The sequence below is a fragment of the Sphingomonas liriopis genome, from assembly GCF_024211255.1.
GTDB classification, from domain to species: domain Bacteria; phylum Pseudomonadota; class Alphaproteobacteria; order Sphingomonadales; family Sphingomonadaceae; genus Sphingomonas; species Sphingomonas liriopis.
This window is the reverse complement of record NZ_JAMLDY010000010.1, coordinates 111831-160985: the sequence shown is the minus strand read 5'-3', so window position 1 is coordinate 160985 and position 49155 is coordinate 111831. Positions and strand designations below refer to the sequence as shown.

At 68.3% G+C, this 49155-nt stretch carries 52 protein-coding genes (1 of these 52 cut by a window edge); 27 read left to right on the top strand and 25 right to left on the bottom strand.

Annotated elements, in window-relative coordinates:
• Positions 1-276: 276 nt before the first annotated feature.
• From M9979_RS10285 to M9979_RS10265, 5 genes are all read right to left on the bottom strand, one after another.
• Positions 277-717, bottom strand: coding sequence for a hypothetical protein (locus tag M9979_RS10285; protein ID WP_254289267.1), 441 nt, complete (start codon positions 715-717; stop codon positions 277-279).
• Positions 714-1064: a hypothetical protein gene (locus M9979_RS10280; RefSeq protein WP_254289266.1), complete on the bottom strand. Its 351-nt coding sequence runs from the start codon at positions 1062-1064 to the stop codon at positions 714-716. The genes M9979_RS10285 and M9979_RS10280 overlap by 4 nt, the downstream gene beginning before the upstream one ends.
• Complete coding sequence (locus M9979_RS10275) at positions 1061-1351, bottom strand: hypothetical protein (RefSeq protein ID WP_254289265.1); 291 nt, start codon at positions 1349-1351, stop codon at positions 1061-1063. The genes M9979_RS10280 and M9979_RS10275 overlap by 4 nt, the downstream gene beginning before the upstream one ends.
• A gap of 76 nt (positions 1352-1427) precedes the next feature.
• Complete coding sequence (locus M9979_RS10270; protein WP_254289264.1) at positions 1428-1859, bottom strand: CoA-binding protein; 432 nt, start codon at positions 1857-1859, stop codon at positions 1428-1430.
• Positions 1860-1870: 11 nt separating this feature from the next.
• On the bottom strand, positions 1871-2824 hold the full coding sequence (locus M9979_RS10265) for an Mrp/NBP35 family ATP-binding protein (RefSeq protein ID WP_254289263.1): 954 nt from the start codon (positions 2822-2824) through the stop codon (positions 1871-1873).
• 70 nt (positions 2825-2894) lie between these two features.
• Here M9979_RS10265 and hflK point away from each other — a divergent pair, with 70 nt between their 5' ends.
• From hflK to M9979_RS10240, 5 genes are all read left to right on the top strand, one after another.
• The gene (hflK, locus tag M9979_RS10260) at positions 2895-4013 is read left to right on the top strand and encodes an FtsH protease activity modulator HflK (RefSeq protein ID WP_254289262.1); all 1119 of its coding nucleotides are present in this window, start codon (positions 2895-2897) and stop codon (positions 4011-4013) included.
• A 32-nt stretch (positions 4014-4045) separates the two neighbouring features.
• Positions 4046-4885: a protease modulator HflC gene (gene hflC / locus M9979_RS10255; protein WP_254289274.1), complete on the top strand. Its 840-nt coding sequence runs from the start codon at positions 4046-4048 to the stop codon at positions 4883-4885.
• A gap of 116 nt (positions 4886-5001) precedes the next feature.
• Positions 5002-6564 carry a Do family serine endopeptidase gene (locus tag M9979_RS10250; protein ID WP_254289261.1) on the top strand — a complete coding sequence of 521 codons (1563 nt, stop codon included), beginning with the start codon at positions 5002-5004 and terminating at the stop codon, positions 6562-6564.
• Between the two features lie 108 nt (positions 6565-6672).
• Positions 6673-8313 carry a helicase HerA-like domain-containing protein gene (locus M9979_RS10245; RefSeq protein WP_254289260.1) on the top strand — a complete coding sequence of 547 codons (1641 nt, stop codon included), beginning with the start codon at positions 6673-6675 and terminating at the stop codon, positions 8311-8313.
• A 314-nt stretch (positions 8314-8627) separates the two neighbouring features.
• Positions 8628-9842, top strand: a complete 1215-nt coding sequence (locus M9979_RS10240; protein WP_254289259.1) for a M20 metallopeptidase family protein — start codon at positions 8628-8630, stop codon at positions 9840-9842.
• 81 nt (positions 9843-9923) lie between these two features.
• Here the strand turns inward: M9979_RS10240 and M9979_RS10235 are convergent, their stop codons facing one another.
• Entirely contained in the window at positions 9924-10892 is a 969-nt protein-coding gene (locus M9979_RS10235) for an isopenicillin N synthase family dioxygenase (protein WP_254289258.1), read from the bottom strand.
• A gap of 302 nt (positions 10893-11194) precedes the next feature.
• Here M9979_RS10235 and M9979_RS10230 point away from each other — a divergent pair, with 302 nt between their 5' ends.
• From M9979_RS10230 to mtnP, 6 genes are all read left to right on the top strand, one after another.
• Positions 11195-11896: a M23 family metallopeptidase gene (locus tag M9979_RS10230; protein ID WP_254289257.1), complete on the top strand. Its 702-nt coding sequence runs from the start codon at positions 11195-11197 to the stop codon at positions 11894-11896.
• 59 nt (positions 11897-11955) lie between these two features.
• Positions 11956-12294, top strand: a complete 339-nt coding sequence (gene erpA, locus M9979_RS10225; RefSeq protein ID WP_254289256.1) for an iron-sulfur cluster insertion protein ErpA — start codon at positions 11956-11958, stop codon at positions 12292-12294.
• Between the two features lie 6 nt (positions 12295-12300).
• The gene (xth, locus tag M9979_RS10220; RefSeq protein ID WP_254289255.1) at positions 12301-13071 is read left to right on the top strand and encodes an exodeoxyribonuclease III; all 771 of its coding nucleotides are present in this window, start codon (positions 12301-12303) and stop codon (positions 13069-13071) included.
• Positions 13053-13859: a transporter gene (locus M9979_RS10215; protein ID WP_254289254.1), complete on the top strand. Its 807-nt coding sequence runs from the start codon at positions 13053-13055 to the stop codon at positions 13857-13859. The genes xth and M9979_RS10215 overlap by 19 nt, the downstream gene beginning before the upstream one ends.
• Positions 13860-14077: 218 nt before the next feature.
• Entirely contained in the window at positions 14078-15475 is a 1398-nt protein-coding gene (locus M9979_RS10210) for an amino acid permease (protein ID WP_254289253.1), read from the top strand.
• A complete protein-coding gene (gene mtnP / locus M9979_RS10205; RefSeq protein WP_254289252.1) occupies positions 15472-16335 on the top strand; it encodes an S-methyl-5'-thioadenosine phosphorylase in 864 nt (287 codons plus the stop codon). Before M9979_RS10210 ends, mtnP begins: the two co-directional genes overlap by 4 nt.
• Positions 16336-16367: 32 nt before the next feature.
• On the opposite strand, the gene M9979_RS10200 is transcribed toward mtnP, so the two are convergent.
• The 4 genes from M9979_RS10200 to M9979_RS10185 form a co-directional block, all read right to left on the bottom strand.
• A complete protein-coding gene (locus M9979_RS10200) occupies positions 16368-16841 on the bottom strand; it encodes a DUF2141 domain-containing protein (protein ID WP_254289251.1) in 474 nt (157 codons plus the stop codon).
• Positions 16842-17076: 235 nt separating this feature from the next.
• Positions 17077-19761: an aconitate hydratase AcnA gene (gene acnA, locus M9979_RS10195; RefSeq protein ID WP_254289250.1), complete on the bottom strand. Its 2685-nt coding sequence runs from the start codon at positions 19759-19761 to the stop codon at positions 17077-17079.
• 155 nt (positions 19762-19916) lie between these two features.
• The gene (locus M9979_RS10190) at positions 19917-20570 is read right to left on the bottom strand and encodes a GAF domain-containing protein (protein WP_254289249.1); all 654 of its coding nucleotides are present in this window, start codon (positions 20568-20570) and stop codon (positions 19917-19919) included.
• 109 nt (positions 20571-20679) lie between these two features.
• On the bottom strand, positions 20680-21345 hold the full coding sequence (locus tag M9979_RS10185) for a L,D-transpeptidase family protein (RefSeq protein ID WP_254289248.1): 666 nt from the start codon (positions 21343-21345) through the stop codon (positions 20680-20682).
• Between the two features lie 187 nt (positions 21346-21532).
• On the opposite strand from M9979_RS10185, the gene M9979_RS10180 reads away from it, so the two are divergent.
• From M9979_RS10180 to M9979_RS10160, 5 genes are all read left to right on the top strand, one after another.
• Entirely contained in the window at positions 21533-21796 is a 264-nt protein-coding gene (locus tag M9979_RS10180; RefSeq protein ID WP_254289247.1) for a hypothetical protein, read from the top strand.
• A 206-nt stretch (positions 21797-22002) separates the two neighbouring features.
• On the top strand, positions 22003-22548 hold the full coding sequence (locus M9979_RS10175) for a helix-turn-helix domain-containing protein (RefSeq protein WP_254289246.1): 546 nt from the start codon (positions 22003-22005) through the stop codon (positions 22546-22548).
• A gap of 39 nt (positions 22549-22587) precedes the next feature.
• Entirely contained in the window at positions 22588-22953 is a 366-nt protein-coding gene (locus tag M9979_RS10170; RefSeq protein WP_254289245.1) for a hypothetical protein, read from the top strand.
• A gap of 48 nt (positions 22954-23001) precedes the next feature.
• The gene (locus tag M9979_RS10165) at positions 23002-23466 is read left to right on the top strand and encodes a hypothetical protein (RefSeq protein WP_254289244.1); all 465 of its coding nucleotides are present in this window, start codon (positions 23002-23004) and stop codon (positions 23464-23466) included.
• Positions 23463-23942: a hypothetical protein gene (locus M9979_RS10160; RefSeq protein ID WP_254289243.1), complete on the top strand. Its 480-nt coding sequence runs from the start codon at positions 23463-23465 to the stop codon at positions 23940-23942. The genes M9979_RS10165 and M9979_RS10160 overlap by 4 nt, the downstream gene beginning before the upstream one ends.
• A 6-nt stretch (positions 23943-23948) precedes the next feature.
• Here M9979_RS10160 and M9979_RS10155 read toward each other — a convergent pair whose 3' ends face one another.
• The gene (locus tag M9979_RS10155) at positions 23949-24137 is read right to left on the bottom strand and encodes a hypothetical protein (RefSeq protein WP_254289242.1); all 189 of its coding nucleotides are present in this window, start codon (positions 24135-24137) and stop codon (positions 23949-23951) included.
• 142 nt (positions 24138-24279) lie between these two features.
• On the opposite strand from M9979_RS10155, the gene M9979_RS10150 reads away from it, so the two are divergent.
• The gene (locus M9979_RS10150) at positions 24280-24705 is read left to right on the top strand and encodes a phasin family protein (protein ID WP_254289241.1); all 426 of its coding nucleotides are present in this window, start codon (positions 24280-24282) and stop codon (positions 24703-24705) included.
• 42 nt (positions 24706-24747) lie between these two features.
• Here the strand turns inward: M9979_RS10150 and M9979_RS10145 are convergent, their stop codons facing one another.
• The 4 genes from M9979_RS10145 to M9979_RS10130 form a co-directional block, all read right to left on the bottom strand.
• A complete protein-coding gene (locus M9979_RS10145; RefSeq protein WP_254289240.1) occupies positions 24748-25257 on the bottom strand; it encodes a GNAT family N-acetyltransferase in 510 nt (169 codons plus the stop codon).
• Between the two features lie 45 nt (positions 25258-25302).
• Positions 25303-26859, bottom strand: a complete 1557-nt coding sequence (locus M9979_RS10140; protein ID WP_422921909.1) for an efflux transporter outer membrane subunit — start codon at positions 26857-26859, stop codon at positions 25303-25305.
• Positions 26859-30104 (bottom strand): efflux RND transporter permease subunit, encoded by a 3246-nt coding sequence (locus M9979_RS10135; protein ID WP_254289238.1) that lies wholly within the window; start codon positions 30102-30104, stop codon positions 26859-26861. Before M9979_RS10135 ends, M9979_RS10140 begins: the two co-directional genes overlap by 1 nt.
• 142 nt (positions 30105-30246) lie before the next feature.
• On the bottom strand, positions 30247-31497 hold the full coding sequence (locus tag M9979_RS10130; RefSeq protein WP_422921899.1) for an efflux RND transporter periplasmic adaptor subunit: 1251 nt from the start codon (positions 31495-31497) through the stop codon (positions 30247-30249).
• A gap of 162 nt (positions 31498-31659) precedes the next feature.
• Between M9979_RS10130 and rpiA the strand changes: the two genes are divergently transcribed.
• The 6 genes from rpiA to M9979_RS10100 all read left to right on the top strand — a co-directional run bounded on the left by rpiA (position 31660) and on the right by M9979_RS10100 (position 38411).
• Positions 31660-32340: a ribose-5-phosphate isomerase RpiA gene (gene rpiA / locus M9979_RS10125; RefSeq protein WP_254289237.1), complete on the top strand. Its 681-nt coding sequence runs from the start codon at positions 31660-31662 to the stop codon at positions 32338-32340.
• Between the two features lie 71 nt (positions 32341-32411).
• On the top strand, positions 32412-34481 hold the full coding sequence (gene tkt, locus M9979_RS10120) for a transketolase (protein ID WP_254289236.1): 2070 nt from the start codon (positions 32412-32414) through the stop codon (positions 34479-34481).
• Positions 34481-35605, top strand: a complete 1125-nt coding sequence (tal, locus tag M9979_RS10115) for a transaldolase (RefSeq protein WP_254289235.1) — start codon at positions 34481-34483, stop codon at positions 35603-35605. The genes tkt and tal overlap by 1 nt, the downstream gene beginning before the upstream one ends.
• Positions 35606-35869: 264 nt before the next feature.
• Positions 35870-36853, top strand: a complete 984-nt coding sequence (gene gnd, locus M9979_RS10110) for a phosphogluconate dehydrogenase (NAD(+)-dependent, decarboxylating) (protein WP_254289234.1) — start codon at positions 35870-35872, stop codon at positions 36851-36853.
• The gene (locus tag M9979_RS10105; protein WP_254289233.1) at positions 36850-37668 is read left to right on the top strand and encodes a Cof-type HAD-IIB family hydrolase; all 819 of its coding nucleotides are present in this window, start codon (positions 36850-36852) and stop codon (positions 37666-37668) included. The genes gnd and M9979_RS10105 overlap by 4 nt, the downstream gene beginning before the upstream one ends.
• A complete protein-coding gene (locus tag M9979_RS10100) occupies positions 37665-38411 on the top strand; it encodes an HAD-IIB family hydrolase (protein WP_254289232.1) in 747 nt (248 codons plus the stop codon). The genes M9979_RS10105 and M9979_RS10100 overlap by 4 nt, the downstream gene beginning before the upstream one ends.
• A gap of 161 nt (positions 38412-38572) precedes the next feature.
• Here M9979_RS10100 and glnA read toward each other — a convergent pair whose 3' ends face one another.
• The 7 genes from glnA to aroQ form a co-directional block, all read right to left on the bottom strand.
• Positions 38573-39985, bottom strand: a complete 1413-nt coding sequence (gene glnA / locus M9979_RS10095) for a type I glutamate--ammonia ligase (RefSeq protein ID WP_254289231.1) — start codon at positions 39983-39985, stop codon at positions 38573-38575.
• Positions 39986-40021: 36 nt separating this feature from the next.
• The gene (locus M9979_RS10090; protein ID WP_254289230.1) at positions 40022-40360 is read right to left on the bottom strand and encodes a DUF6968 family protein; all 339 of its coding nucleotides are present in this window, start codon (positions 40358-40360) and stop codon (positions 40022-40024) included.
• Positions 40344-40682 (bottom strand): P-II family nitrogen regulator, encoded by a 339-nt coding sequence (locus tag M9979_RS10085; RefSeq protein WP_254289229.1) that lies wholly within the window; start codon positions 40680-40682, stop codon positions 40344-40346. Before M9979_RS10085 ends, M9979_RS10090 begins: the two co-directional genes overlap by 17 nt.
• A gap of 395 nt (positions 40683-41077) precedes the next feature.
• Positions 41078-41413, bottom strand: a complete 336-nt coding sequence (locus M9979_RS10080) for an arsenate reductase family protein (RefSeq protein ID WP_254289228.1) — start codon at positions 41411-41413, stop codon at positions 41078-41080.
• Positions 41414-41620: 207 nt separating this feature from the next.
• The gene (gene accC / locus M9979_RS10075; protein WP_254289227.1) at positions 41621-42985 is read right to left on the bottom strand and encodes an acetyl-CoA carboxylase biotin carboxylase subunit; all 1365 of its coding nucleotides are present in this window, start codon (positions 42983-42985) and stop codon (positions 41621-41623) included.
• Positions 42986-42991: 6 nt separating this feature from the next.
• A complete protein-coding gene (gene accB / locus M9979_RS10070) occupies positions 42992-43486 on the bottom strand; it encodes an acetyl-CoA carboxylase biotin carboxyl carrier protein (protein ID WP_254289226.1) in 495 nt (164 codons plus the stop codon).
• A gap of 14 nt (positions 43487-43500) precedes the next feature.
• The gene (aroQ, locus tag M9979_RS10065) at positions 43501-43935 is read right to left on the bottom strand and encodes a type II 3-dehydroquinate dehydratase (RefSeq protein WP_254289225.1); all 435 of its coding nucleotides are present in this window, start codon (positions 43933-43935) and stop codon (positions 43501-43503) included.
• Between the two features lie 345 nt (positions 43936-44280).
• Here aroQ and thiS point away from each other — a divergent pair, with 345 nt between their 5' ends.
• The 4 genes from thiS to M9979_RS10040 all read left to right on the top strand — a co-directional run bounded on the left by thiS (position 44281) and on the right by M9979_RS10040 (position 46340).
• Entirely contained in the window at positions 44281-45288 is a 1008-nt protein-coding gene (thiS, locus tag M9979_RS10055) for a sulfur carrier protein ThiS (protein ID WP_277998494.1), read from the top strand.
• A gap of 97 nt (positions 45289-45385) precedes the next feature.
• Entirely contained in the window at positions 45386-45568 is a 183-nt protein-coding gene (locus M9979_RS10050) for a CsbD family protein (RefSeq protein ID WP_254289224.1), read from the top strand.
• Between the two features lie 82 nt (positions 45569-45650).
• Complete coding sequence (locus M9979_RS10045; RefSeq protein WP_254289223.1) at positions 45651-45935, top strand: hypothetical protein; 285 nt, start codon at positions 45651-45653, stop codon at positions 45933-45935.
• 138 nt (positions 45936-46073) lie between these two features.
• Positions 46074-46340 (top strand): hypothetical protein, encoded by a 267-nt coding sequence (locus tag M9979_RS10040; protein ID WP_254289222.1) that lies wholly within the window; start codon positions 46074-46076, stop codon positions 46338-46340.
• A gap of 246 nt (positions 46341-46586) precedes the next feature.
• Here M9979_RS10040 and M9979_RS10035 read toward each other — a convergent pair whose 3' ends face one another.
• The 3 genes from M9979_RS10035 to M9979_RS10025 form a co-directional block, all read right to left on the bottom strand.
• Positions 46587-48242 carry a thiamine pyrophosphate-binding protein gene (locus tag M9979_RS10035; protein ID WP_254289221.1) on the bottom strand — a complete coding sequence of 552 codons (1656 nt, stop codon included), beginning with the start codon at positions 48240-48242 and terminating at the stop codon, positions 46587-46589.
• A gap of 41 nt (positions 48243-48283) precedes the next feature.
• Positions 48284-48646 carry a hypothetical protein gene (locus tag M9979_RS10030; RefSeq protein ID WP_254289220.1) on the bottom strand — a complete coding sequence of 121 codons (363 nt, stop codon included), beginning with the start codon at positions 48644-48646 and terminating at the stop codon, positions 48284-48286.
• A 312-nt stretch (positions 48647-48958) separates the two neighbouring features.
• Positions 48959-49155, bottom strand: the end of a protein-coding gene (locus M9979_RS10025) for a type II secretion system F family protein (protein WP_254289219.1). Its footprint extends 784 nt past the window's final position; the window shows 197 of its 981 coding nt (coding positions 785-981); its start codon lies off the right edge, out of view; the stop codon is at positions 48959-48961.

The window sequence follows — 49155 nt, the reverse complement described above, 5'->3', positions numbered from 1 at the left end:
CGTCCTCATCGCCGTCGCACGCAAACTCCTCACCATCCTCAATGCCATCATTCGAAACCAGACACCCTTCGTCCAATAACCACAATTACACAGTTGCCGGAACAAGTCCGGGGTGACGAAGGAATGGGGGAGGCGTTCGGGCTAGAGCCCGATGACTCCAACTGGCCCGTTCGTGCTGGGCCTGTCGAAGCACAGGTGAGAATCAGGCCGTTCGACAGGCTCAGGGAGACGGTCGAACCGAAGTCATTGTGTTCTGGTAGCGCGACGTCGTGCCGGTCAGGGTTTCGCCACCGGCGCGACCGCTGCCGTCTGCGGCACGTCGTCGAGCGAAATCGCCACCCGGCCGCGCTTGTCGGGCTTCTTCGCGAAGGCGGACTTGGCCGCCCCCACCAGCGCGCCGACCAGCGGCATGATCGGCGGGCCGAACCCCACCGTACAGCCCCTTTGCGTCGCCGCGCAGGGCGTGCCCTCGAGCGCCAGCACCTTGGCCGCCGACAGCTCGCGATTGGCGCCGCGGCCGGCGGGCGGGCCCGCCTCGTCGGGCAGCGGCAGCGCCTGCGACGACTTGCCGTCGGCGCAGACGACGATGTCCGCCTTGTCCGTCGCCGGGGCGCAGGACTGGGGCGCGAGGATCGAGAAGCGTTGCGGCATGTCGGCCGGCTTCGGTGCGGCCGGCTCCGCCGCCGCGGCCTGCAGGGCGAGCGCCAGCAGGATCATGGCGCGAGGCTCCGGTCGGTCGTCGTGCCGGTCAGCCCGGTGCGGCTGCTCATCGTGACGCCGGCCATGCCGCCGCCGACGAGGAACGGGCTCAAATCCTGCACCGGATTGGTGCGGTGGAGCAACCGGTCGCGCTCGACCGCCACCGCCTCGTAGCGCGGATCGCCCGCGTCGTGGACGACGAAGGGGACGCGGAACCGGTCGGCGCGGCGACGGCCGCAGACGGTGATGTCGGTGGTGTTCGGGTCGGGCCGGCACCGCTCCCCCGCGATCAGCGCGCGTGATGTCGCGAGCAGCGTTGCGGCCTCGTCGCCCGCCGGCGCCATCGCCAGCAGCAACCAGATCATTCGCTGAAATCCGTACTGAAGATCTTGCGCCCGCGGCTGGTGCAATATTTGTCGCCGACCAGCCCGCATTGCTGGCCATCGGCGGCGAAGGCGCGCTCCTTCGACGTTCGCGCCAGCGAATCGCGCTCGAGGGGGATGCGATAATCCTCCTTGCGGGTCGCCGCGGCGCAATCGTCGCCGACGCAGGGCACGACGATGCGCGAGACGGTCACCGGTGCGGGGGGCAGGCGGAAACCCGCGATGTCGTCGCTGGCGGCGGACGGGATCAGCAACAGCAACGCGAACATGGGACCGTACTCCGACAACAGGGCCACCCAAAAAACGCGCCGGCCGCGATAAGTCTCCGTCAGACCGACGTGGAGATCAAGCGCCAACGGGCGCCACGCCCAGCCGCGGGATGTCGATCGCTGGACAGCGGTCCATCACCACCTGCAATCCCGCCGCTTCGGCGCGCGCGGCGGCGTCGTGGTCGATCACGCCCAATTGCATCCACACCGCCTTGGCACCGATCGCGATCGCCTCGTCCACCACCGCGCCGACGGCATCGGACCGGCGGAAGATGTCGACGATGTCGATGGGGTCGCCCAGCTGATGCAGGTCGCGGAAGACGAATTCGCCATGGACATGCTCGCCGGTGATCTGCGGATTGACCGGGATGACGCGATAGCCGTGGCGCTGCAGCGCCGCCATCACGCCATAGGAGGGGCGGCTGGGGCGATCGGACGCACCGACCAGCGCGATCGTCCGCGCGCCTTCCAGCAGCGCCTTGATGGCGGCATCGTCGGTCAGCGGCATCGGCTCTCTCCTCAGTGCGCGGTCAGCCAGTCGTCTACCAGCCCCGCTATCGCGTGGAACGCCGCGCCATCGGCGCCGTTCCCCGCCGCCGGTGGCTGGCCCGCGTCGGACGCGGTGCGGATGCCGATCGCCAGCGGCACGCGGCCGAGGAAGGGCAGGCCCAGTCGCTCCGCCGTCGCCTGCGCGCCGCCGGTGCCGAACGGATCGGAGACCTCGCCGCAATGCGGACAGATGTAGCCCGCCATGTTCTCGACGATGCCGATGATCGGGATGCCCGCCTTGTCGAACAGGTCGATCGCGCGGGTCGCATCGATCAGCGCGAGATCCTGCGGCGTCGAGACGATGACCGCGCCCGCCGGCTTGTGCTTCTGCACCATCGTCAGCTGCACGTCGCCGGTACCAGGGGGGAGGTCGAGCACCAAAGTATCGGTCGCGCCCCAGTCCGCCTCGACCAGCTGGGTCAGCGCGCCCGCGACCATCGGCCCGCGCCAGGCGAGCGCACGGCCGGGCGCGACCAGCTGGCCCATCGACAGCATCGGCACGCCAAAAGGGGTGGGGACGGGGTCGAGCACCTTGTCCTTCGCGGTCGGCCGCTGGTCCTCCGCCGCCATCAGCCGCGGTTGCGAGGGGCCGTAGATGTCGGCATCGACCAGCCCGACGCGCCGCCCGCGCGCCTTCAGCCCGATGGCGAGATTGGCGGCGAGCGTCGATTTGCCGACGCCGCCCTTGCCGCTCGCCACCGCGATCAGCCGGCGCTGCGTCCGTTCGGCGGTGACGACGACGCGCAGCTCGCCGGGCCAGCTGGCGCTCGCGGCGGCGCGCACCGCCGCCTCCAGCGCGTCGCGCTCGCGCGCCGACAGGCCGGTGGCGTCGAGGACGATGCCCGCGCGGTCCCCTTCGAAGCGCAGCGTCGCGCGGTCTCCCGCGACGGCGCGGACGTGCTCGATCGTGACGTCTTGTTTCATGGTGCGCGAGATAGGGCCGCGGCGGCGGCTTGCCACTGTTTTTCCGCGAACGCCCTCCTATAAGAGGGTCATGACGATCATGCCGGGCCACGAGGGGCGCCCACCCATTCTCGCCACCGAAACGCCGAAGGGCCCCTGGGGGCAGGGCGACGACACGCCCGGCGCCGGCGGCCCGCGCAATCCCTGGTCGCTGCCGCCGGGCGGGCGCAAGCCCGGCGCCAAGCCGACCGCGCTCGACGATTTCCTCAACAAGGCGCGCGGCGGCGGCGGTGGCGGGGGCGGCGGCTTCAACGGCCTGCCGGGCGCGCCCAATGCGCGTGCGCTGTGGCTGATCGGGGCGGGGATCATCCTGCTCGTCTGGGTGCTCTACACCTCGATCCACCCGATCGCGCCGCAGGAACGCGGCGTCGTCACCTATCTGGGCCGCTATTCGGGGACGCTCGATCCCGGCATCGCGATGACGCTGCCCGCGCCGATCGCGCGCGTCGTCAAGGTCGACGTCCAGAACATCCGCATCGAGAACTTTCCCGAGTCCGGCACCGAAAACCTGATGCTGACCCGCGACCAGAACATCATCGACCTCGCCTATGCGGTGCGCTGGAAGATCTCGAGCCCACAGAATTACGTGTTCCAGATCGATCGCCCGCGCGAGACGGTGCGCGCCACCGCGGAGAGCGCGATGCGCGAGGTGGTGGCGAACGTGACGCTCGATTCGGCCCTGGGGCCGGGCCGCGCGGGGATCGAGAACCAGGTGCAGGAGCGGATGCAGAAGGTGCTCGACGACTATAAGTCGGGCATCGTCGTCGTCGGCGTCGGCATCAAGCAGGCCGATCCGCCCGCACGCGTCAACGACGCGTTCAAGGACGTGACCGCCGCGCAGCAGGATGCGCAGGGCGCGCGCAACCAGGCGCAATCCTATGCCAAGCAGGTCGTCGCCCGCGCCGAGGGCGAGGCGTCGCAGTTCGACAAGGTGTACGAACAGTATCGCCTCGCCCCCGAAGTGACGCGGCGCCGCATGTATTACGAGACCATGGAGGCCGTGCTGGCCAAGTCTGACAAGACGATCGTCGAGCCGACGGGCGTCGTCCCCTATCTGCCGATGGGCAATGCGCGGCGGCTGCCCGATGCGACGCCCGCGCAACCGGCGCAACCCGCCCAGCCCGTGGTGACGACGGGAGGCGGCCAGTGAGCGGCCTGTGGCGTCACCCGATCGCGCTCGGCATGGCCGCGCTGGTCTTCGTCATCCTGCTCGCCGCGACGGTCACCATTGTGCCCGAGACGCAGCAGGCGGTGATCCTGCGCTTCGAACAGCCGGTGCGTACGGTCAACGCGTGGAAGCCGGGCGAACAGTTCGGGCGGACGGGCGCAGGGCCGATCCTGCGCATCCCGTTCGTCGACCGGCTGGTCTGGCTCAACAAGCGCGTGCTCGACGTCGATTACGACAACCAGCAGGTGCTCTCGTCCGACCAGCTGCGGCTGGAGGTCGACGCCTATGCGCGTTTCCGCATCATCGATCCGCTGAAGGCGGTGAACGCGACCGGCAGCACCTCGCAGACCGAAACCGCGATCACCGAGGCGCTGCGGCCGCTGCTCGGCAGCTCGATCCGCAACGAGCTCGGCAACCAGCCGTTCGCCACCCTGCTCAGTCCGGAGCGCGATCAGGTGATGGACAATATCCAGACCCGCATGCAGCGGCTCGCCAGCCAGTACGGCGTGCAGATCGTCGACGTGCGGATCAAGCACGCCGATCTGCCGGACGGCAGCCCGCTCGACCGTGCGCTCGCCCGCATGGCGACCGCGCGCCAGCAGCAGGCGACGACGATCCGTGCCGAGGGGCAGAAGGAAGCGCAGATCATCCGCGGCGAGGCCGACGCGCGTTCCGCGCAGATCTATGCGCAAAGCTTCACCAAGGACTCGGATTTCTACGATTTCTACCGCGCGATGCAGTCCTATCGTCACACCTTCGGTGCGGACGGCGGGGCGGCGCCTTCTGGGTCGACGTCGATCATCCTATCGCCCAACAACAGCTACCTGCGCGAGTTCGAAGGGCGGGGGCGTTGATCGGCACTTGCTGACACCCCAACTGTCGGGGCGATGAACATTCAAGCGGCGTTCAGGCGTTCGGGGCCAATCAGGCCCCAATTCCGGATGCCCTTCAATAAGAGGAATCTCCCCTAGTGCGCTACGCCTACGCCATTACCAGTGCGCTTCTCCTCGGCGGCGCGACCGCCACGCTCGCGCTCCAGCCGAGCACCGCCCAGGTGGCCCAGAACGAACCGGGCGCGATCCAGGCGTCGGTGCCGCGCGCCGGCGCGCCGATGAGCTTCGCCGACATGGTCGCCAAGCTGCAGCCCGCGGTCGTCAACATCTCGACCAAGCAGACGATCGTCCAGCAACAGCCCGCCAACCCCTTCTCGGGCACCCCGTTCGGCGAGCTGTTCGGCGGCATGGGTGGCGGTCAGGGCGGCGCACCGGTGAAGCGCGAGGGCGCCTCGCTGGGGTCGGGCTTCCTGATCTCGCCCGACGGCTATGTCGTCACCAACGCGCACGTCATCAGCCCCGGCGCACGTGGCGCGACGGTCAATTCGATCACCGTGACGCTGTCGAACAACAAGGAATATACCGCCAAGGTCATCGGGCAGGACACCGCCTCCGACCTGGCGCTGCTCAAGATCGACGCGGCGGGCCTGCCGTTCGTGAAATGGGGCGATTCCGCGCAGTCGCGGGTCGGCGACTGGGTGGTGGCGATCGGCGAGCCGTTCGGCCTCGGCGGCACGGTCACCGCGGGCATCATCTCGGCGATCAACCGCGTCACCGGGCAGGGCGGCGCCTATGATCGCTTCATCCAGACCGACGCCTCGATCAACCAGGGCAATTCGGGCGGGCCGATGTTCGACCTCAACGGCAACGTGATCGGCGTCAACAGCCAGATTTTCAGCCAGTCGGGCGGCAACATTGGCATCGGCTTCGCGATTCCGGCGGCGGTGGCCAAGCCGATCATCGAGACGTTCCGGACGGGCGGCAAGATCAGCCGCGGCTATATCGGCGTGACGATCGGCGGCACCGTCGACGACGATGCGGCCGCCGCGCTCGGCATCGCCAAGAATGCCGGCGAGCTGATCGCCAAGGTCGAGCCGACCGGCCCGGCGGCGAAGGGCGGCCTGCGTGCCGGTGATGTCGTCACCCGGATCAACGGGCAGGCGGTGACGCGCGAGCAGTCGCTGACCTATCTCGTCTCCAACCTCAAGCCCGGCACCACCGCGCGCTTCGACGTGTTGCGCGCCGGCCAGCCGGCCAGCGTCAGCATCGCGGTCGCGACGCGTCCGCCCGAGGATCAGCTCGGCAAGATCCTGCAGGGGCAGGACGACAGCGGTGGCTTCGGCCCCAATGGCGGCGGCGATGACGACCAAGGCGATGACGATACGTCGTCGGTGCCCGCATCGAGCACCGCGCCGCTGGGCATCACCGTACAGGCGCTGACGCCGGGTATTAGTCGCGCGATCGGCGTCGACAGCAGCGTACAGGGCGTCGTCATCGCGACGGTCGATGCGTCGAGCGATGCGGCCGGCAAGCTGAAGCGCACCGACGTCATCACCGCGGTCAACGGCGTGCCGGTGCGAACCGCGGCCGATTACGCCCGCCTCGTCGCGCAGGCGAAGGCGGCGGGGCGTCCGCAGGTGCTGCTGCTCGTCCAGCGCGGCCGCGGCAACCCGGCGTTCCTGCCGGTGAAGATCAAGTAAGCCGCTTCGCCTGAGAAGCGGGACGGGGCCGTCGCTCTTCGGAGCGGCGGCCCTTTTCTTTTGTTCGCGCGCCGGGGTAGGTCTGCGCGGGCAACCATGGGAGCGGACATGAGCGACGGCATCTTCATCGGTCTGGGCGGCGGCAAGCCGCAATGCCTCGACCTCAAGCGCGCCAACCGCCACGGCCTGATCGCGGGTGCGACCGGCACCGGCAAGACGGTGACGCTGCAGGGGATCATCGAGGGCTTCTCGCGCATCGGCGTGCCGAGCTTCGTCGCCGACGTGAAGGGCGACCTGTCGGGCCTCGCCATGGCCGGATCGCCGACCGCCAAGACGCACGGTGCCTTCGCCGCGCGCGCCGCGGAGATCGGCGACACCGACTGGGCCTATGCCGACAATCCGGTGCAATTCTGGGACCTGTACGGCGAACAGGGCCATCCGATCCGCACCACGGTCAGCGAGATGGGGCCGCTGCTCCTCTCCCGCCTGATGGACCTCAACGAGGTGCAGGAGGGCGTGATGACGATCGCCTTCCACGTCGCCGACAAGGAGGGGCTGCTGCTGATCGACCTCGACGACCTCCAGTCGATGCTGGCGCATTGCGCGACGCGGGCGGACGAGCTGACGACGACCTACGGCAATGTCTCCAAGCAATCGATCGGCGCGATCCAGCGCTCGCTGCTCCAGCTGCGCACGCAGGGCGGCGAGCATTTCTTCGGCGAACCCGCGCTGGAGATGGACGACTTCATCCGCACCGACGACAAGGGCAGGGGCATCGTCAACGTCCTCGCCGCCGACAAACTGATGGCCGCGCCGAAGCTCTACAGCACCTTTTTGCTGTGGCTGATGAGCGAATTGTTCGAGCATCTGCCCGAGGTCGGCGATCCCGACAAACCCAGGCTCGTCTTCTTCTTCGACGAGGCGCATCTGCTGTTCGACGATGCGCCCAAGGGGTTGCTCGACAAGATCGAACAGGTCGTCCGCCTGATCCGCTCCAAGGGGGTCGGCGTCTATTTCATCACGCAGAACCCGATCGACATTCCCGATACGGTCGCAGGCCAGCTCGGCAATCGCGTGCAGCATGCCTTGCGCGCCTTCACGCCGCGCGACCAGGCGGCGGTGCGCTCGGCGGCGGAGACGTTCCGCGCCAATCCCGGCGTCGACGTCGCCACCGCGATCACCGAGCTGAAGGTCGGCGAGGCTTTGGTGTCGCTGCTCCAGGCGGACGGATCGCCGTCGCCGGTCGAGCGCACGCTCATCAAGCCGCCCGCCAGCCGGGTCGGCCCGGTCAGCCCGCAGGAACGGCTGGTGATGATCCAGACCGACGCGGTCGGCGACAAATACGATACCGCGATCGACCGCGAATCGGCCGAGGAAATCCTCGCCGCCAAGACGCAGGAGGCCGCCGCCTCCGCCGCTGCGGCGCGGGCCGCGAACGATGCAGAGAAAGCCGCGGCGTTGCAGGCGAAGGACGACGCGCGGGCCGCCAAGGACGCCGCCCGTCTTCAGGCGGCGCAGGCCAAGGCGGATGCGCAAGCGCAACGCGTTGCGGAGCGCGAGGCGGCCAATTCGCCGTGGTCGAAGGCGATGACCTCCGCCACCCGCGCGGCGAGCTCGTCGATCGGCCGGCAGGTGGCGAACGAGATCGGCAAGCAGGTGTTCGGTTCGGGCTCGCGGCGGTCGTCGTCGGGCGGCGGACTGGTGGGAACGGTGCTGCGCAGCGTGCTGGGCAATCTGATGCGGCGGTGAGGCCTCCCTGCCGTCATCCCGGCGAAAGCCGGGACCCATGGACGCGATCGGCTGCGGCGGCGCGCTACCATCGGCGCCGCGCATCCGTGGGTCCCGGCTTTCGCCGGGATGACGAAGGGGGGCATTCCCCTTTCCCAACCCTCGTCATTCCCGCGAAGGCGGGAATCCATAGTCGCCACATTCGCGATGGCACCGCACGTTCGGCGACTATGGATCCCCGCCTCCGCGGGGATGACGATCTTGTATGAGGCAAGCGCGCCTCGACAACGCCCGCCCACAGGCGCAAAACCCTCCGCGTAACCGGAGCAAACCCCATGTCCCTCGACGACCACAGCCTCACCGACTGGACCGCGGCCGGAGAGGCCGAACTCGACGACGTCGTCGCGCTGCGCCGCGCGATCCATGCCGAGCCGGAGATCGGCCTCGACTGCCGCCGCACCACCGCCAAGATCAAGGCGGCGCTCGCCGGCCTGCCGCTCGAATTCCACGAAGGCCCTTCGACCAGCGGTCTGATCGCGATCCTGCGCGGGTCGGCGGGCGACAACGGCCGCACCGTGCTGCTGCGCGGCGACATGGACGCGCTGCCCTTGCAGGAGGAGACGGGGCTGCCCTTCGCCAGCACGATCCCCGGCCGCATGCACGCCTGCGGCCACGATTCGCACACCGCGATGCTGGTCGGCGCGGCGAAGGCGCTGAGCGCGAGGGCCGAGACGCTGCCCGGCACGATCGTCTTCATGTTCCAGCCGGGCGAGGAGGGGCACCACGGCGCGCGTTTCATGATCGACGACGGGCTGCTCGCCATCGCTGCCCCCGACGCCGCCTTTGCGCTGCACATCACCCCCAACGCCCCCGCAGGCGTCGTCGTCACGCGGGCGGGTTCGATCATGGCGTCCGCCGACACCGTGCACGTCGTCGTGCGGGGCGCGGGCGGGCACGCCGCGATGCCGCACGACTGCATCGACCCGGTGCCGGTCGCGTGCGAGATCGTCACCGCGTTCCAGACCTTCGTCGCGCGCGGGATCGCGGTAACCGACCCCGCGGTGCTGTCGATCACCAAGATCGACGCCGGCTCGGCACACAACATCATCCCCGACGCGGTGCGCATGCTCGGCACGCTGCGCACGCTGTCGGAGGCGACGCGCACGACGATGCACGCCGCGCTCCGCCGCATCGCCGAACATGTCGCGATCGCGCACGGCGCCACCGCCGAGGTGACGATCGACAGCGGCTATCCGGTGACGGTCAACGATCCGCGCGGCGCCGCGCTGGTCGAAGCGGTGGCGGGCGATCTGGGCCAGCCTTTCGCGAAGATGCCGCAACCGATGATGGGTGCGGAGGATTTCTCCTACGTCCTGCGCGAATATCCCGGCGCCTTCGCCTTCCTCGGCGTCGCGCCGGCGGGCAGCGATCCGGCGACCAACCCGCCGCTCCACAACACGCGGATGACGATCGAGGAATCGGTCATGGCGAAGGGCGTCGCGATCCATTGCGCGGTCGCGACGCGCTATCTGGAGCGCGGCTTCGACTGACCCAAGCCCTCGTTACCCCGGACTTGTTCCGGGGTGACGAGGGATATGTGGCGCGCCGCTATAACTAGATGAAACGGACGATCACTTCTTGATGAGCCCGATCTCGACCAGTCGCTGGTGCAAATAGTCGTGGGCGGTGATCGGTTCGGGATAGCGGTTGGGGTTCGCCGCGCTCACCGTCTGCGGCAGCGTCTCGATCAGGAAATCGGGCGCCGGATGCAGGAAGAACGGCATCGAATAGCGCGAATGGCCGCGGCGCTCGGGTGGCGGGTTGACGACGCGGTGCGTGGTCGAGGGCAGGACGTGGTTGGTCAGCCGCTGCAGCATGTCGCCGACGTTGACCACCATCGCGCCCTCGGGCGGCTTGATCGCCAGCCACTTGCCGGTGTTCTTGTCGAGCAGTTCGAGGCCAGCCTCCTCCGCGCCGAGCAGCAGCGTGATGAGATTGATGTCTTCGTGCGCGCCCGCCCGCACGCCCTCGGCATCCATGGGAATCGGCGGATAGTGGAGCAGGCGCAGCACCGAATTGCCGTCCTTCACCGCCGGATCGAACCAGTCGGGGGCGAGGCTTAGATGCCGCGCGATCGCCGACAGCAGCCGGTCGCCGGCGCGGTCGAAGGCGGTGAACAGCTCGAGGAACGTGTCCGTGAACCCCTCCGGTCGCGCCGGCCAGATGTTGGGCGCCATGCTGTCCGCATAGCGATGCCCGGCGGGCAGCTCGCGCCCGATATGCCAGAATTCCTTGAGGTCGACGTGTTTCGCGTCTTTGGCGATCTCGGTCTTGAACGGCGTATAGCCGCGCGCGCCGCCGCCGCCGGCGACGAAATGGTCGCGTTTCTCCGCTTCCGGCAGCGCGAACAGCGCCTCGGTCTCGCGCCAGGCGCGCGCGATCAGATCGTGCGGGATGCCGTGGTCGGCGACGATCGCGAAGCCGAACCGTTCGAACGATTCGCCGAACGCGGCGGCGAAGCCGTCGGGATCGTGTGCCTGCGTCGCAAGGCTGAGGGTGGGCACGTCCGCGTCGAGCGGCGAGGCAGGGGTATCGAGCATGAAGGCCATCCGTCTGATGAAGCGACGGTTATACCCCGCCGCGGCCCCGCCGTCATGCCCCGACGTAAGGGGGCGGATCGGCACGATTCGGCGGGGCGATGAGCGGGCCGGGTGACCTCGTCTCATCGACTCGCCGCGGCGGGCAGCCGCTTGATCGCGCGGCGGCGCGCGTTGGGCTTGCCGGCGACAACCGATTGCAGGCAGACAATCGGCGTCTGGGGCGCGGTGGGGCTGCGAAACACGACGAGTTACATCAGCCGGGCCCGATCAGGGCGGGTACGGCGCATTATCGTTGGGGTCCGATGAACATCTTCGTTCGTACTGTCGCCGCTATCGTCTCGCTCGCCATCGGTCTGTCGGCACCTGCCACGGCACAGACCGCCGCCACCGCCACCGCATCGCCGACCGCCGTCGGCGGCCCGCTGCTCGCCGCCAACGGCAGCGAGGCTCAGGCCGATCTGAAGGCCGATGCGCAGTTCCGCACGCTGTTCCAGAGCTGGAAGAAGCTCGACACGACGCCGCAGGGCGCGATCGCCATCCCTTCGGTCCAGCCGGTCCAGCACCTGCAGTTCACCAGCAATTTCGGCATCCGTTCGGATCCGTTCCGCGGCACCGCGGCGATGCACGCCGGCGTCGATATCCCCGGCCCCGTCGGCACGCCGATCTACGCCACCGCCGACGGCATCGTCGATCACGCCTCGCGCCTGGGCGGCTACGGCAACATGGTCGAGATCAACCACGGCAAGGGCATCGCCACCCGCTACGGCCACCTGTCCAGGATCCTCGTCGCCGACGGCGCGCGCGTCACCCGCGGCCAGCTGATCGCGTTGATGGGGTCGACCGGGCGCTCGACCGGCCCGCACCTTCATTACGAGGTCCGCATCGATGGCCATGCGGTCAACCCGATCCCGTTCCTGACCACCGCCGACTATCTGCTCGCCTCGCAGGACCGCGCAGTTCACGCGATCCCGGTCTCGACCGACGGCCCCGCCGCGCAGGATTGATCGCGGGGGCGCGCCCATCGCGGTTGCCCCCACCCCATAGCGCGCCTATCTCCCCCGACATGGCTACGCTCTCACCCGACATCCTGCTGACCCCCGCCGCCGCCGCGCGCGTCGCGGCGATCGCGGGCAAGCAGAACAAGCCCGCGATCCTCCGCCTGTCGGTCGATGGCGGCGGCTGTTCGGGGTTCCAGTACAAGTTCGGCTTCGCCGACGCGCCGGACGCCGACGATACCGTCGCCGAAACCGACGGTGTGCGGCTGGTGGTCGACAGCGTCAGCCTCGATCTCGTGCGCGGTTGTCAGGTCGATTACGTCGAATCGCTGGGCGGTGCGGCGTTCCGGGTGGAGAATCCCAACGCCGCCTCGGGATGCGGCTGCGGCTCCAGCTTCGCGGTCTGATCGTTCGTGAAGCTCGTCACCTACAACGTCAACGGCATCAAGGCGCGACTGCCGCGGCTGATCGAATATCTCACCGAACAGCAGCCCGACGTCGTCTGCCTGCAGGAGATCAAGTGCAGCGACGACACCTTTCCCTTCGGCGACATCGAGGGCGCCGGCTATGGCTCGGTGTGGCACGGACAGAAGGGCTTCAACGGCGTCGCAGTGCTCGCGAAGGCCGCGATGCCCGTCGAGCGGCAACGCGGCCTGACCGGCGAACCCGAGGACGAGCATAGCCGCTATCTCGAATGCGAGATCGACGGGCTGGTCGTCGCGTCGATCTACCTCCCCAACGGCAATCCGCAGCCCGGCCCCAAGTTCGACTATAAATTGCGCTGGATGGAGCGGCTCGCGGCGCGCGCACAGGTGCTGCTCGACGACGAGGTGCCGACCGTCCTGATGGGCGATTACAACGTCATCCCCAACGACGACGACACCTTCTCGGTGCGCGCGATGGCTGAGGACGCGCTGATGCAGCCCGAAAGCCGCGCCGCCTATCGCCGCCTGCTCGCGCAGGGCTGGACCGACGCGTTGCGCACCCGCCAGCCGAAGGGCGGTGTGTGGACCTTCTGGGACTATCAGGCGGGCGCGTGGCAGCGTGACGCGGGGTTCCGCATCGACCATCTGCTGCTCAGCCCGCAGGCCGCCGACCGGCTGGTCGATGCCGGCGTCGACAAGGACTATCGCGGTCGCGAGAAGGCGAGCGACCACGCACCGACATGGGTGCGGTTGACGTGAAGCGGCTGGTGCTGGCGCTCGCCGCGCTGACCGCCACGCCGGCGCTGGCGCAGAGCCGCGACTACTGCCCGGAGCGGCCTGGCCTCGACACGCCGGCGTGCATCGTCGATCGCGGCCATGTCTCGGTCGAGACGGGGGTGGTCGACTGGACGCTCGATCGCCAGCCGGATGCGCGTACCGACACGCTGCTGATCGGCGATACGCTGGTCCGCGTCGGGGTCAGCGACACGGTGGAGGCGCGGATCGGCTGGACACCGTACGGCCATCAGCGCGTGCGCGACCGCCAGAGTGGCGCGATCGATCGTACGGGCCGCGTCGGCGACGTATCGCTGGGCGTGAAGGCGTCGCTGGCGCACCCCGACGGCAACGGATTCTCGGTCGCGGCGCTTCCCTATGTGACGCTGCCGGTCGGCCGTACGCCGATCGGGGCGGGGACATGGGGCGCGGGGTTCCTGCTGCCCTTGAGCTACGACGTGTCGGAACGCGTCCAGCTCGATGCTACGCCCGAGGTCGATGCGCAGCCGAACGCTGACCAGCCCGGCCGTCACTTGCGCTACAGCGCTGCCGGCGGCGCGACGTTCAAGCTGTCCGAAGCGGTGTCGTTCGCGGCGGAGGGCCAGCTGATTCAGGACAATGATCCCGATGAGCATACGACGCAGGCGCTGGCCGCGCTGTCGGTCGCATGGCAGCCGGCGGACGACTGGCAGCTCGACCTGTACGGTGTCGCCGGCCTCAACCACGATGCGCCGGATGTGGAACTATCCGCAGGGATCTCGCGGCGGTTCTAGGGGCGCCGGGTCGCTCCACCTCCCTCGTCACCCCGGACGTGTTCCGGGGTCCACTCTGCGGCGAGGCGCATGGCTTCGGGCTCGAGCGATACGCCTGCGGCCCGGTGGACCCCGGAACGAGTCCGGGGTGACGGGGGAAGTGGGGCGAGCGATTGCCTCCCGCTACCCACCACCTCCGCAACCGCCTATACCCCTCCCCATTCAGGGGAAGGGATCGCATGAGTTTGTTCCGCCGCAAGACGATCCACGCGCAGCCGCCCGAGCGGCAATTGGCGCGCACGCTCGGCTGGCCGCATCTGGTGGCATTAGGCGTCGGTGCGATCGTCGGCACCGGCATCCTGACGCTGATCGGCGTCGGGGCGGAGCGCGCCGGGCCGGCGGTGATCGTGTCGTTCGTCGTCGCGGGTGCGATCTGCGCCTGCGCGGCGCTCTGCTATGCCGAGATGGCGACGATGATCCCCGCGTCGGGATCGGCCTATACCTACAGCTATGCGGTGCTGGGCGAGGTGATCGCCTGGGTCGTCGGTTGGAGCCTGATCCTCGAATATTCGCTGGTCGTCTCGACCGTCGCGGTCGGCTGGTCGGGCTATGCGGTCGGGTTTTTGAAGGGGCTGGGCATCGTCGTGCCCAATGCGCTGGCCAACGGGCCCGGGCTCGGCGGCGTCGTCAACGTGCCCGCGGTGGCGATCATCGCGGTGGTCGCGGGGCTGCTGATGCTCGGCACGCGGGAAAGCGCGCGGATCAACACCGCGCTGGTGCTGCTCAAGATCGTTACGCTGGCGCTGTTCGTCGGCGTCGCGCTGCCGCGTTTCGACGCCGCCAACCTCCACCCCTTCACCCCCTACGGCTATGGCAGCCCGACCGGCGAGGGCGGCGTGAAATATGGCGTGATGGGCGCGGCGGCGATCATCTTCTTCGCCTTCTACGGCTTCGACGCGATCTCGACCGCGGCGGAGGAGGCGAAGAACCCCGAGTGCGATCTCGCGATCGGCATCGTCGGATCGATGCTGGCCTGCACCGCGATCTACATGATCGTCGCGGCGACCGCGGTGGGTGCGATCAGCTACACGCAATTCGGCAAGAGCGCCGAGCCGCTGGCGCTGATCCTGCGCGAACTGGGTCAGCCGAAGGTCGCGACCGTCGTCGCCGCCGCGGCGGCGATCGCGCTGCCGACGGTGCTGCTCGCCTTCCTCTACGGACAGAGCCGCATCTTCCTCGTCATGGCGCGCGACGGCTTCCTGCCGGCAAGCCTCGCCAGGGTGAGCAGGCGCGGCACGCCGGCGCGGATCACCGCGATGACCGCGGTGTTCGTCGCGGTCATCGCCGGCCTCGCGCCGCTGGACGTCATCGCCAGCCTCGCCAATGCGGGGACGCTCTGCGCCTTCGTCGCGGTGGCGGCGTGCGTGCTGGTGCTGCGCCGGCGCGATCCCGCGGCGAGGCGGCCGTTCCGCACGCCGTTCGCCTTCGTCGTCGCGCCGCTGGCGATTCTTGGCTGCCTGTACCTGTTCACCAGTCTGCAGGTGGTGACGCAGCTCGCCTTCGTCGGCTGGAACGCGTTCGGGTTGCTGGTCTATTTCCTCTACGCGCGCAGTCGCGCTGAGATCGCGCAACCGTGAGCGGCTGGCATATCGGCATCATCGGCGGATCGGGCCTGTACGACGTCGAGGGGATCGAGGACGGCCGCTGGGTGACGGTCGCGAGTCCCTGGGGGCAGCCGTCGGACGCAATCTTCACTGGCCGGGTAGGGCACGTCGCGGTGTCGTTCCTGCCGCGGCACGGGCGCGGGCATCGGATCAGCCCGGAAGCGATCGATGCGCGCGCCAATATCGACGCGTTGAAGCGGCTCGGCGTCACCGACGTGCTGGCGGTGTCGTCGGTGGGGTCGCTGGTCGAGGATCGGCCGCCGGGCAGCTTCACGGTCGTCGATCAGTTCATCGACCGGACGAAGGGACGGGTATCCAGCTTCTTCGGCATGGGCTGCGTCGCGCACGTCTCGATGGCCGATCCGGTCTGCCCGCGGCTGTCCGCGCTGGTCGCTGATGCGGCGGGCGAGGAGACGACGCGCGGCGGCACCTATCTGGCGATGGAGGGGCCGCAATTCTCGACGCGGGCGGAGAGCCATCTCTACCGGCAATGGGGGGCCTGCGTCATCGGCATGACTGCGATGCCCGAAGCGAAGCTCGCGCGCGAGGCGGAGCTGCCTTACGCGCTGGTCGGGATGGTCACCGATTACGACTGCTGGCGCGAGGGCGAGGCGGCGGTCGATGTGGCGCAGGTGATCGCGCAGCTCTCCGCCAATGCGGTGAAGGCGCGCGCGATGGTGATGCGACTGTTGCGGTCGCTGCCGGCGGAGCGGACGGCGTCGCCGATCGATACGTGTCTGGACAGCGCGATCATCACCGCGAAGAGCGCGCGCGATCCTGCGTTGGTCGCGAAGCTCGATGCGATCGCGGGACGGGCGTTGGGCTCTTCTTAAGCCTCTCCTCTGAAGAGGAGGGACTTTTTGGGTCAGCGCTCCGGCCCGACGCTCAGCCCATGACGATAGTTCATCGTTACCGCGACGCGGCTCGTTCCCGCCGCCACCGGCACCGCCACCTGTGCGAACGCCGGCTTCAGCCGCAGCAGCGACAGCTTGGGATCGCGGGAGAAGCCGCCGCCGTCCGTCCCGTCGGATTTGCCGTTGGCGTTGGCATCGTGCCGGACGGCGATGCCATAGGTGCCGGGGCGGGGGACGGGGACGCAGACCTCGATCGTGCGCTTGCCCTCCGCCGACGCTTCGACGCGGGCAAGCCAGCGGCCTTTTTCGAGGAAGCCCGCCGCATCGTAGAGTTGGACGCGCACGCCGCCACCGCCGGCGCGCAGGCCGCGGACGGTAACGATCAGCCGGTGTGCCGTCGCAGCGGTGCAGCCGGCGGTATTGCGCTGGGCACTTGCCGGTGTGGCGAGCGCGAGCAGAGAGAACGGGACGATCAGGCGGACCATAAGGCTCCCGGAAAAGCGTGAGTATAGCGCGCGATATGGCGAGCGTGTGGCCGCCCCTCAACCATCGTCATCACCGCGCAGGCGGGAATCCATAGTCGCTGATGTTGGTCGCTCTCGCCAGACTGGCGACTATGGATCCCCGCCTGCGCGGTGATGACGATTCGTCGGTTAGAAGCCCAACGAAAAAGGGGAGGCGCCTCGCGGCACCTCCCCCATTCTCGCCCTGTGCGCCCGCTTACGCGGCGAGGTTGCGCAGCACGTATTGCAGGATGCCGCCGTTGAGGAAATATTCCAGCTCGTTGACGGTATCGATGCGGCAGCGCGTTTCGAACGTCTCCGCGACGCCATTTGCGCGGGTGAGGGTCACCTCGACGGTCTGACGCGGACGCAGGCTCGCGACGCCGGTGATGGTGAACGTCTCAGACCCGTCGAGCCTCAGCGTCTCGCGCGTCACCCCTTCGGCGAACTGGAGCGGCAGCACGCCCATGCCGACCAGGTTGGAACGGTGGATTCGCTCGAAGCTCTCGGTGATGACCGCGCGCACGCCGAGCAGGTTGGTGCCCTTCGCCGCCCAGTCGCGGCTGGAGCCGGTGCCATATTCCTTGCCCGCGACGATGACGAGCGGCGTGCCGTTCTCCTTGTGGCGCATCGCCGCGTCGAAGATCGGCATCGTCTCGCCGTCGAATTTGGTCATGCCGCCTTCGATCCCCGGCACCATCTCGTTCCGAATGCGGATGTTGGCGAAGGTGCCGCGGACCATGACGTGGTCGTTGCCGCGGCGCGCGCCATAGCTGTTGAAGTCCGCGCGCGACACCTGCCGCTCCATCAGCCACTTGCCCGCCGGGCTGTCCGCCTTGATCGAGCCCGCCGGGCTGATGTGGTCGGTGGTGATCGAATCGCCGAGGATCGCGAGCGGCTTCGCCTCGATGATGTCGGTGACCGGCTTCGGGGTCATTTCCAGCCCGTCGAAATAGGGCGGGTTGGCGACATAGGTCGACCCCGAAGGCCAGGCGTAGGTGTCCGATTCGGTGACGTCGATCGCCTGCCACTTGGCGTCGCCGGCATAGACGTTGCCGTAGCGGCTGCGGAACATCGTGTCGTCGATGTTCGCCGCCATCACGTCGGCGACCTCCTGGTTGGTCGGCCACACGTCCTTGAGGTAGACGTCCTGCCCGTCGGTGCCCTGCCCGAGCGGCGTCTCGGTCATGTCGAGCGTCACCGTGCCCTTCAGCGCATAGGCGACGACGAGCGGCGGCGAGGCGAGGAAGTTGGCGCGGACGTCGGCGGACACGCGGCCTTCGAAGTTGCGGTTGCCCGACAGCACGCTGGCGGCGACGAGGTCGTTTTCGTTGATCGCGGTCGAGATCGGGCCGGGCAGCGGGCCCGAATTGCCGATGCAGGTCGTGCAGCCATAGCCGACGAGGTTGAAGCCCAACGCATCGAGATCGGCGGTGAGGCCGGCCTTGTTGAGATAGTCGGTGACGACCTGGCTACCCGGTGCCAGCGACGTCTTCACCCACGGCTTGGGCTTGAGGCCGAGCGCGTTCGCTTTGCGCGCGACGAGGCCGGCGGCGACGAGCACTGACGGGTTCGACGTGTTGGTGCAGCTGGTGATCGCCGCGATCACGACGTCGCCGTCGCCGATGTCATGGCCGCGATCGGGCACGTCGACGCGGACGGCGCGCTCCTTATGGTAGATCTTGAACAGGTCGCCGTTGAACACCTCGTCGACCTTGCCGAGGCTGACGCGGTCCTGCGGGCGCTTCGGGCCGGCGAGGCTGGCGGTGACGGTGCCCATGTCGAGTTCGAGTGTGTCGGTGAAGACGGGCTCGGGTGCATCGTCGTGGCGCCAGAAGCCGTTCGCCTTGGCGTATGCCTCGACCAGCGCGACGTTCTCCTCGGAGCGCGCGGTCAGGCGCATATAGTCCATCGTCTTGTCGTCGATCGGGAAGAAGCCGCAGGTCGCGCCATATTCGGGCGCCATGTTGGCGATCGTCGCGCGGTCGGCGAGCGTCATCGACGACAGGCCCGGGCCGAAGAATTCGACGAAGCGGCCGACGACGCCCTTGGCGCGCAGCATCTGCGTGACGGTGAGCACGAGGTCGGTGGCGGTGATGCCCTCGCGCAGCGCGCCGGTCAGCTTGAAGCCGACGACCTCGGGGATCAGCATGCTGACCGGCTGGCCGAGCATCGCCGCTTCCGCCTCGATGCCGCCGACGCCCCAGCCGAGCACGCCCAGGCCGTTGATCATCGTCGTGTGGCTGTCGGTGCCGACCAGCGTGTCGGGATAGGCGACCGGCGTGCCGTCGCCGTGCTCGCCGACGCTGTCCGACGACCACACCGCCTGGCCAATATATTCGAGATTCACCTGATGGCAGATGCCGGTGCCCGGCGGCACGACCTTGAAATTGTCGAGTGCGGCCGAACCCCACTTCAGGAACTCATAGCGCTCGCCGTTGCGCTGATATTCGAGATCGACGTTCTCCTCGAACGCCTGCGGCGTGCCGAATTCGTCGACCATGACCGAATGGTCGATGACAAGGTGGACGGGAACCTGCGGATTGATCTTGGCGGCGTCACCGCCGAGCTTGGTGATCGCATCGCGCATCGCGGCGAGATCGACGACGCAGGGGACGCCGGTGAAATCCTGCATCAGCACGCGCGCGGGGCGATACTGGATCTCGCGATCCGACCGGCGCTCCTGCTGCCAGTCGACGATCGCCTGCACGTCGGCCTCGGTCACGGTCTTGCCGTCCTCGAAGCGCAGCATGTTCTCGAGCAGCACCTTCATCGAGAAGGGCAGGCGGCTGATGTCGCCGAACTTCGCCGCGGCCTTGTCGAGGCTGTAATAGGCATAGGTCTTGCCGCCGACATCGAGCGTCGTGCGGGTATTCAGGCTGTCCTGGCCGATGGCGGTCATGATGATCCCTTCTATATGGCCCAGGGCGCTCGGGGAGGCGGCCGGAAGACCGCGCGGGCGCGCGAGAGCGCTTCAGCGAAAGCGTGTGTCGCGGCGGCCTTAGCAAGGGGTAACCGGCGGGGGAAGCACCGATGCTGCGGTTGCGTGAAAGCGCGTCAGCGCCGCGCCAGCCGCAGCGCGTCGACCTCGACGATCACCTGTTCCAGTCGGGCGAGCTCGGCGGTGGCACCGACGAGGTCGAGCGCCGCCCACGCCTTGGCGAGATGATCGCCCGCCTGATCGAGCCAGGGTCGTACGTCGGGGAGCTCCCCGTCGCCATGGCCCGCCGCGCGCAGGTCGCGGCGCAGCTCGAATGCGGCGACGGTGCGGCGGGCGAGGTCCTCCAGCGCCAGCCGTTCCTCGGCATCCAGATCGCCGCGCGGTTCGACGTCGACGACGCAGATCGTGCCGATCCGCGCCCCGTCGCGCATCCGCAGCGGCGCGCCGGCGTAGAAGCGGATGCCCGGACCACCGGTGACGTTGGGATAGTCGCGGAACCGGTCGTCGCGCGTGGCGTCGGGAACGACGAACACGTCGTCCTGTTCGATTACCTTGGCACAGAACGATTCCTCGATCGGCCCCTCGCCGATATCGAGGCCGATCCGCGCCTTGAACCACTGCCGGCGTGCGTCGATCAGCGAGATGGTGGAGATGGGCGTGTCGAATCGCTCGGCGGCGGTCTCGACCAGCGCATCGAACGTCCGCTCGGGCGGCGTATCGAGCAGATCGTACCGCGCCAGCGCCGCCAGCCTGTCTTCCTCGTCCATCATCGCTCGATCCGGCCTCTCCCAGATCCGGAAAACTAGCAGCGGTTCCAGCAGGACGACAAGGGTTTAGGCGAGCAAAGGCGGACGGATTTGCGGCGATGCCGATCGATCGTCAGCCGACGATCGCCTGTCCGGTGGCGAGCGCCTTGCCGCGGGTGATGATGACGCGGTCGCCGACCCTGGCCTCTGCGAACAGCAACCGTGCGAAGGCGGTCGGCACGCCGATACAGCCGTGCGTCGCATAGCCCCAGGCGACCTCCGTACCATGAACCGAAACGCCGTCACCGGTCAGCCGCAGCGTATAGGGCATCGGCGCGTTGCCATAGGTGCGCGAGAAATGGTGCGCATCTTTCATCAGGATCGGGAAGCTGCCGAGCGGGGTCGGCTTGTCGTCGGTGCCGTACAGGATCGCGGCGGCGCCGATCTCATAGCCGCCCCGGAAGACCGACAAGGTCTGCGCGGCGAGATCGACGGTGACGATCAGCGGCCCGTCGGGCACGCCCTTGGCGTCCCAGGCATAATCGCCGAACTTGATCGGGCCGATGTCGAGGATGCGCTTGATCGCGATCGGCGTAGGGCTGGGGGCGGGCGCGGGAGCAGGCGGAGCCTTGGCGACGGCCGCACGCGCCGGCGCTTTCGTTGGTGCGGCGACCGACGCCGCCGCGACGGCCGGCGCGGCGGGCACGACAGCACGGCGCGGCGCGACCGCGGCCGCGGCGACGCCGATCACGGCGACCGCGAGGATCAGCTTGGCGATAAGCGCCCGGCGTGCGGCCACGATACTCTCCAAAAGAACGGGGCTCTCCATAGCAACGGGCGTTACGATGCGCGGGAATCGCGGGCTTGGCCAGCCGCGGATTCGCGCTGTGCCGTGCCGGTACAGCCGCGGCCGGCATCAACCTTCGTTGCGGAACGGGAACATTGCCGCGCGCCCTCGGGTTGGACGTCGCGAAAGGATCGAATCCATGTCCCATATCCCCAATGCAGCGATGAAGCACGCCGGCCCGACCCATCACGACGAGGCGCCGCCCGCCGCCCCCGACACGCCGTCGCGTGGCGAAGGGCTGGGCGTCGGCGCGTGGATCGCGATCGGCGGCACGCTGATCGCCGGTGCGGCCGCCGCGCTGGCGGTGCCGCTGTTGCGCGCGCGCAAGGCCCCGGTCGCCACCCGCCGCGGCAAGCGCGCGACCGTTCGCAAGCCCAAGGCGTCCAAGGCGTCCGCCAAATAGGCCGCCCCGGCGGTTTCGATGGCGATGCCGGCAATCCGTGCTAGATCGGGACGATAGCGGCGGACGACGTGGGGACAGTGACCGAGACGGAGCAGACGCCGGAGGACCGGCAGGGCGCGGGGCCGGCGGAACGCTCGAATTCCGTTGGCGCGGGGCCGACCGCGCCGCCCCTTGCATCCCTACGCCCCAGACAGGACACCGGAGCGGTGGAAGACACCGCCCGATTCGATCGCCTGACCCGACGCCATCGCGAATGCCTGCGCGGCGTGCGCCAGCTCAAGGGATCGAAGGAGATCGCCGACGATCTGGGCATCGAGAAATCGACCGTCGACAGCTATCTGACCGAAGCGGTGCGGCTGCTCGGCGCGCGCAACCGTCGCGACGCGGCGCTGCGCTGGGCGGAGCATGAGGCCAGCGTTTCCGCACCTGCTCCGGCCGCCCCCGACAAAATCGGGGGCGATTCTGCGCGGCTATCCGAACCCGCCGCCGTCCTGCCAGTCCCGGTGGTGCCGGACGAGATGATCGTCGGAGCACCGGGGGATACCGGGGAGGCGACCGCAAGGCCGTCCTCCCCGGGAAGCCGGTTGCCCTATCGGCGGAAAGGGCAACGGGGCAACGACCTGTCGGTCGGGGATCGGTTGATCTGGATACAGGCCATCACACTCGGCATCGCCATCGGTTTCGGCATGCTGATGACCGGTCTCCAGGTCCTGACCCGATTGATCGAAGTGGTGACCCGCCACCTTTCCTGACTTCAGCGAAAGCGCCCCCATGGGGTGGAAAGGTGGCCCATGTCCTACGCCGATGTGTCCTATGCGAACACCCAAGCCGCAGCCGACGCCGTATCCGAACTGCTGTGGCGCCTCGAGACGCAGCTCGACGAGGCCTTCGCCACCAGCGGCGAACTGCTCGCCGCGCTGCCCCGCGCCCGGGCCGCCGCCAATCTGCCCGCGATCGCCGGGCAGCAGGCGTTCGAGGTGCTCGGCCAGGCGCTCGTCGCGATCGGCGCGGCCCGCGGCCACACCGTTGCCGGCCATCGCGTCATCGAAAAGATCGGAAAGCAGATCGGTTATGAAACGAGCTTCGGCGACGAACGTCCGAAGCCCGATTTCGCCCCGACGGGTGCCGACGTCAGCCATCTGCGCGTCGCTGCCTAGGTGTCATGGCCTGGCCTTCCCATCGTTGCTCCTTTGGCAGGCCAGGCCATGACCCACGTCATCACGTTCAATATCGTCCTGTTCGCGGCGTGTGCGCTGGCCTTTCGATTGGGCGGCGCTCCCGAACGTTATACGGCATTGGTGTTCCTGATCGGATCGGCGGCGACATTCCTGCTGCCGTTCGAACCCCACGAAAGCTTTCACTCGGTGGATATGCTGGCGCTCGGCGTCGATCTGGGCGTGCTGTTGGGGCTGGTCGGGATCGCGCTCTACGCCGATCGCTTCTGGCCGCTGTACGTCAGCGCGCTGCACGTCATTACCATCGCGATCCACGGCGTGAAGGGGTTCGCCCCCGATCTGGTGCCGTGGATGTACGCCGGGGCGAGCGGCAAGATCGCCTATCCCATGCTGGCGTTGCTGGCGATCGGCGCGCTGCGCCATCGCCGGCGGATCGCCACCTTCGGCAGCGACCGCGACTGGTCGCTGCACAGACCGGACATCGAACGACCATGAGTGCCGACTTCCGGTTGCTGCGCTGGCACGAGCGCGACCGTCAGGATTACGAACGCCTCGCCGCTGCGCTGGAGCGCGTCCGGGCGATCGCGGCGCGCGGCCGCGGCGAGATCGTCGCCTGCGTACCGGCCGGGCCGCAGGAGCCCAGCGATGCCGATCGCGCCCGGACGCTGCTGGCGCAGCGGCGCGCGCGCGACGTGATGGCGGGGCCGGCGGCGGACCTGTTCGGCGAGCCCGGCTGGGACATCCTGCTGACGCTGTTCATCGCGTTCGAGGACGGGCGCGGACTGTCTGCGGGCGAGATCGCGGCGACCATCCCGCTGCGGCCGCCGGTGCTGGCACGCTGGCTGGCGGTGCTGGAGGCACGCGGGCTGATCGGCGGGTCCGTCGCGGACGGCGGGAGCGATGTCGTCGCGCGGTCGACGCTGACCGGCGACGGGCTGGCATTGGTGTTGCGCTGCGTCGGCACCGCCTGATCGCGCCTACGCCTGCGGGCCGACCAGCCGTTCGGCCTCCTCGCGCATCGTCTCGACCCCCTGGCAGATGTGCAGCCCCGCCACCGCCAGATCGAGATCGTCGGCGAGCCGCATCAGCTCCTCGCCCAGCGCAACGGCGCGATGCAGCAATTCGCCGCGAATCCTGCGCTCGGTCGGGTCCTGTGGCGTGTCCATCGCGCTACGTCCTACTGCGCCGCGCGCCGGACGGGAAGCCGGTTCGCGCCGGACGGAGCCGGAGCAAAGCCGCCGATCGGACGTTCACGGCCATGCCGGTGATCGCGACGACGCGGACCCGGGCAAGGCAGACAGGAGAGCGATGATGGCGGACGACACGGGTGCAGGCCGAACCGACGGACAGAACGGCGGCAAAGGCGCGGCGGACGCGATGCGCGACACCGCAGGCCGCGCGCGCGAGGCGTTTTCCGATCATGTGATCGACCCCGCCCGCCGCGCCGGCGAGGCGCTGCGCGCATCGGGCCAGAAGGTCGCCGACGGCAGCGCGACGATCGGGCTGAAGATCATCGAACAGGCCGAACAGAATTCGCATCAGGCGTTCGAGGCGATGCGCGAGGCGGCGAAGGCCAAGGACCTGGGCGACGTGATGCGCATCCAAGGCGACTATTTGCGCGATCAGGGCCAGCGCGCGATGAACCAGGCGCGCGAGATCGGCGAGCTCATCATGCAGTTCGGCCGCGACGCGGTGACGCCGCTGCGTCCGGGTGGCGATAGCAAGCCGGACTGACGCCCCGCCCGGACCTGCCCCGTCGGACGCGGTTCGACGGGGTCAGCCGGCGGTCGACGGCATCGCCCGCGCCAGCACCAGCAGGTCGTGGGGCTGGCCGCCGCCGTCGCGGACGTGGTCGACGAGCAGCGCCTCGCGCGCGAAGCCCAGCCCTTCGAACAGCGCGATCGATCCCGCCTGATCGGGCGTCATCGTCGCGGTCAGCTTGGCGAGGCCGTGCGCGTGCGCGATGGCGAGCAACGCCTCGAGCAGGTCGCCGCCGAGCCCCGCGCCGCGCCGGTCGGGGGCGACGAGCAGCCGGATCTCGCCGACATGGCCGCTCCAGCCCAGCGGATCGCGGACCAGCGCGGCGCTCGCGACGATGCGGCCGTCGTCCTCGCCGACCAGGCTGTCGATCCAGCCTTCGCCGACCGCCTGCTGCCACGCCTCGACGACGCGCGGGTGGCGCAGGTCGCGGCCGAGGAACAGCAGGTCGTGTTCGGGCAGCGTCGCGGCGAAGGCGAGCATCGCGACATCGTCGGTCGGGCGGAAACGGCGGATCGTGTGGCTCATGGCGGCTCTCCTGCCCGTCCGGTCAAGCGGTGAAAGGCGCGTCCGTCAATCGCGACGTGGCGCGCCGTTTGGCGAAACCGGCAGCGGGCCCTGCGCCGTCGCCTCCAGCGACGAATCGCCGCCGAGCACGCGGTACAGCGTCACGCGGTTGCTCGCGCCGGTCAGCTGCGTCGCCACCAGCGTCCGCTGCGCGGTGTAGAGCGAACGTTGCGCGTCGAGGCTCGACAGGAAGGTGTCGATGCCGCCCTGATAGCGCGCGTTGACCAGTTGCAGCGTGTCGGCGGCGGCGGCCTGGAAGTTGGTCTGCGCGCGCAGCTGGTCGGCGATCGTCCCCTGCCGCGCGAGCGCGTCGGCGGTTTCCTGGAACGCGGTCTGGATCGTCTTTTCGTAGGTCGCGAGCGCGCCGTCGCGCTGCGCCTCGGTATAGCGGACGTTGTTGCGTGCCGCGCCCGCCTGGAAGATCGGATAGCTGACCGACGGCGCGACCGAATAGTTGAACGCGCCGCCGCTGAACAAGGACGACAACGCGGTGCTGGCGAAACCGACCAGCCCGGTCAGCGAGATGCGCGGGAACAGCGCGGCGCGCGCCGCCCCGATCTCCGCATTATAGGCGCGCAGTTCGTATTCGGATTGCACCACGTCGGGGCGGCGCAGCAGGATGCGGCTGTCGAGCCCGGCGGGCAGGGTGGCGATCGTCGCCTGCGCCTGTTCGATCGACACAGGCAGCAGCGCGGCGTCGACGGGCGCGCCGACGAGCAGTTGCAGCGCGTTGACGTCCTGCGCCACCGCGGTGCGTTGCTCGGCGAGATCGGCGTTGGCGGTCTCGAGGATCTGTTCGGCCTGGCGCAGGTCGGTACGCGCGCTGATCCCGCCTTCCAGCCGCGCGCGGGTCAGCCGCACGCTCTTCTGCGCGCTGGTCGCGGTGTCCTGCGCGATCTTCAGGAGGCTCTGGTCGGCGGCATAGGTCAGCCACGCATCGGCGATATCGCCCACCAGCGTCAGCCGCGTCGCGCGCGCGGCGGCCTCGGTGGCGAAATAGCGGTCGAGCGCAGCGCGCGACAGCGAGCGGATGCGGCCGAACAGGTCGAGCTCGAACGCGGTGACCCCGACCTGCGCGGAAAAGGCGCTGTTGCTGCCGCTGCTCGTCGTGGTGATCGTGCCGGTCGATCCGGTGCCCGTCCCGGTGTTGCCCGTGCCCGTATCGGTGCCCGTGCCCGTATTGCCGGTGCTGCCGCTGCTCGCGGTGCTGCGCGCACCATTGCCGCCGCCGGAATAGGTGTAGCGGCCCGAGGCGTCGACCGCGGGGTACAGATCGGCGCGCTGGATGCGATATTGCGCGCGCGCCGCGGCGATGTTGGCGGCGGCAAGGCGCAGGTCGCGGTTGTTGGCGAGCGCACGGTCGATGATCGCCTGCAGCCGCACGTCCTTGAACACGTCGCGATAGGTGATCGCCGGCAGCGTCGCCTCGCTTGCCCGCAGATAGGCGTCGCCGACCGGCCACGACGGCGGCACCGGCAGTTCGGAGCGGACGTATTTGGGCTCCATCGAACAGCCGGCGAGCGCGCTTCCGGCGAGCGCCACGGAGAGGATCAGGCGGCGCATCATGCGGGCTCCGGATTCACGGCTGGCGGCATCGGCGGCGCGGGCGGATGGTCGTCCTGCCCGCCCTGATGCCCGGTCGGCTTCCCGCGCAATTTGGCGATCCCGTCGCGCGCGCCGCGGCGGACGAGCACGAAGAAGAACGGGATGTAGAAGATCGCGAGGAAGGTCGCGGACAGCATCCCGCCGATCACCGCGGTGCCGATCGCGATCCGGCTGTTGGCGCCCGCACCGGTCGAGATCGCCAGCGGCAGCACGCCGAAGATGAAGGCGAACGACGTCATCAGGATCGGCCGCAGACGGATCTTGGCTGCCTCCAGCGCGGCATCGATGACGCGCGCGCCCTTGCGTTCCGCCTGTTCGGCGAATTCGATCATCAGAATGGCGTTCTTCGCCGCCAGTCCCATCGTCGTCAGCAGTCCGATCTGGAGGTAGACGTCGTTGGTCAGCCCGCGCAGCGTCACGAAGGCGATCGCGCCGATCAGCCCCAGCGGGATGACCAGCAGCACCGCGAACGGGATCGACCAGCTTTCGTAGAGTGCCGCGAGGCACAGGAAGACGACGAGGATCGACAGGCCGTACAGCAGCGGCGCCTGCCCCGAGGACAACCGCTCCTGATAGGACAGGCCCGCCCAGGCGACCGAGGTGCCCGGGATCTGCGCCGCCAGTTCCGCCATCCGCGTCATCGCATCGCCCGAGCTCTTGCCCGCGGCGGCCGAACCCTGGAATTCGAACGACGAGATGCCGTTGAACCGCGACAGCGTCGTCGGCGCGGTCGCCCAGCCGGTGGTAGCAAAGGACGAGAAGGGCACCATCTGCCCGCTCGACCCGCGCACGAACCATTGCTTCAGGTCCTCGGGGCTCGAGCGGTACGGCGCGTCGCCCTGCACGTAGACGCGCTTGACGCGACCGCGGTCGATGAAGTCGTTGACGTACTGCCCGCCCCAGGCGGTGGTCAGCGTGCCGTTGGCGTTGGTCTGCGTCAGGCCCAGCGCGGCGAGCTTCTGCTGGTCCATGTCGACACGCAGCGTCGCGATGTCGGGCAATTCGGTGAGCCGCACCGAGGCGAGCAGCGGATCGGCGTTGGCAAGGCCAAGCAATTTGTCGCGCGCGGCGTTGAACTGGTCCTGCGTCAGGCCGCCGGTGTTCTGCAACTCCATCGTGAAACCGTCGGACGAGCCGAGGCCGCGGATCGCCGGCGGCACCAGCGCGAACACCTGCGCATCGCGCAGCCCGCGGAACGCGCCCGAGGCACGGCCGGTGATCGCGTCGGCGGTATTGTCCTTGCCCTTGCGATCCGCCCAGTCGACGAAGTTGAGGAAGCCTTGCCCCGTATTCTGCCCGCTCGTCCCGCCGCCGCCGCCGCCCGCGACGGTGAACAGGACGGACGTATTTTTAGGCTCGTATTGCGCGAAATAGTTTTCCACCTGCCGCTGCACCTGCAGCGTGCGCGCCTGCGTCGCGCCGGCGGGCAGGCGGAACTGGACGATCGCCGACCCCTGGTCCTCGGTCGGCAGGAAGCCGGTCGGCAGCCGCATGAACAGCACGACGAGCAGCGCGACGATACCGGCATAGATCAGCAGAAACAGCCACTTGCGATCCACGACGGTCTTGACCGCGCTGGTATAGCGTTCGACCCCGGCCTCGAAATTGCGGTTGAACCAGTCGGCGGATTTGGTGCCCCAGCCGGCGACGCGCGGGAAGCGGCGCTTGAAGCCCTGGCCCTCCTCGGCCTCCTTCGACTTCTGCTTGAGCAGCGAGGCGGTGAGCGCCGGCGACAGGATCAGCGCGACGAGCACCGACAGCACCATCGCCGAGACGATGGTGATCGAGAACTGGCGATAGATGACGCCGGTCGACCCGCCGAAGAACGCCATCGGCAGGAACACCGCGGACAGCACCAGCGCGATCGCGATCAGCGCGACGGTGATCTCGTTCATCGATTCGATCGTCGCTTCGCGCGGGGTCATGTCGGGGTTCTCCTCCATGAGCCGCTCGACGTTCTCGACGACGACGATCGCGTCGTCGACGAGCAGGCCGATGGCGAGGACGAGCCCGAACAGCGTCATCGTGTTGATCGAGAAGCCGGCGAGATGGAACACCGCGAACGTACCGAGCAGCACGACCGGCACCGCGATCGTCGGGATCAGCGTCGCGCGCCAGCTTTGCAGGAAGACGAACATGACGATGACGACGAGCATCACCGCCTCGATCAGCGTCTTGACCACTTCCTCGATCGACAGCTTGATGAAGGCGGTGGTGTCGTTGGCGTAGGCGACCTTGAGGCCCGCCGGGAAGCCCTTCGACACGCGCGCGACCTCGGCCTTGACCAGCTCGGCGGTCTCCAGCGCGTCGGCGCCCGGCGCGAGCAGCACGGCGATGCCGGCGCCCGGGTGGCGGTTGACGCGGCTGACCGCGGCATAGCTTTCCGCGCCCAGCTCGATCCGTGAGACGTCGGACAGGCGGACGGTCGCGCCCGACGGCAGCGTCTTGAGGATGATCTGCCGGAACTGCTCGGGCGTCTGCAACCGCGACTGCGCGGTGACGGTCGCGTTGAGCATCTGTTCGGGGCCGGACGGCAGGCCGCCGACCTCGCCCGCCGCGACCTCGGTATTCTGGTTCTGGATCGCTGTCGTCACGTCGGACGGGATCAGCTGATAGCTCGCCAGCCGTTCGGGGTTGAGCCAGATCCGCATCGCATATTGCGACCCGAAGACGTTGACGTCGCCCACGCCCTGCACGCGACCCAGCGGGTCCTGCAGGTTGGAGACGAGATAGTCGCTGACGTCCTGGTTGGTGCGCGCATCGGTTTCGTCATAGACACCGACGATCAGGAGGTTGTCCGGGTTCGACTTGCGGACGACGAGGCCCTGCTGCTGCACCTGTTGCGGCAGGCGCGCGACGCCCTGCTGCACCTGGTTCTGCACCTGCACCTGCGCGATGTCGGGGTCGGTGCCCTTTTCGAAGGTCGCGGTGATCGTCACCGCGCCGCGGCTCGACGACGACGAACTGAAATAGAGCAGCCCGTCGATCCCGGTCAGCTGCTGTTCGATGACCTGCGTCACCGAATTCTGCAGCGTCTGTGCGTTGGCGCCGGGGAAGGTGGCGCGGATCGACACCTGCGGCGGCGCGACGTCGGGATATTGCGCGATCGGCAGGCTGAGGATCGCGCCCACGCCCGCGAGCATGACGATGATCGCCAGCACCCAGGCAAAGATCGGGCGATCGATGAAGATGCGGCTAATCATCGGGGCTGGTGGCCTGACATTCTCGAAAACACCCGTTCGCCCTGAGCCTGTCGAAGGGCAGGCCCGTGAGCGAGACGTGCGCTTGGGGAAACCTGTGCTGCGACAGGCTCGGCACGAACGGATGTGGGGAATCGCATCGGGCTCAACCCGCCTTGCCTTGCGACTTGCCCTGTTGCCCGCTCTTGTCGCCCTGTTTCGGCGGCGCGACGGTCTGCGCGCTGTTCGCGGGCACCGCTTTCACCTGCGATCCCGGCTTCAGCGCGTTCAACCCCTGTGTGATGACCTTGTCGCTGGCGTTGAGGCCGCTGGTGACCACCCATGATGTGCCCTGCGTCCGCGCGGCGGTGACCGGCTTCTGCACGACCTTGCCGTTCGCGCCGACCAGCATCACCGTCGCATTGCCCTTGGCATCGCGAGTCAGCGCCTGTTGCGGCACCAGGAAAGCGTTCTGGTTGATCGCCTGCGCGAAGCTCGCGCGCACGAACATGCCGGGCAGCAGCAGCCCCTGTGGATTGGGGATGCTGGCGCGCAGCGTCACCGTGCCGGTTTCGGTGTTCACCAGCGCTTCGGAAAATTCGACGGTGCCGGTCTGGCCGTAGTCGCTGCCGTCCTCCAGCTTCAGCCGCACGACGGCGCGCGTCGGCACGATGCCGTTCTGGCTGAGGCTGCGGCGCAGCGACAGCATGTCGGCGGCGGACTGCTGGATGTCGACGAACATCGGGTCCAGTCGCTGGATCTGTGCCAGCGGATCGGTCTGGCTCGCCGAGACGAGCGCGCCGACGGTGAACAGCGACCGGCCGATCCGGCCGGTGATCGGCGCGGGCACGGTGGTGAATTTGAGGTTGATCCGCGCCGTCTCCAGCGCCGCGCCGGTCTGCGCGACCGAGGCGGTCGCCTGCCGCGCGGTGGCGACGGCGTTGGTATATTCCTGCTTCGACACCGCCTCGATCGCGGCGAGCGGCTTGTAGCGTTCGGCCTGGATGCGCTGCGCCTCCTGATTGGCGCGCGCGCTCTGCAGGTTCGCCTGCGCCTCGTTCACCGCGGCACGGTACAGGCGCGGGTCGATCTCGTAGAGCGGCTGGCCGCGGCGCACCAGCGAGCCTTCGGTGAAGAAGCGGCGGCGGATGATGCCGTTGACCTGCGGGCGCACGTCGCTGCTCTCATAGGCGCTGGTCCGCGCGGCGAGTTCGGTGACCATCGCCGCGCTGGTCGGCTGGACGACGACATAGCCGACCGTGGTCGGCCCGCGGCCGGCGCCACCCGCGCCGCCCTTGGCCGAACCCTTGTCCTGCGCGCCGCTGCCACACGCGGCCAGCGTCAGAACGAGCGAGGCAGTAGCGGCTCCGGCGAAGAGCCGGCGCCCGCGAATCGATGCTGTGGTCAAGTATGTCACCCGGCTCGTATCTCGGCTCGCGCAGCCGTGATCGCGATCAAATGCACGGCGCGGCGATTGGTTGCTCTTGCTGCCCCAATGACGGCGATACACAGGGAAATGCAACCCGAGACGGGTGTTATTAATGTCGCAAAATGTCGCAGTGCGGAAAAAAGGGACGCGATGATGGATCGGGATGCGGGCAAGGCACTCGCCGCCGGGGCGGCGGTCGCCGAGGTGACGGACGGCATGCTCGTCGGGCTCGGCACCGGATCGACCGCGGCGCATGTGATCCGCCTGCTGGGCGCGCGCGTCGCGCAGGGGCTGCGCATCACCGCCGTCGCCACCTCGCGCGCGAGCGCCGCGCAGGCCGAGGGGGTCGGCATCCGCGTCCTCGACTTCGCCGACGTGCCGCGCGTCGACCTGACGATCGACGGCGCCGACCAGATCGACGCGCGGCTGTTCGCGATCAAGGGCGCGGGCGGCGCGATGCTGCGCGAGAAGGTGGTCGCCGCCGCGTCCGACCGGATGGTGGTGATCGCCGATCGCTCGAAGCGGGTGGCGGCGATCGGCGATGCGCCGGTGCCGGTCGAGATCCTGCCCTTCGCGCGCGCCGCGCTGCTCGCGGCGCTGGGGGAGGGGGCGGTGCTGCGCATGCGTGACGGCGCGCCGTATGTGACGGACAACGGCAACCAGATCGTCGATTGCCGCTTCGACCTTGCCGATCCCGCCGCGACTGCGGCGTGGCTCGACGGCATCCCCGGCGTGCTCGGCCATGGCCTGTTCCTGACCGAGGTCGATGCCGCATATATCGCCGCCGACGGAGTCGTTTCGCGGCTGGAACGGGCGACCATGTCCCGTTAAAGGCGGCCGCGACCGCAACGGATCGGGCGTGCAGGCGTTCGATGCAGCGCAAGAGCAAGGGCCCCATTGCCATGACCGATACCAAGACCGCGATCCACGAGGACGGCTCGCTAGAACGCCTGACGATCGACACGATCCGCACGCTGTCGATGGACGCGGTGCAAAAGGCCAATTCGGGCCATCCCGGCACGCCGATGGCGCTGGCGCCGGTCGGCTATACCCTGTGGTCGCAGTTCCTGCGCTACGACCCGTCGCGCCCCGACTGGCCCAACCGCGACCGCTTCGTGCTGTCGGTCGGCCATGCCTCTATGCTGCTCTATTCGCTGATCCACCTGGCGGGAATCGAAGAGATCGATGCGGAGGGTAACAAGACCGGTCGGCCCGTGCTGACGATCGACGACCTCAAGGGCTTCCGCCAGCTCGCCTCGCGCACGCCCGGCCACCCGGAATACCGCCATACCACCGGCGTTGAGACGACGACCGGGCCGTTGGGCGCGGGCTGTTCCAATTCGGTCGGCATGGCGATCGCCGAACGCTGGCTCGCGGCACGCTACAACAAGCCCGACTTCACGCTGTTCGACCATGACGTCTATGCGCTGTGCGGCGATGGCGACATGATGGAGGGCGTCGCGGCCGAGGCGGCGAGCCTCGCCGGGCACCTCAAGCTCTCCAACCTGTGCTGGATCTACGACAGCAACCATATCTCGATCGAGGGCGGCACCGACCTCGCCTTCGACGAGGACGTCGGCCTGCGTTTCCAGGCCTATGGCTGGAACGTCATCCACCTCGACGACGCCAACGACACCGCCGCCTTCGCCAAGGCGATCGAGACGTTCAAGGCGACCAATGACAAGCCCACCTTCATCGTCGTCCATTCGGTGATCGGTTGGGGCAGCCCCAAGGCGGGCAGCGAAAAGGCGCACGGCGAGCCATTGGGCGAAGACAATGTCCGCGCCACCAAGAAGGCCTATGGCTGGCCCGAGGACAAGGACTTCTACGTCCCCGACGGCGTTGCCGCGCATTTCCACGATGCCATCGCCAACCGCTCCGAGCCGCTGCGCCACGAATGGGAGGCGCTGCTCGCCAAATATGGCGAGGCGTTCCCGGACCTCGGCGCCGAGCTCGACCTGATGCTCAAGGACAAACTGCCCGAGGGCTGGGACGCCGACGTCCCCGAATTCCCGGCCGACGAGAAGGGCCTCGCCACGCGCGATTCGGGCGGTAAGGTCCTCAATGCCCTCGCCAAGCGGGTGCCGTGGCTGATCGGCGGTTCCGCCGATCTCGCGCCGTCGACCAAGACCGACATCAAGGGCGCGCCCTCGTTCGAGGCGGACAATTACGGCGGCCAGAACTTCCACTTCGGCGTCCGCGAACATGGCATGGGCGGCGTCGTCAACGGCATGACGCTGTCGCATTTGCGCAGCTATGGTTCGACCTTCCTCGTCTTCGCCGATTACATGCGCGCGCCGGTGCGGCTGTCGGCGATCATGGAGCTGGCCAGCGTCTGGGTCTTCACCCACGATTCGATCGGCGTCGGCGAGGATGGGCCGACCCACCAGCCGATCGAGCATCTGGCGACGCTGCGCGCGATCCCTGGGCTCGACACGATCCGCCCCGGCGACGCCAACGAGACCGCCTGGGCGTGGCGCGCCGCGCTGGAGGATGCCGGCCGCCCGACCGCGCTGATCTTCTCGCGTCAGGCGCTCCCCACCCTCGATCGCGGCAAATATGCCTCCGCCGAAGGGGTGATGAAGGGTGGCTATGTCCTCGCCGACTGTGATGGCACGCCCGACCTCATCCTGATCGCGACGGGCAGCGAGATGCACCTCGTCGTCGAGGCGCACGAGAGACTGATCGCCGAGGGCGTGAAGAGCCGCGTCGTCTCGCTGCCCAGCTGGTATCGCTACGAGCTGCAGTCCGAGGACTACAAGGACAGCGTGCTTCCCGCCGCAGTACCGACGCGCCTTGCGGTCGAGCAGGCCGGCGAGATGGGCTGGCATCGTTACGTTGGGTTGAAGGGCAAGACGATCACCATGTCGACGTTCGGTGCCTCCGCCCCCATATCCAAGCTGCAGGACAAATACGGCTTCACCGTCGACAACGTCGTCAAGGTGGCCAAAGAGATGCTGGAGACCAAGTGATGGGCACGCTCAACGATCTCTCCGCGGCGGGAACCGCCGTCTGGCTCGACTTCGTCGATCGCAAGTTCCTCGAGGCGGGCGGCCTCGACAAGCTCGTCAAGGAGGACGGCCTGACCGGCGTCACCTCCAACCCGTCGATCTTCGAGAAGGCGATGGGCCATGGCGACGCCTATGACGCAACGCTCGCCGACTTCGACAAGCAGCATCCCGGCGCGGCGACGATCGACCGCTACGAGCATCTCGCGATCCAGGACATCAAGGCGGCGGCGGAAACGCTGAAGCCCGTCTACGACCGGTTGGGCGCCAAGGACGGCTATGTCAGTCTGGAGGTGTCGCCGTATATCGCCGACGACACCGACGCGACGATCGCCGAGGCCGAGAAGCTGTGGCACGCGGTCGATCGCCCGAACCTGATGATCAAGATCCCCGGCACGCTCGCCGGCGGTCCCGCGATCAGCGCGACGATCGCCAAGGGGATCAATGTCAACGTGACGTTGCTGTTCGCGCTCGACGCGTACATCCGCGTCGCCGAGGCCTATGCTGCCGGTCTCGAGGAGCGGGTCAAGCAGGGCCAGCCGATCGACCGGATCGCCAGCGTCGCCAGCTTCTTCGTCAGCCGCATCGACACGATGATCGACAAGGCGATCGACGACCGCGTCGCCGCCAACGATCCCGAGGCGGAGGCGTTGAAAGCCTTGCGCGGCAAGGTCGCGATCGCCAACGCCAAGCTGGCCTACCAATGGTTCCTCGACTTCGAGAAGTCGGATCGCTGGCAGGCGCTCGCCGCCAAGGGCGCGCAGCCGCAGCGGCTGCTGTGGGCGTCGACGGGCGTCAAGGACAAAGCGTATCGCGACACGCTCTACGTCGACACGCTGATCGGCCGCGACACGGTCAACACCATGCCGCCGGCGACGATGGACGCCTTCCGCGAACGCGGCACGGTGGCGGACACGCTGAACGAGGACGTCGAGGACGCGCGCCGCGTGCTGGCGGAAGCGGAACGGTTGGGGTTGGACCTGAACGGCGTCACCGACACGCTGGTCGAACAGGGCGTCGCGTCGTTCGCCAAGGCGTTCGACGACCTGCTGGGCTCGATCGCCGCCAAGCAGCCGGCTGCGGTTTAAAGGTTCGCCCTGCCTCACCTCCGCGTCACCCCGGACTTGTTCCGGGGTCCACTCTGCGGCGAGGCATGCGGCATGACGGGGAACGTAGGGCTCGCGGCCCGGTGGACCCCGGAACAAGTCCGGGGTGACAAAGGAATGGGGACGGCGTTCAGGACCCCCATACCCCGTGACCTTTGTGACCTTCCGCGGCCTCCATCACCCGCAACCCAACCGCCGCCGCTCCGTTTAGCCCCCATCACCGCAACAACCGGCAGGACAGCAGACATGAAGATCGGACTGATCGGCCTCGGCCGCATGGGTGGCAATATCGCCCGCCGGCTGATGCAGGCAGGGCATGAGATCGTCGCCTACGACCGCAGCGCCGACGCGGTCGCCACGCTCGCCAGGGACGGCGCGATTGCCGCCAATTCGCTCGACGACGTGCGCGGCAAGCTGGACAGCCCGGCGATCTGGTGGGTGATGCTCCCCGCCGGCGCCCCGACCGAGGACACGATCGCCGCGATCGGCGAAGGCGCGCGTGACGGCGACATCGTCATCGACGGCGGCAACACCTTCTACAAGGACGACATCCGCCGCGCCAAGCTGCTGGCCGGCAAGGGCGTCCATTACGTCGACGTCGGCACCTCCGGCGGCGTCTGGGGGCTGGAGCGCGGCTATTGCATGATGATCGGTGGCGACACCGGGACGGTCAATCTGCTCGATCCCATCTTCGACGCGCTCGCGCCCGGCCTCGGCAGCATCCCGCGCACCCCCGGCCGTGTCGCCGACGTCGTTGATGAACGGGCCGAAAAGGGCTATATCCACGCGGGCCCCGCCGGGGCCGGCCATTTCGTCAAGATGGTCCACAACGGCATCGAATACGGCCTGATGCAGGCCTATGCCGAGGGCTTCGACATCCTGAAATCGAAGAACAGCGACAAGCTGCCCGAGGACGAACGCTTCGACCTCAACATGACCGATATCGCCGAAGTGTGGCGGCGCGGCAGCGTCATCTCGTCGTGGCTGCTCGATCTCACCGCGATCGCGCTCGCCAAGGACGGCAAGCTGGAGGGCTTCTCGGGCAGCGTCGCCGATTCGGGCGAGGGCCAGTGGACGATCGACGCGGCGATGGAGGAAAAGGTGCCGGCGAACGTCCTCACCGCTTCGCTGTTCGCGCGCTACCGCAGCCGCGTCGAGCATACGTTCGGCGATCAGGTGCTCTCGGCGATGCGCTTCGGCTTCGGCGGTCACGTCGAAATCCCGCAATGACCCCGATCCGTCTGGTCGTATCCGATATCGACGGCACGCTCGTCGACAAGCACAAGCAATTGACCCCCGCCACCACCGACGCCGTGCTGCGGCTGGAGGCGGCGGGCGTCGGCTTCACCGTCATCAGCGCGCGGCCGATGTCGGGGATCATGCCGATCGCCGAGACGCTTGGGCTCGATGCGGCGATGGCGGCGTTCAACGGCGGCATCGTCTTCCGCCGCGACGGGACCATCACCGAACATCATGTCGTCGACGAAGCGGTGGCCCGTGGCGTGATGGCCATCGCCGCGGACAGCGGTGCCGATATCTGGGTCTTCGCCGACGACCGCTGGTACGCCTCGACCGACGTCGGCGCGCATGTCGACAGCGAACGGCGTGCGTCCAACCAGGACCCAGTCGTCACCACCGATTTCGCCGACCTGCTGGACCGCGCCGACAAGATCACCTTCGTCAGCGACGACGCGGCGATGCTCGCGGGCCTCGCCGAGCGTTGCAAGGCGGCGCATGGTGAGGACGCGACGATCGCGCAGAGCCAGGTCTATTACCTCGACGTGACCGCGCTTGCCGCCAACAAAGGCGACGGGCTGGTCGCGCTCGCCCGGACGTTCGACCAGCCGCTGGATGCGGTGGCGGTGCTCGGCGACCAGTATAACGACGTGCCGATGCTCGAACGCGCCGGCCTCGCGATCGCGATGGGCAATGCGCCCGATCCGGTGAAGGCCATTGCCCATGACGTGACGACCGGCAATGACGCCGACGGGGTCGCGCACGCGATTCACACCATCATCTTTCCCCGCCTTGGAGCCCCTGCATGAAACAGCTGATCGCCTTCGACCTCGACGGAACGCTGGCCGAGAGCAAACAGCCCCTGCAGGACCCGATGGGCGAGGCGCTCGCCGATCTGCTCGGCGTCGCGCATGTCGCGGTGATCTCGGGCGGCGACTGGCCGCAGTTCCAGAAGCAGGTGGCGAGCCGCCTGCCGGCGCGCGCCGACCTGTCGAAGCTGTGGCTGATGCCGACGACGGGCACGAAGCTCTACACCTATCGCGATGGCGCGTGGAATTCGGTCTATGCCGAGCTGTTCGACGACGCGACCAAGGCGAAGATCCTGAAGGCGTTCGACGAATCCCTGGAGGCGACCGGCTTCAAGCCCGAGCAGACCTGGGGCGAGCGGATCGAGGACCGCGGCAGCCAGATCACCTTCTCCGCATTGGGCCAGGAAGCCCCGGTGAAGGAAAAGGAGCATTGGGACCCCAAGTTCGAGAAGCGCAAGGTGATCCAGGCGGACCTCAAGCAGCGGCTGCCGGGCCTGTCGATCAACATGGGCGGCGCGACCTCGATCGACATCACGCAGGAGGGTGTCGACAAGGCCTATGGCCTCAAGAAGCTGCGCGACGAGAGCGGCATCCCGCTCGACAGCATGATGTTCATCGGCGACGCGATCTTCCCCGGCGGCAACGACTATCCGGCAAAGGAGCTCGGCCTCGATACGGTACGCGTGCGCGATCCGGAGGAGACGATCTCGGTCGTGACCGCGATCGTGGCGTGCCAGAAATAGGGCAAGTTTCGTTTCGAAAGGAAGGGCGCCTGTCGTGAGACGGGCGCCCTTTTCGTTTCAGGCGGCGGCGTGGCGGAGCCACGCCGTCAGTCCTCATGTGCCATGAGGCTGGCCGACAGCGCGGATGCGGCAAGCCGCACCGGCGCGGTCGTAGCCGCGCCTTACGCGCTGTAGTACATATCATATTCGACCGGGCTCGGGGTCATTTCCCAGCGCGCGACCTCCGCCCACTTCACCTCGACGTATGCCTCGATCTGGTCCTTCGAGAACACGTCGCCCTTGAGCAGGAAGTCGTGGTCGGCGGTCAGGCATTCCAGCGCCTCTCGCAGCGACGCGCAGACGGTCGGCACCTGCGCGAGCTCTGCCGGCGGCAGGTCGTACAGGTTCTTGTCCATCGCCTCGCCGGGGTGGATCTTGTTCTGGATGCCGTCGAGGCCCGCCATCATCAGCGCCGCATAGGCGAGATAGGGGTTGGCCATCGCGTCGGGGAAGCGCACTTCGACGCGCTTCGCCTTGGGGCCGGTGCCGTAGGGGATGCGGCACGAGGCCGAACGGTTGCGCGCCGAATAGGCGAGCAGCACCGGCGCTTCGTAGCCCGGCACCAGCCGCTTGTAGCTGTTGGTGGTCGGGTTGGTGAAGGCGTTGATCGCCTTGGCGTGGCGGATGATGCCGCCGATGAAATACAGGCACATGTCGGACAGGCCGGCATATTTCTCGCCCGCGAACAGCGGGGTCTTGCCGTCCCAGATCGAGAAGTGCGTGTGCATGCCCGAGCCGTTATCTTCCTTGATCGGCTTGGGCATGAAGGTCGCCGACTTGCCATAGGCATGCGCGACCTGGTGCACGACGTACTTGTAGATCTGCATGCGGTCGGCGGTGGTGGTCAGCGTGCCGAAAGTCATGCCGAGTTCGTGCTGCGCGGCGGCGACCTCGTGATGGTGCTTGTCGCAGGGCAGGCCCATTTCGAGCATGGTCGAGACCATCTCGCCGCGGATATCGACCGCGGAATCGACCGGCGCGACGGGGAAATAGCCGCCCTTGGCGCGCGGACGGTGGCCGAGGTTGCCGCCTTCGTATTCGCGACCCGTGTTGGTCGGCAGCTCGATATCGTCGATCTTGAAGTAGGACGCGGCATAGTTCGTGTCGAACTGCACGTTGTCGAACATGAAGAATTCGGCTTCCGGGCCGACGTAGACGGTGTCGCCGATGCCGGTGGTCTTGAGATACGCCTCGGCGCGCTTGGCGGTCGAGCGCGGATCGCGGGCGTAGAGCTCGCCGGTCGACGGCTCGACCACGTCGCAGAACACGATCAGCATCGGCGTCGCCGAGAAGGGATCGGTGTAGACCGCGTCGAGATCGGGCTTCAGGACCATGTCCGATTCGTTGATCGCCTTCCAACCCTCGATCGACGAACCGTCGAACATCAGGCCGTCGGTGAACTCGTCCTCGCCCATGATGCTGGCGACCATGGTGAGGTGCTGCCACTTGCCCTTGGGGTCGGTGAAGCGCAGATCGACCCACTCGATCTCCTCGTCCTTGATCTTGTTCAGGATGTCGTTGGCAGTCGCAGCCATGTGTTCTTCCCTTGCTCTCGCCGCAGGTGCGGCGTTTTACTCGAAATGGTTGATGGTTAGTCCGAGATTGTCGCTGTCTAGCCAGCGTACCGAAGGGCGTCGCGTCGGTGTTCCATCGCCGACATACCGCAAATCGCCGGCGGCACTGGCAAAGCCGAGAAGCATCGCCTGAACGCTATCGACCCCCACAGCAGAGTGTTTTTTCAGTTCACCCCCCGGAAACAGGATGGAATACCAGCATATCCAATCGGGTTCGCGCTCGACGGCGTCGCTGCGCCATGGCTGCGGTCGATGGATGTGCAGTTCGACCTGGCCAGCCTCGCTGTCGAATGTTCGGCATGCGATGACGTCGTCAGCATTAAATGGCGGCTTCATCGCGCTCGCCGGTACGGATGCGCAGCGCGGCCTCGACGGGGATGACGAAGATCTTGCCGTCGCCGATCCGGCCGGTCTGCGCGGCGGCGGCGATCGCCTCGACCACGCGGTCGGCGAGCGCGTCGTCGACGACGACCTCCAGCTTCACCTTGGGCAGGAAGTCGACGACATATTCGGCGCCGCGATACAGCTCGGTATGGCCCTTCTGGCGGCCGAAGCCCTTGGCCTCGGTCACGGTGATGCCGCTGACGCCGATCTCGTGGAGCGCTTCCTTCACCTCATCCAGCTTGAACGGCTTGATGATGGCCTCGACCTTCTTCACCGGTATACGCCCCCTACTGAAACCCTCGCCCCGAGCGCGGGTGTTGCACCAAGCGTGCCAGTCCGCGCCCCTTGGGGCAACACGGATTCGGACGTTTTTGCTGCCTGCGAATCGGGCATCGGCGGGTGTGGTGCACGGTGTTTGGGCAATTGTCGGTTCGGCCGATTCGCCGGCGCGGGGGATGCGGTTCGGCATGGCGGGAGGATAGGCGTTCGGTGGCGTGTAGGCTCTACGGCCTCACCAATCACCATTCGTCACCCCGGACTTGTTCCGGGGTCCACTCTGCGGCGAGGCGCGGGATTAGAGAGGCGGGCTTTACGCTTGCGGCCCGGTGGACCCCGGAACACGTCCGGGGTGACGGGGGAGGTTGGCGGGCGGGGTGCCGCCTCGCTCGGTCAGAGGATCGTCAGGACCTTTTCCGGCGGTCTCGCGAGGACGACGCCTTTGTCGGTCTCGACCAGCGGGCGCTGGATGAGGATCGGGTCGATCGCCATCGCTTCGAGGATCGTCGCGTCGTCGGCGTCGGCGAGCGCCCTGGCGGCGGGTTCGGTGAGGCGCAGGCCTTCGCGCGGGGTGATGCCGGCGCGGGCGTAGAGGCGCGAGAGGTCGGCGACGGTCGGCGGGTGATTGAGGTATTCGATGACGGTGACGTCGGCGCCCGCTTCGGTGAGCAGCGCGAGCGTGGTGCGCGAGGTGCCGCAGCGGGGATTGTGGTAGATCGTGGCCTTCACTTCCCCTCTCTCGCCGGGAGAGGAGCAAGCCGCGTCAGCGGCGCGGGGTGAGGGGAGGCGGGTATCACGTCGGTCATCGCACTCGCCCTCGCCCTTCCGCCGTGCCGCGCGCGGCTCCCTCCCGCGTCGGGTCGGTCATGCCCCCGGCATGACCTGAACAACGCTGGGCGTTGTTCACCCGGCGCGCCCGAAGGGAGAGGGACCTGGTCACCCCTGCCGCGCCAGCCATTCCTCGAGCCATTTGATCGTGTACTCGCCCTGCTGGAACTCCGGATCGTCGAGCAGCGCCTGGTGGAGTGGGATGGTCGTCGTCGGGCCCTCGATCACGAACTCCTCGAGCGCGCGGCGCAGGCGGCGGAGCGCACCGGCGCGGGTGGTGCCGTAGACGATCAGCTTGGCGATCATCGAATCGTAATAGGGCGGCACGCGATAGCCGGCGTACAGGCCGCTATCGACGCGGACGTGCATGCCGCCGGGGGCGTGGTATTGCTTCACGAGGCCGGGCGAGGGCGCGAAGGTGCGCGGGTCCTCGGCGTTGATGCGGCATTCGATCGCGTGGCCGCGGAACTGGACGTCCTCCTGCCGCAGCGTCAGCGGATGGCCCTCGGCGATGCGGATCTGTTCGCGGACGAGGTCGAGGCCGGTGATCATCTCGGTCACCGGATGCTCGACCTGCAGCCGGGTGTTCATCTCGATGAAATAGAATTCGCCGTCTTCCCACAGGAATTCGATCGTGCCGGCGCCGCGATAGCCCATGTCGGCCATCGCCCGCGCGCAGATGCCGCCGATCCGTTCGCGGTCCTCCTGGCCTAGGACGGGGGAGGGGGCCTCCTCCAGCACCTTCTGGTGGCGGCGTTGCAGCGAGCAGTCGCGCTCGCCCAGATGGATGGCGTTGCCGTTGCCGTCGCCGAAGACCTGGATCTCGATATGGCGTGGATTGCCGAGATACTTTTCGAGATAGACGGTGGCATCGCCGAACGCGGCCTTCGCCTCGCTGCCGGCCTGCTGCATCAGCGTTTCCAGCTCGTCCTCGGACGTGCAGACCTTCATGCCGCGGCCGCCGCCGCCCGACGCCGCCTTGATGATGACAGGATAGCCGGCCTTCGCCGCGATTCCCTTGGCCTCGGCGAGGTCGCTGATCGCACCGTCGGAGCCGGGGACGAGCGGCAGGCCGAGCGCGCCGGCGGTACGCTTCGCCTCGATCTTGTCGCCCATCGTGCGGATGTGTTCGGGCTTCGGCCCGACGAACAGCAGATTGTGCAGCTCGACGATCTCGGCGAAGCGCGCGTTCTCGCTGAGGAAACCGTAGCCGGGGTGGATCGCGTCGGCGCCGCTGATCTCGGCGGCCGAGATGATGTTGGGGATGTTGAGATAGCTGTCGACCGCCGCCGGCGGGCCGATGCAGATCGCCTCGTCGGCGAGGCGGACGTGCATCGCGTCGGCGTCGGCGGTCGAATGCACCGCGACCGTCTTGATGCCCATTTCGTGGCAGGCGCGGTGGATGCGCAGCGCGATCTCGCCGCGGTTGGCGATCAGCAGCTTCTTGATCTGCCGCGTTGGGGTCGAAGGCACGGGCGCTTACTCGACCACCACGAGCGGCTGGTCGAACTCGACCGGCTGGCCGTTCTCGATCAGCACCTGGCGGACGGTGCCGGCGGTGGGCGCGGTGATCGGGTTCATGACCTTCATCGCCTCGACGATCAGCAGCGTGTCGCCGGCGGCGACGGTCTGGCCGACCGCGACGAAGGGCTTGGCGCCGGGTTCGGCGGAGAGATAGGCGGTGCCGACCATCGGCGATTTCACCGCATTGGCGGCGCTGACCGTAGGGGCCATCGCGCCGGCTTCGGCGGCGACCGGCGCGGCTGCGGGTGCCGGCGCCATCGGCTGCGGCGCATACTGGACGGGGGCGGCTACCGCGGCGGCCTTGCGCGCGACGCGGATCTTGCGGTCGCCCTCTTCCACCTCGATCTCGGTGAGATGGGTGGCGTCGAGCAGTTCGGCGAGCTGGCGCACGAGGTTCACGTCGACCTGCATAGGTCCACCCTGGGCACCCGATTGGCTTTGTTCAGTCATGGGGGAGCCTCCTGTCAGAACCGCGCCGCGGCTTCAAGCGCAAGGGTGTAGGAGAGCGCACCGAAGCCGGCGATGGTTCCCTTCGCCGCGCGCCCGACATAGCTGACGTGGCGGAAGGCTTCGCGGGTGTGCGGGTTGGAGAGGTGGACCTCGATCACCGGGGTCTTGATGCTCTTGATCGCGTCGTGGACGGCGATCGAGGTGTGGGTGAAGGCGCCGGCGTTGAGGATCACCGCCTTCGCGCCGCGCGCCTGCGCTTCGTGGAGCCAGTCGACGAGGTGCCCTTCGTGGTTGGACTGGCGCATGTCGATGGCGAGGTTCAGTTCGCGGGCGCGGTCTTCGAGGCTTCCCGCGATGTCGTCGAGCGTGTCGGATCCGTAGATCTCGGGCTCGCGGGTGCCGAGCAGGTTGAGGTTGGGGCCGTTGAGGACGTAGATCGTTTCGGTCATGCGCGCGGCTTATCGCTGTTCGGCGGGCGGTGCAAAGAGGGGTGTTTCACGCGAAGGCGCGAAGGCGCGAAGAGAAAGAAGGTTTGTTCACGCGGAGGCGCGGAGGCGCGGAGAGATCGCTTGCGGGGACTGCACGCCTTTCCGCGTAGCGGCTGATATCTTGCAACGGATGTGATGTGAGAGCCCGCTGCCGCGGGCGGGCCAATCTCCGCGCCTCCGCGCCTCCGCGTGAACAAACCTTCTTCGCGTCTTCGCGTCTTCGCGTGAAACCACTCTTCTGAACCCTACGAAGGTGGACACCGACGATCCCGCGCCTAGATGGGGCGCTCAAGGAGTCTTAGCGTCATGCCCCATACCGACGGCACCGTGTCCATCACCGTCAACGGCGAACACAAGCGCGTCGCCGCCGGCCTCAGCCTCGCCGATCTCGCCACCGAACTGGGGCTGGTGCCCGAAAAGGTCGCGGTCGAGCGCAATCTGGAGGTGGTGCCGCGCTCGACGTTGAATGACGTGCGCGTCGAGGATGGCGACGATATCGAAATCGTCCATTTCGTCGGCGGCGGCGACCATCAGAAGCCGATCGCCGAGGATACGTGGACCGTGGCGGGGAGGACATTCCGGTCGCGGCTGATCGTCGGCACCGGCAAATACAAGGACTTCGCGCAGAACGCCGCCGCGCTCGAGGCGTCGGGGGCGGAGATCGTCACGGTGGCGGTGCGGCGGGTCAACGTCAGCGATCGCAATGCGCCGATGCTGACCGACTTCATCGATCCCAAGAAGGTGACGTACCTCCCCAACACCGCGGGCTGTTTCGATGCGGAAAGCGCGATCCGCACGTTGCGGCTGGCGCGCGAGGCGGGGGGCTGGGACCTCGTCAAGCTGGAGGTGCTGGGCGAGGCGAAGACGCTGTACCCCGACATGCACGAGACGCTGCGCGCGACCGAGGTGCTGGCCAGCGAGGGCTTCAAGCCGATGGTCTATTGCGTCGACGATCCGATCGCGGCGAAGCGGCTGGAGAATGCCGGCGCGGTGGCGATCATGCCGCTGGGCGCGCCGATCGGGTCGGGCCTCGGCATCCAGAACCGCATCACCATCCGGCTGATCGTCGAGGGCGCGGGCGTGCCGGTGCTGGTCGATGCCGGCGTCGGCACCGCGTCGGACGCGGCGGTGGCGATGGAGCTGGGTTGCGACGGCGTGCTGATGAACACCGCGATCGCCGAGGCGAAGGACCCGGTGATGATGGCCGCCGCGATGCGCCACGCGGTGGAGGCGGGGCGGCTCGCCTATCGCGCCGGGCGGATGGGGCAGCGCCGCTATGCCGACCCGTCGAGCCCGCTCGCCGGGCTGATCTGACGGATTTGTCACGGAACCGGGCTGCGCGCGACCCGTTTATCCTTGCGTCAGATCAAGCGGCCCGGCTGGCGGGTCGCACGCACGCAGGAGGTCCCCGATGGGCGAGTTCACCGACAAGGTCGCAGCAGCCGGCAACAAGATCGCAGGCAACGTCAAGGAAGCCGTCGGCAAGGCGACCGACAACGACAAGCTGGTCGCCGAAGGCGAAGCGCAGCAGCTCAAGGGCACCGGCCAGGACGTCAAGGGCACCGTCAAGGGCGCGCTCGGCGACAACATCTGAACCGACGCTCTGTTGAGCATGAGGGCCGTCCCGGCAGCGGGGCGGCCTTTTCATGTCGAGCCGGTAAAAAGGACGAAACCCCATGAAGACCACGATCACCGCATTCGCGCTGGGCGCGATGGCGCTGTCGCTTTCCGCCTGCGGCGGCAAGGGCGACGACAAGCTCGGCAGCCAGGTCGAGGCCGCCGCCGACAACCGCGCCGACGCGCTGGAAGCCGCCGCCGACAATCTGCAGGACCAGGCCAAGGCGACGCGCAAGAGCGGCGAGCAGCAGTCCGACGCGATCGACGACGCCGACGTCAACGCCGCGGCGATGAGCGACGAACAGAAGGCCGCGCTGGTCAACGGCTCCGCCAAGCTGCGCTGACGACGCAGGGAGGGGTGCGTCCCGAGGGGACGACCCTTCCGATCGGCATGCCGTCACAGCGATTCGACTCGCCGCAAAGTGCAGTCACTTTGGTGGTTAACGCCGGAACGCAGCCCGCGCTGTCGGGTTGGCGGCCGCATGAGCAAATTGGAATCGCACGTCTTTTCGTTCGAGGAGGCGGATCACCTGACCCGCATCCACCTCAAGCTGGCGCTCGAGGATGTCGGCTTTGCGGTCGAGGAGGATGCCGTGACGCTGGGGATCGTCACGGAGGGAGCGGTCGTGCTGTCGGGGGATGGCGGGGCGATGTCCTCGTTCCTGCTCGAGGCGGGACCTTCGCCGGACCTCCCGGCAGCAACGGAGCCGTTTCACCCTGGTGAAGGTGGGAGATTTGCAAAAATCTGACTCCACCCCGGACTTGCTTGAGGCCTCTGCGAAACTCCCCAGTGCTCCCGCGCAGGCGGGAGCCCAGACGTCACGCACGCCACACGCCGTTGTTTTGCTTGGCCCTGGGCTCCCGCCTGCGCGGGAGCACTGAAGGGGATGCGTCGGGCCTTTGTCGGTTATCGCAAACTTTTGACCCGACTGAACCGCCACCTTCGCGGGGTGGAGCTTGTCGTGGTGCAGCTCTCCCGCTGCGTGACGGCAGATTTATCGCTTGCCAGCCGCCACGGCGGTGAGCGTGGTGCCGGCGGTGATGATCTCGATATCGGTTCTGATGTGCAACAGGCGGACGCCGCGCTCCGCCTGCGCGCGGGCGAGCGCGGGGGCGAAGTCTTCGGTGCGGGTCACCGTTTCGGACCAGCAGCCATAGGCGCGGGCGAGCGCGGCGAAGTCGGGGTTGGCGAGGCGCGTGCCCGACACGCGGCCGGGGAATTCGCGCTCCTGATGCATGCGGATCGTGCCGTAGCCGCCGTTGTCGATTACCAGCACCAGCAATTGCGCATCGTGCTGGACCGCGGTCGCCAGTTCCTGTCCGTTCATCAGGAAACAGCCGTCGCCGGCGAGCGCGACCACCTGTCGCTCCGGGTGGCGGAGCGCGGCGGCGATCGCGGCGGGGACGCCATAGCCCATCGCGCCGGCGGTCGGCGCGAGCTGCGTGCCGGGGGCGGCATAGGGCCAGTAGCGGTGCCACCAGCCGCTGTAATTGCCCGCGCCGTTGCAGATGATCGTATCCACCGGCAGGCAATCGCGCATCGCCGCGACGCAGGGGCCGAGGTCCATCGCGACGCCGTCGCGCGGCGCGGGTGTGGACCAGGCCTGCCATTCGGCGTGCGCCTCCGGCCCGCCGGCGTGCGGCGGGCCATCGAGGCCGCTCAGCGCCTCGGCGAAATCGGCCATCCGCGCACAGATGGCGAGATCGGTGCGATAGGTCATGCCGAGCTCGTTCGCGTCGGGGTGGACGTGGACGAGGCGCTGGCCGGGATGGTCGGGGGTGACGAGCGTATAGCCGTCGGTGGTCGCCTCGCCGAGGCGCGGACCGACGACGAGCAGCAGGTCGGCGGCCTTGATCCGCGCGACCAGTTTCGGATTGGGGCCGTAGCCGAGGTTGCCGGCGTAGCTCGGGCAGGCGTTGGGGATCGCGTCCTGCCGGCGGAAGGCGGCGGCGACGGGGACGCCGGTACGGTCGGCCCAGGCGGCGAAATCCTGTGCGGCGATGCCGTCCCAGCCGGCGCCGCCGACGATCGCGACGGGCCGTTCGGCGGTGGCGAGCAGGTCGGCGAGCTGCGCCATGGCGGCTTCGTCGCACGCCTGCGCCAGACGCTCGACGCGGGGGCGGTCGGTCGCCGCGACCTCGTCGAGCAGCATGTCCTCTGGGAGCGCGAGGACCACCGGTCCGGGTCGCCCGTTCATCGCTACCGCATAGGCGCGCGCGACATATTCGGGGATGCGCGCGGCGTCGTCGATCCGCGCCACCCATTTGGCGAGGGGGGCGAACATCGCGGCGAAGTCGACCTCCTGAAACGCCTCGCGGTCGCGCGTGGCGCGATCGACGTCGCCGATGAACAGGATCATGGCTTGCGAATCCTGCCGCGCGACATGGACGCCGATCGAAGCGTTGGTCGCGCCGGGCCCACGGGTGACGAAAGCGACGCCGGGGCGGTGCGTCAGCGTGCCGTCGGCGCAGGCCATGAACGCCGCGCCGCCCTCCTGCCGGCACACCACCGTCTCGATCTGCGGCGAGTCGTGCAGCGCGTCGAGCACGGCGAGGAAGCTTTCGCCCGGCACGGTGAAGATCCGCTCGCAGCCTTGCGCGAGCAGCTGATCGACCAGAATACGGCCGCCGGTGCGTGTGGGTCTCTCCATGGCGCGACTATCGCGGTCGCCGGGCGGGAAGTCGAGCCGCGTCAGCCGCGCGTGCGGGGGCCGAAGTCGAACCAGCCGGGGCGATTGCCGGCGGGATAGGCGGGACGCGCAACCGTCTGGCGCCGGCCGGTGACGCGCTCGGTCAGCGTCGGTGCGGCGGCGACAGGCACCGCCTCGGCCGCCTTGGCGAGGCGGGCGTTCTCGCGCTCCAGCTCGGCGATGCGCGCGTTGGCGGCGGAAAGGCCGGTGTCGCCCTGCTTGCGATAGGCGGCATGCGCCTCGCGCTCGGTGGCGTAGCGCGCCTTCCACTTCTTGCCGCCGCTGCTGCTGGCGAGGCCGAAGAACCAGCCGGCGACGAGGCACAGCGCCAGCGCGGCGAATTGCGTGGTGGTGGTGAAGAGCATGCGGGCCTCCCTGTTACGGGGGCATAACGATGACGGTGGGGGTTGGTTCACTTGGGGGGACGTTCTGGCCCGGCGCCAAGCCCTTCGTCATTCCCGCGGAGGCGGGAATCCATAACCACGACGGTCGGTGATGGAGCCGCGGATTTGGCGACTATGGATCCCCGCCTTCGCGGGGATGACGAAACCTTACCTCACGACAGTCCGGGCCTAGCCCCCAACCGGTCATGCTGAGCTTGTCGAAGCAGGGTGAGTCTCAGTGCCCTTCGACAGGCTCAGGGCGAACGGTGGGGAGAGGGCCCGCAATTGCCCCGCTTAGAACGCGTCGCTGATCGAGCAGGCGGCCGGTCCCAGGATGACGATGAACAGCGTCGGCAGGATGAACAGGATCAGCGGGATGGTCATGATCGCGGGCAGGCGCGCGGCCTTTTCCTCGGCGCGCATCATGCGTTCGTTGCGGAATTCGGCCGACAGGACACGCAGCGCCGAGGCGAGCGGGGTGCCGTATTTCT

Coding starts and splice junctions, on each gene's coding strand:
- M9979_RS10285 (WP_254289267.1), bottom strand. CDS start 717: ATGATCCTGCTGGCGCTCGCCCTGCAGGCCGCGGCGGCGGAGCCGGCC.
- M9979_RS10280 (WP_254289266.1), bottom strand. CDS start 1,064: ATGATCTGGTTGCTGCTGGCGATGGCGCCGGCGGGCGACGAGGCCGCA.
- M9979_RS10275 (WP_254289265.1), bottom strand. CDS start 1,351: ATGTTCGCGTTGCTGTTGCTGATCCCGTCCGCCGCCAGCGACGACATC.
- M9979_RS10270 (WP_254289264.1), bottom strand. CDS start 1,859: ATGCCGCTGACCGACGATGCCGCCATCAAGGCGCTGCTGGAAGGCGCG.
- M9979_RS10265 (WP_254289263.1), bottom strand. CDS start 2,824: ATGAAACAAGACGTCACGATCGAGCACGTCCGCGCCGTCGCGGGAGAC.
- hflK (WP_254289262.1), top strand. CDS start 2,895: ATGACGATCATGCCGGGCCACGAGGGGCGCCCACCCATTCTCGCCACC.
- hflC (WP_254289274.1), top strand. CDS start 4,046: ATGGCCGCGCTGGTCTTCGTCATCCTGCTCGCCGCGACGGTCACCATT.
- M9979_RS10245 (WP_254289260.1), top strand. CDS start 6,673: ATGAGCGACGGCATCTTCATCGGTCTGGGCGGCGGCAAGCCGCAATGC.
- M9979_RS10240 (WP_254289259.1), top strand. CDS start 8,628: ATGTCCCTCGACGACCACAGCCTCACCGACTGGACCGCGGCCGGAGAG.
- M9979_RS10235 (WP_254289258.1), bottom strand. CDS start 10,892: ATGCTCGATACCCCTGCCTCGCCGCTCGACGCGGACGTGCCCACCCTC.
- M9979_RS10230 (WP_254289257.1), top strand. CDS start 11,195: ATGAACATCTTCGTTCGTACTGTCGCCGCTATCGTCTCGCTCGCCATC.
- erpA (WP_254289256.1), top strand. CDS start 11,956: ATGGCTACGCTCTCACCCGACATCCTGCTGACCCCCGCCGCCGCCGCG.
- M9979_RS10215 (WP_254289254.1), top strand. CDS start 13,053: ATGGGTGCGGTTGACGTGAAGCGGCTGGTGCTGGCGCTCGCCGCGCTG.
- M9979_RS10210 (WP_254289253.1), top strand. CDS start 14,078: ATGAGTTTGTTCCGCCGCAAGACGATCCACGCGCAGCCGCCCGAGCGG.
- M9979_RS10200 (WP_254289251.1), bottom strand. CDS start 16,841: ATGGTCCGCCTGATCGTCCCGTTCTCTCTGCTCGCGCTCGCCACACCG.
- acnA (WP_254289250.1), bottom strand. CDS start 19,761: ATGACCGCCATCGGCCAGGACAGCCTGAATACCCGCACGACGCTCGAT.
- M9979_RS10190 (WP_254289249.1), bottom strand. CDS start 20,570: ATGATGGACGAGGAAGACAGGCTGGCGGCGCTGGCGCGGTACGATCTG.
- M9979_RS10180 (WP_254289247.1), top strand. CDS start 21,533: ATGTCCCATATCCCCAATGCAGCGATGAAGCACGCCGGCCCGACCCAT.
- M9979_RS10170 (WP_254289245.1), top strand. CDS start 22,588: ATGTCCTACGCCGATGTGTCCTATGCGAACACCCAAGCCGCAGCCGAC.
- M9979_RS10165 (WP_254289244.1), top strand. CDS start 23,002: ATGACCCACGTCATCACGTTCAATATCGTCCTGTTCGCGGCGTGTGCG.
- M9979_RS10160 (WP_254289243.1), top strand. CDS start 23,463: ATGAGTGCCGACTTCCGGTTGCTGCGCTGGCACGAGCGCGACCGTCAG.
- M9979_RS10155 (WP_254289242.1), bottom strand. CDS start 24,137: ATGGACACGCCACAGGACCCGACCGAGCGCAGGATTCGCGGCGAATTG.
- M9979_RS10150 (WP_254289241.1), top strand. CDS start 24,280: ATGATGGCGGACGACACGGGTGCAGGCCGAACCGACGGACAGAACGGC.
- M9979_RS10145 (WP_254289240.1), bottom strand. CDS start 25,257: ATGAGCCACACGATCCGCCGTTTCCGCCCGACCGACGATGTCGCGATG.
- M9979_RS10140 (WP_422921909.1), bottom strand. CDS start 26,859: ATGCGCCGCCTGATCCTCTCCGTGGCGCTCGCCGGAAGCGCGCTCGCC.
- M9979_RS10135 (WP_254289238.1), bottom strand. CDS start 30,104: ATGATTAGCCGCATCTTCATCGATCGCCCGATCTTTGCCTGGGTGCTG.
- rpiA (WP_254289237.1), top strand. CDS start 31,660: ATGATGGATCGGGATGCGGGCAAGGCACTCGCCGCCGGGGCGGCGGTC.
- tkt (WP_254289236.1), top strand. CDS start 32,412: ATGACCGATACCAAGACCGCGATCCACGAGGACGGCTCGCTAGAACGC.
- tal (WP_254289235.1), top strand. CDS start 34,481: ATGGGCACGCTCAACGATCTCTCCGCGGCGGGAACCGCCGTCTGGCTC.
- gnd (WP_254289234.1), top strand. CDS start 35,870: ATGAAGATCGGACTGATCGGCCTCGGCCGCATGGGTGGCAATATCGCC.
- M9979_RS10105 (WP_254289233.1), top strand. CDS start 36,850: ATGACCCCGATCCGTCTGGTCGTATCCGATATCGACGGCACGCTCGTC.
- M9979_RS10100 (WP_254289232.1), top strand. CDS start 37,665: ATGAAACAGCTGATCGCCTTCGACCTCGACGGAACGCTGGCCGAGAGC.
- glnA (WP_254289231.1), bottom strand. CDS start 39,985: ATGGCTGCGACTGCCAACGACATCCTGAACAAGATCAAGGACGAGGAG.
- M9979_RS10090 (WP_254289230.1), bottom strand. CDS start 40,360: ATGAAGCCGCCATTTAATGCTGACGACGTCATCGCATGCCGAACATTC.
- accB (WP_254289226.1), bottom strand. CDS start 43,486: ATGACTGAACAAAGCCAATCGGGTGCCCAGGGTGGACCTATGCAGGTC.
- aroQ (WP_254289225.1), bottom strand. CDS start 43,935: ATGACCGAAACGATCTACGTCCTCAACGGCCCCAACCTCAACCTGCTC.
- thiS (WP_277998494.1), top strand. CDS start 44,281: ATGCCCCATACCGACGGCACCGTGTCCATCACCGTCAACGGCGAACAC.
- M9979_RS10050 (WP_254289224.1), top strand. CDS start 45,386: ATGGGCGAGTTCACCGACAAGGTCGCAGCAGCCGGCAACAAGATCGCA.
- M9979_RS10045 (WP_254289223.1), top strand. CDS start 45,651: ATGAAGACCACGATCACCGCATTCGCGCTGGGCGCGATGGCGCTGTCG.
- M9979_RS10040 (WP_254289222.1), top strand. CDS start 46,074: ATGAGCAAATTGGAATCGCACGTCTTTTCGTTCGAGGAGGCGGATCAC.
- M9979_RS10035 (WP_254289221.1), bottom strand. CDS start 48,242: ATGGAGAGACCCACACGCACCGGCGGCCGTATTCTGGTCGATCAGCTG.
- M9979_RS10030 (WP_254289220.1), bottom strand. CDS start 48,646: ATGCTCTTCACCACCACCACGCAATTCGCCGCGCTGGCGCTGTGCCTC.